The organism is Psychrobacter sp. Sarcosine-02u-2 (assembly GCF_002836335.1).
GTDB classification, from domain to species: domain Bacteria; phylum Pseudomonadota; class Gammaproteobacteria; order Pseudomonadales; family Moraxellaceae; genus Psychrobacter; species Psychrobacter faecalis.
In genome coordinates, this window is record NZ_PJBX01000172.1 from 57,672 (window position 1) to 98,664 (window position 40,993).

The following is a 40,993-nucleotide window of genomic DNA, read 5'->3' on the forward strand; positions in this document are numbered from 1 at the left end:
ATTGACGGCGGACAATCCGCGTACCGAAGACCCAAATTTAATCTTGCAAGATATGCAAGCGGGCATGACCAGCGAGCAGTATCAGCGTACCCATATCGAGCCTGCGCGCCAAACTGCCATCGAATATGCGGTCAAGCAAGCAGCGCCTGCTGATATTGTCGTTATCGCGGGCAAAGGTCATGAAACTTATCAAGAGATTAACCACGTGCGTTATGATTTTGACGACAGCGTTATTTTGCAACATGCCCTTAAGCAAGCCGGACGTTTATAGTATTTATAGCGAAGTAATAGCGCCTGCCATTCATTTTTTGTACGTTTTAAAAAACGTACGCTGAAAAATATCAAAGATAAGTAGTAATCATATATAAGGTAATCATTATGACAGCCGACAACGATAACAGCATTCAGTCGCAAGGGCTGTATGTTTGGCAAGCAGACAATCTGCTTGCGGCAACCAAAGTAGTGGGTGGCCATTGGCAATTTGGGGCAGTACCTATAGAGCCAAACAATAACGCAAACAAACCCATTAGCAGTACACGTATCGCTACCGATACGCGTACTATAAAAACCGGTGATATCTTTTTAGCCTTAACGGGTGATAATTTTGACGGACATGATTATCTGGATATTGCTATAGAAAAAGGTGCGGTTGCGGCTATCGTTTCGCGTCCGGTTGCTGCTGATATTGCGCAATTGGTTGTCAGTGATACGCGTTTGGCGCTCGGTCAATTGGCGGCCTATCGACGGCAGCAGCACAAAGATTTGACCGTCATTGCCATTACAGGCTCGAGCGGCAAAACCACCTGTAAAGAGATGCTCGGTAGTATCTTTGGCAGATTGGCGCCGACACTGATTACCCGTGGCAACCTCAATAATGATTTGGGCGTGCCGATGATGCTACTCGAATTATCTGATCATCATCGCTATGCTATTTTGGAGCTAGGCGCCAACCATATCGGTGAGATTGCTTATACCACTGAGATTGTGCAGCCTGATGTTGCGTGTATCTTAAATATTGGTACCGCGCATTTGGGAGAATTTGGCAGCCGCGAAGGCATTTGCCAAACCAAAGCTGAAATTTACCATACCTTAAATGATAACCAATTTGCCATAGTTCCTGATAAAGATGATTTTACCAATCAATTGCGCCGTATCGCTGAAAAGCATACCCCAAACGTTATAGGCTTTGGTAATACCGATGTGAGTGCCAGTCATTTAGATGTTGAGCCTGAGCGCAGTGAGTTTAAGCTGCATATTGGTAGCCAAGTCCATGATATTAATTTGCCGTTAGCAGGCGAGCATAATGTCAATAATGCGTTGGCGGCTGCTGCTTGTGCCCATGCGCTAAATATCGATATTAGCGATATCGTCGTCGGGCTTGAAAACGCCCGTCCTGCAAAAGGGCGTTTGAATAGTCAGCTCCTTGGTATGCATCGCTTGATTGATGATACGTATAACGCCAATCCGCATTCGGTGCGCGCAGCTGCTAAAGTGCTGGCGGCGCAAACGGGTACGCAGGTGATGGTACTTGGCGATATCGGCGAGCTAGGAGAGGCGGCAATCAGCGAGCACCAAAGCTTAGGCCGTACCATTGCGACCACTGGCATCAATGTGCTGCTGTGCGTTGGTCAATATGCGCCCTATACGGTGGCGGGAGCGCAAGAGATTTCTGCTATCAATGCCCATGCCTTTGCTGATAAAGACAGTTTATTGGCCTATTTGCAGTCTTATTTACAAGCACAGCAGGCGCAGCCTTGTACGGTGCTGTTTAAAGGCTCACGTTCCATGCAGATGGAAACCCTTATCAATGCGCTAGTCGAGGAGTAGGCGGTGTTAGTTTGGTTGTTTGGCTGGCTTGGTCAGTATTATACGCCGTTTTCTGCGGTTTCTTCGTTGACGCTACGGGCGTTGTTGGCGGTTATTACTGCGCTGGCGTTCAGTATGGTGTTTGGCAGTCGCGTCATCAATCGCCTGCGTGCATTGAAATACGGTCAGGCGATTCGTAATGATGGCCCGCAGTCGCATTTGGTCAAAACCGGTACGCCAACCATGGGCGGCGTGCTGATTTTAAGCGCAATTGGCGTATCGACGTTACTGTGGGCGCGATTAAACAATCCGTATGTGTGGATTTTGCTCATTGTGATGATTATCTTTGGCGCGGTTGGCTGGGCGGATGATTGGCTTAAAATCAAATATAAAAATCCCAAAGGTCTGATCGCCCGCAAAAAATACTTTTGGCTGTCGATGGGGGCGTTATTCGTCGGGGTGTCTTTATATTATATTGCTACCTTGCAGCCAGATATGGCGACCACGCGTGAGATGCAGGATTTGCTGTTACCGATTTTCAAAGATTGGATGATTCCTTTTTCGGCAGTACCCTTTGGGATTGGTTTTATTATCTTTACCTATTTTGTGATTAATGGTGCCTCGAACGCCGTTAACTTAACCGATGGCTTAGATGGTTTGGCGATTTTGCCCGTGGTCTTGGTGGCGGCAGGTTTAGGCGCCATGGCTTATGTCTCAGGCGACGTACGCTTTGCTGATTATTTACATGTGCCTTATATTGCTTATAACTCAGAAGTGATTATTGTTTGCGGCGCGATGATTGGCGCAGGGTTAGGTTTTTTATGGTTTAACGCTCATCCAGCGCAAGTATTTATGGGTGATGTTGGGGCGCTGGCATTGGGCGCAATGCTCGGTACGATTGCGGTTATGACCCGTCAAGAGATTGCCTTTGCCATTATGGGCGGTTTATTTGTCGCCGAAGCCTTGTCGGTGATGCTACAAGTTGGCTCGTATAAACTGCGTAAAAAACGCGTCTTTCGCATGGCGCCACTGCATCATCACTTTGAAGAGATTGGTTGGAAAGAAACCCAAGTGGTGGCACGATTTTGGATTATTGCCATTATCCTTGTGATTCTTGGCTTAATGACCTTAAAACTGCGTTAAGTTGTCAAACAGGTTTAAATCAAAAAATTTTCAAATCAAAAGCCATCTTAAAAGTTAAGATGGCTTTTTTAGGTCTTATGCGAACTTCTTTTTGTTGCGGCATTTATCCCTTACTTAGCCGGAACTTTGTTAAAATGGCAGCCATATTGCGCTAACGTTGAGATACTTGTGAGCTTATTTATTTGTCCCCTTTGTCAATCACCTCTGCATCCAGCTGCTGATACGTGGCGCTGTGATGGCAGCTTGAATCCTAAGCAAACCGCTCATCCATTTGATGTGGCGCGGCAGGGTTATGTCAATCTATTACCGGTGCAACAAAAAAAATCCAAAGCACCGGGCGACAGTCAGCAATCCATTGAGGCGCGCAAACGGTTTTTAAATGCTGGATATTATCAGCCACTAAATGACTTAATTTGTCAAAAAATGACAGCGTTATTGATGGCAAAAAAAGCCAGTGTTAAGCAAAAAAATAAACCCATTAATTGGCTAGATATTGGCTGCGGAGAGGGCTATTACACGCAGGCAATGGCGCAAACGGGTATGGATAAGCTTATCGCTGCCGATATTAGTAAACCTGCTGTTGTAGAGCTGGCGAGAACCAGTAAGTCGTTAGGACGTCTTTGGTATCAAGGGGCTAAGGAGGCTAAGAAAGATGGGACTTATGCAGCAGCTATTTATCCGCTGGTGACTAGCGCGGCGCATTTGCCGCTTCGCGCGCATAGTATCGATGGTATTAGCAGTATTTTTAGTCCGATTTTGCCAGAAGCATTTAATGAAGTGTTAAGCGATGAGGGCTATTTGATCATTGCCAAGCCCGATGTTGGGCATTTGGCGACGATGCGTGAGGCGTTATTTGATGACGTCCGCGAGCATGATTCTGATAAGTTTTTGGACGAATTAGCGCCTTATTTTCAATTGTTAGAAACCCATCATGTCAGTAGTAAGTTCAGTTTAGCGGCAGAGGCATTGGCAGATTTAATGACCATGACCCCTTATGCCTATCGGGCACGCAGCGAAAAAAGGCAGACGCTACTAGCAGAGGTGGCAGCACAACCTTTTGCGACAGAAGCTAAGTTTGTTATCTATATTTTGCAAAAAAAGTCCACTCATTAATGGGCGGCGATGGGCTGCATTGGCTAAAGATCTACTTATAAAATCGGTCCCATGGTGGCGACGACATTATTCCAAATCCGATACGGCAACGGCCAGTTGTTAACCTCTTCAAGCGTTACTTCATCAGAATCAGCGATATACTGATATTGGCGCTCCATAATATCGGCGGTCAGTTTGTTATCACTAAAGACGATGTTATTTTCATAATTTAAGTGAAAACTGCGTAAATCCAAATTGGTTGAGCCAATCAAGCTGATTTCACCATCGACGGTCAGGGTTTTGGCGTGTAGCAGCCCAGGCTTATACTCGTAGATTTTTACGCCAGCCTCAAGCAATTCCCAATAGTAGCTATGACTGGTTGCAGCGACGATAAAGGAGTCGTTTTTCTTTGGAAAAATCATCGTTACTGCAACCCCGCGATAGGCGGTTGCACATAGGATACTGACCAGCGAATAATCAGGCACGAAATAAGGGGTAGAAATTATCAGGGTATGCTGGGCTTGGCTAATTAAGGCACCCAAAAACTGCGGGGTGTTACCGTGACGCTGGGTCGGTCCATCAGAGAAAACTTGCGCAGCAAAATCATTGGGCGGCAGATTTGGCTGTAAATCGGTGCTATACGGGAAGCTGTCGAGCGGCGTATCAGGGTTTTCAGTTAGCCAATCACTGGCAAATAGCATCTGAATTTGCGCAACGATGGGCCCTTCGATACGCAGCATAATATCGACCCAAGGGGCGTATTTGGGCTTTACGCGAAATTCAGGGTCGGCGCAGTTACGGCTACCAAAATAGCCAATTTTGCCATCAATCACCGTAATTTTGCGGTGATTGCGCAAGTCAATACGGCTAAAGAGCATAACCTTTATGATATTGGTTAATGGTAGCGCCACACTGAGCTGTACACCCGCGTCCTTCATCTCTTGCCATAGCTTTGAGCCGACCATCTTGCGTGAGCCCATGCCATCGACCATCGCTCGGCAGGTGACGCCGCGCTTTGCTGCCCGAATTAAAGCTTCTGCGGTAGCCGTACCCATGCCATCGACCAGCCAAATATAATACAGCACATGGATATGGTCGGTCGCCGCATCAAAGTCGTCAATCATACGTGTGCGCGTCTCATTGGCATCTGTCATTAGCTCAGCGCGATTGCCAACTGTCGTCTGAAAGCCGGTGGCTTTTGCTGAATAAGCAAAGGCTGCGCGGTACTCAGGCTTAACGGCATGTAATAACGCCACATCGCTACCAAGTACCTCTGGGCGATGTTGATGCAATTTATCAATAATTTTCTGACGTTCGCGTGTGAAGTTGCGCCCTAAATGCACCTCACCGAACATCCAATACACCAAGACGCCAAAATAAGGTAAGAGAAATAAAATCACCAACCAAGCCAAACGCGCCGGCGCCGTTAAGTCATGGCGCGCAAGGACGCGCAACGATATCAGCACCAATAATATAAAGTGAATGGTTAATAAAATATCGACGAGCATAGCGGAATCCGTTGTTATTATATTTATGAAGGTTATAGTCGTTCTTAGTTATATTGCAGGACTAAATTATTGGCCGAGTTGCCTTATTGATGGCTTTTATCATTAATATTCACCAAACAGCCAACCACTGACAAAGGCAAAATACTCACGAAACCAGGCATTGTAGCGAATCGATAGCGGCGTCGGGCTGGCGAGCAAAATAGGTCGCTGATAGCCTTGATGCTTGGCAATGGCAGCCGCGCGAATGGTATGAAAATCACTGGTCACAATGGCAATAGGCGCTGTGATAGGCACTTCTTTTGCTGCCAAGATGACTTGGCTATAAATTAAGTTTTCGGCGGTACTAGTGCTATTACCTTCTTGCAAAATGTGCTCAAGAGCAATGCCATGCTTCTCATGTAAATAGCGCGCCATAATACTGGCTTCGCTATGCGTCTGCCCCATACCAATGCCGCCACTGGTCAGCGCCAATGCCTCGGATTGTGTTTTAATCAGCGGGGCCGCCGTATCTAAACGCTGAGCAAGCGTCGGTGTTGGCTTACCGTCAATAGTACCTGACCCTAATACAATAATCGCCGCGACCTCTGATACAGGCTGCGAGCTCTTCTTAATTTGTTGTTGTAGTGAAAAAATAAACAAGCCAAAGCTTATCAGCCAAATAAAAAATAGCAGCCATAGTGTGTACCAAAGACGATTGCGAAATGGGTTTTGCCTAGTAAACTTGCGGATGGCATGCCAAAATATCCCATGGGCGACAAATGCGCTGCCCAATAAAAACGGCACGACAGTACCAAAGTTGATTTTGCCAACCGTCATTAACACGGCACAATCAACCATGATAACGGCACCGATAACGACCAATCCAACTCGCGTTATAATGAGTAGTTTTTTTGCCATAGTTTTAAATTTATTATGTTTAGGTAAAAATGCTGTAGTTTAGGGTTTATTCAATCAAGTGCTTATTTATCTATTAATTATACGTTGTTTTAATTGCATGGCGGTTTGGTCATATCAATACATACTAAATCCAATCCCTTTAACGTAAAGAGGAAAACCTTATGACGCCAATGATTTTTCATAATCCAAAATGCGGCACTTCTCGTAATACCCTTGCCATTATGCATGCCTCAGGTGAGACGCCAGATGTGGTGGAATATCTAAAAACACCGCCATCTCGTGAGTATTTGGTTGAGCTGTTGGCATTGATGCAGAGTACCCCGCGCGAGCTTTTACGCAGTAAAGAGAGTATTTATACCGAGCTTGGCTTAGACAATCCAACATTGACGGACGCGCAACTGATTGATGCCATGATAGCGCACCCTATTTTAATCAATCGTCCTATTGTTGTTACCGATAAAGGTGCGGCGCTGTGCCGACCGTCTGAAAAAGTGTTTGAATTACTGCAAAATCCGGTCAATAGTTTCACAAAAGAGAATGGGGAAGTGGTGAAGCATGTTACAGAATAAAGAAACTAAAGCCTTAGTGAAAGACAATCTTGCTAGTAAAAGTACTAGTAATATTGACGCTACTGATTTACTGAAAAACGATTTACCCAATGTTGATTTTGATCAAATACAAGCCATTGATATTGAGTCTTTGGTCGGTAAAGATGACCCACGCCATGCGCCAAGAATATTGGTGTTATATGGCTCCCTGCGTGCGCGTTCATTTTCTAGATTGGCCGCTGAGGAAGCAAGTCGTCTATTGCGTTGGTACGGCTGCGAGGTGAGAATGTTTAATCCATCAGGCTTGCCACTGCCAGATGACGCCGATAGCGACCACCCAAAAGTGCAAGAGTTACGCGAGTTGGCACAGTGGTCAGAGGGCATGCTTTGGGTTAGTCCAGAACGCCATGGCAGTATTACCAGTATTATGAAGGCGCAAATTGACTGGATTCCGTTGGCGCTCGGCGGCGTACGTCCGACCCAAGGTAAAACGCTGGCTATCATGCAAGTCAGTGGCGGCAGCCAAAGTTTTAATACCGTCAATCAATTACGTATTCTTGGGCGCTGGATGCGTATGATTACCATCCCCAATCAATCTTCTATCCCCAAAGCGTTTTTGGAATTCGATGATAATGATCGCATGAAAATGTCACCATTATATTTGCGCGTCGTCGATGTTTGCGAAGAGTTGGTCAAATTTACGTGGCTTACCCGTGGGCGCTCGGCGTATCTGACCGATTGCTATTCAGAACGGGTCGAAAGCGCTGCGGAAGTCTCCCAACGCGTCAATCAAAAATCACTCTAACGTCATTGTTTTATTATTGCTTCAATTGCTCCATTAAGGTTACTTCATGCTCGCATTCGCTATTTTTATCGTGACTCTGGTCTTAGTCATCTGGCAGCCGAAAGGGCTTGGCATTGGTTGGAGTGCGATGGGCGGCGCTTTGGTTGCCTTAGTATTTGGTGTGGTGCAATGGTCTGACGTTGGTATTGTCTGGGATATCGTTTGGGACGCCACTTTTACCTTTGTCGCCCTGATTATTATCTCCCTTATTTTAGATGAAGCGGGATTTTTTGGCTGGGCGGCATTACACGTGGCTCGGCTTGGCAATGGGCGCGGGCGTTTGCTATTTCCGATGATTGTGCTGCTAGGAGCGTTTATCTCCGCCTTCTTTGCCAATGATGGGGCGGCCTTACTGCTGACGCCAATTGTGATTGCTATTCTACTGCGCCTTGATTTTGCCCCCAAATCCGCTTTAGCCTTTATTATTGCCACTGGTTTTATTGCTGATACCGCCAGTTTGCCGTTGGTCACTTCTAATTTGGTTAATATCGTCAGTGCCAATTATTTTGATATAGGTTTTGGTCGCTATGCGGCAGTGATGGTACCGGTAAATATCGTCTCTGTCCTAGCGACGCTATCGGTATTGTGGCTTGCTTATGCGCGGTACATTCCGAAACACTACTCAACGGCAAATCTTAGCGCACCTCAATCGGCTATCAAAGATCCGTTGGTATTTCGGGCGGCTTTTCCACTATTGGCATTGTTATTAGTCGCGTATTTCGCGACTGAATCGCTCGGGCTGGTTATCTCAGTGGTGACGGGAGCGGCGGCGCTTATCTTAATGGCCATAGCTGGACGCTGGTGGCAAGGCGGGCGTGATGCTAAGTTTTCTATCGTCAATATTCTTAAAAAAGCACCGTGGCAAATTGTATTGTTTTCAATCGGTATGTATTTGGTAGTTTATGGTTTGGGCAATGCAGGGCTTACCGCCTATAGCGCACGAATACTTAATTGGCTAGGTCAACAAGGCGCGCTCGTTGCGACGGTCGGCACGGGATTTTTATCCGCCATCGTAGCGTCTGTGATGAATAATATGCCGTCGACGCTGATAGGCGCGCTGGCAATTGATAGTGCTCGAGTTCCTGCTGCCACTCGAGAGCTGATGATTTATGCCAATGTCATTGGTAATGACTTGGGACCAAAATTCACGCCTATTGGTAGTTTGGCGACGCTATTGTGGTTACACGTATTGGCAGAAAAAAATTATAAAATCAGCTGGGGGCAATATATGAAGGTCGGACTGCTGATAACGCCGCCCGTATTATTAGCCACGCTATTGGCGTTGGTATTTTGGCTGCCTAAATTACCGAGTGTTTAAGGAATTTGTGAAAGAGTAGAAAAAGTTAGGAAAACTGCAGGCTTTGATTGAGCAGAATAAGATTGGCGGTGAAGGAGGGATTCGAACCCTCGATACGCTATGAACGTATACACACTTTCCAGGCGTGCGGTTTCAGCCACTCACCCACTTCACCGTTTTTTGTAAGACCAAGATTTTTGGCTGCCTAAGTATAGCGGATAGCATTTAAAATGTCACGGCCTGCGCCGCATCTTTCTTTATTACTAACGGCCTGCTAGGATAGCGCATACGTAATGGCAGGCATAGATGGTTGGAAGTGGCATGATAAGTTTTTTTAAAGATAAAGCACGGGTCAAAAATACAACCATAATGACCGTATTCACGGTCTCAATAGGAATATCGGCTGCACACTCGGAAGATTTAAGTCAATGTAGCCAGTCTTTTTATGGTGGCGTCTATCCTGAATTCACCAATCCTAAGCTCAGTAATAATACCCAAGCGCTATGTATGGACGGTTTTGCTGTCATGTACTCAGGCGTATCACGTACCCCGCTGTGGTCAGCAGAATATCTTGATCGTAAGCGCTTGCAACAAGCCAAACAGATTGATCGTGAAGACAGTTTTCATGAAGAAAGCCGCCTGCCAAAATCCATGCGCGCCAAACTGTCCGATTACTCAGGCTCAGGTTATGATCGCGGGCATTTAGCGCCCAATGGTAATATGGCCAATCGCAGTCAACAGTACGATAGCTTTAGCCTTGCCAACATCGCGCCGCAATCGCCGCGCAATAATCGCTATATTTGGCGTAATATCGAGTCAGCCACGCGCTATTTGACCCAGCAATACGGTGAAGTTTATACCATTACTGGGGTGGCGTTTACGAATAAAAAGACCAAACAACTAGCGGATCGTGTGCTGGTGCCCAGTCATTTTTTTAAAGCGGTTTATATTCCAGCGAGCAACCAAGCAGGCGTGTATTATGCGCCCAATGATGAATCAGAGCGTATAGAAGTGATTAGTCTGGATCAATTAACTGCCAAGATTGGCATCGACGTGTTGCCCGTATTAGATGCTCAAACCAAAGCGCGCGCTTTTGATCTGCCGTTAAAAGCAGGTGATAGCTCAGATTTACCCGAAGACTCACCAGAAGAGCCCACTTGGATGTTATTTGTGCTAGCTATTATCGATTGGCTCATGGCACAATTAAAAGCATAAGGCGTGTAAATATCACCATATTCTCACAGTATTGCAAAATCACGTAAATTGCTGTTAAGGTAGAGGAAGCTTAAATGATTGAACCCTTTATGAATAATCATGAAAGTATGCAAATTGGCGATTTAGTCATCGAAAACCAAGAAGATAAAATCATCATTTATGGCGACATTAATCTGGTCTTTGACGAATCTGGATATGAACAAGCGCAGCAGCTACATGAGCTAACGAGCAAAATTATGCTGGCATTTGAAAACCGCAATCGGTATAGTAGTTTTGATGATAAGTCAAAACAAAAAGATGACCAAGCGGATAAAACTATAGACAATCCGTTTCTATAACTGTTTGATATGCTTTTGATTTTAGAGAAATAATAAACTATAAAAAAATTACTAGGCAAAATCTAAAAATTGCTTATAATGGGTCAAGACATCGCTTATGTCGATCGAACTTTCTCTGTCAAACCAATCATTAATAACGTATTAATGAAGGTTACTTGCTTAAAATGAGCGTAGGACCGAAGGGTTTGCAATAAAAGAATGTTGATAAAAGGATAAGCGAAGACATTAGAAACGCAACGTTTCTAGTAATCATTAAATGAAGGGAGTCAGTTTATGAAATTATTTACAAAAACCACTTTAGCAGTTGCTGGTATCAGTATGGCAAGCATGGCATTTGCCGCTGACCCATTACACAACACCACTTGGCAGACTTATGATGAAGGTAAGCCAAAAGGTTTGGTTAAAATTACTGAATCTAATGGTGTCCTAACTGGTACCTTGGTTGATACCAACTCAGCTAAAGGTAAGAAACACATTGGTACAACTATCATCAAAGGTTTAAAGGCTGACGGTGGCGGTAAATATAGTGGCGGTACAATCACTGACCCTGAAAAAGGCAAAGATTATCGTATGACCGCCAATCTAAGCGGCAGTACCTTAAAACTAAAAGGGTATATCGGTCCATTTTCACGTAGCCAAACGTGGAAAAAGAAATAAGCCAATATAATCTTACTCTATAAAGGTCAGTTATTAGACTGGGCATTATAAAAAGATAAACGGTTAAAGACTATAGTGTTAAAGAATAAATAATCCCGCAAGACTGAAAGGTTTTGCGGGATTTTTGATGGGATAGGTTTTTATTAAAAGGGTTTTATCGATGATTAGCAAATCAACAATAAAACCCTCTTAAATACTTTTTACCTTATAAACTCTGGATAGGCTTCCATACCACATTCTGCAATATCTGCGCCTTGATATTCTTCTTCTTCAGAGATACGCAGACCCATCACGACTTTAATAATGCTCCAAACAAGCAAGCTACTGATAAACACCCAAGTAAAGATGGTTGCTGCACCAGCAATTTGACCGAGCAAAGTAGCATTTGGGTTGGTCAGTGGCACTAGCATCAGACCGAACAAGCCGCACACCCCATGTACAGAGATAGCACCGACTGGATCATCGATTTTTATTTTATCTAATGCAAGGATTGATATGACCACAATAATGCCTGCTGTCATGCCAAATAACGTTGCTTGCAGCGCCGACGGCGTAGAAGGTTCAGCAGTGATGGCGACCAGCCCTGCTAACGCACCGTTTAATAGCATGGTCAAATCTGCTTTACCAAAGATGATACGCGCGATAATAAGCGCGCCAATCGCCCCGCCCGCAGCGGCAGCGTTGGTATTTAAAAACACCATGGCAACGGCGTTGGCACTGGTGATATCGCCAAGTTTAAGCACGGAGCCGCCGTTAAACCCAAGCCAGCCCATCCATAAGATAAGCGTACCAAGCGCCGCTAAAGGTAAATTAGCACCCGGAATTGCCCGTATCTCACCGTTAGGGCCATATTTACCTTTACGCGCCCCTAAAAGCAGAACTCCTGATAACGCCGCTGCTGCTCCTGCCATATGCACGATACCTGAACCGGCAAAATCAGAAAATCCCAAATCGCCAAGGCTAAATAAGCCAAATACGGCTTTACCGCCCCACGTCCAGCTGCCTTCTAATGGATAGATAAATCCGGTCATAACGACAGCAAACAGCAAAAAAGACCATAGCTTCATACGCTCAGCCACTGTTCCTGAAACAATAGACATGCAGGTAGCGACAAAGACCACTTGGAAAAAGAAATCAGAAGCCGCCGAGTATACCGCATCGCCATTAAAGCCATTTTTAGCTGAAGTCGCTAAGGCATCGGCTACTAACGTATTATTTAAGGCATCAGTGCCAGCAATACCGCTTAAAAACAGATTGCCATCGTACATAATGGCATAACCGCAGATCATATACAGAGTACAGGCGGTAGCAAAGAGGGCGATATTTTTGGTGAGGATTTCGACGGTGTTTTTTGAGCGTACCAGTCCAGCTTCTAACATGGTAAAGCCAGCGGCCATCCACATGACTAGCGCGCCACAGATTAAAAAATAAAACGTATCTAGCGCGTACTGGAGCTCAAAGATTTGATTTTGCATATTAATTCCCCCTTGAATAGATGCAATACAGTGATCGAGATGACCTATAAATCTGTGTTTATAAGTGGTCTAGCGCTTAATTATTCTTAACTATTCTTAGCTATTAAATAGCGTCAGGACCTGTCTCACCCGTACGAATACGAATGACTTGTTCAAGATTGGTCACAAATATCTTGCCGTCACCGATTTTGCCGGTACTGGCAATGCGCGTAATGGCTTCGATAGCAGGCTCGACCATCTCATCCATCACTGCTACCTCAACTTTCACCTTAGGTAAAAAGTCCACCACGTATTCAGCGCCGCGATAGAGCTCGGTATGACCTTTTTGACGACCAAAACCCTTGACCTCGGTGACGGTAACACCCTTTACACCGATGTCAGAAAGCGCTTCACGCACATCATCGAGCTTAAACGGTTTTAAGATCGCAGTGATTAGCTTCATAAAAAAATCCTTATATAGATGATGTCGCAGGTTAATAGAAACCGTTTGCTGGCTCGTATTATTGTCAGGCTCATGGTAAATAGTTCAAGAATTGTGCCAAACCTACTCAAGGGGGTTGGTAGGGTTGGGCGCATTTGCTTAAAAATAACCATGCTAATGACAAAAACCTTTGCCTATATCGTAACGATAACACTGTTTTTATGGATATAAGTTGGAGCTATCAACCTTTAACGTTGGGAGAATAAACACTTTATTATAACCAACTTTTTAAGCGCTTGGGGAGGCTATCACTTTATTTCATGTGACGATTTGATAAGAGGTTTGATAAGAAAAATGGAAAGAGATAGGAGAAAAGTAAGCGCGTAAGCATTGTAAAAGCGTCAATTATTAAAAACGCCATTATAAATAATAGCGTTTAAAATCAAAAGTTTATACATAAAAGGAAGGTTTTAAGCTTTGGGGAAGAGTAAATACGGGGTTTTGGTACTGCCAAGTAGTTTTTTGGTTTCGCTACCTTTTAGCAGCTCAAGCAAACGCGGTTGCCCAAAGGCGCCGGTCATCAGCAGCCCAATATCATTTTTGCTTTGATAGTAATTTAAGGCGGCAGTGACATCGCGGCAGTCGAGCAAGGCTTTTTTACATTTGATGCCCGCTTGTTTAAGGCGTGCATAGGCTTCCCGCAGTGCATCGCAGTTTTCTGAGTTTTCTTTGGCAACCATGACAATATGAACGGTCAGCGCCCGAATAAGTGGCGTTTTACATAGCCAACTGAGCAGTTTATGCGAAGTTGGACTGTTATCAAAAGCAAATAACGCCGTCGTTGGGGGCAAAAATGGTGCATGGGTCACCAAAATGGGGCAGTGGCTCAAACGTATCAGCTGACTCAAGGTTGATTTGCAAGTCACATGATGACCGATGACCATTAATTGTGCCTTGTCATCGACATAATCAATACTGTCACTCAGGCTTTCATGGCGATGCAGAGTATAGGTTTTTAGCTTATGATGTTGCTGCTCGCAGTATGTGCTGGCTTGATGCAGCAGCAATTTACCTTGGGCTTTTAGCTCGCTATTGCTCAAATGCTCTTTTGCGGTAAATTGGTCTAGCAAGACATTTTCATCGTCAACATTGAGACAACCGGAATAATCAACGGCAGCTTTTTGTTGCAAACTTGGTACAGAATGCAGCAGACCAATAGGTGCTTGCAGACGAATAGAGGCCCACATACTGGCATTCAATACCGCTTGCACATGATTGGGGCAGTCCAAGCAAGCAATCACACTATCTGGCTTCAAATTACTCATAAGGGCACCACATATCTCAATAATAAAAACACAGGCTCGCGGTTTAAAGGAGTGCCTTTAAGCCGCGAGCCTGATTTTATATACCAATATAATTGCTGAACAATAAAGACATTATTGCGCTCAGCTTGATAACACCACTACCGTTTTGTTTAATCTAACAGTCCAATATCTCGGCGATCATGAATCGAAAAGCGATCGATAAGGGTGCGGCTGGCGCTGTTGAGTCCGACCACTTTGACATCAATACCTTCGCGCTGCAAACGCATGACCAGTTTGTCTAAGGTGTCGACGGCACTGACGTCCCAAAAGTGGGCGTGGCTAACATCGATTTGTACGCTGTCTAACGCTTCTTTGGTATCAAAGCTTTGCAAAAACTGCGTCGTTGACGCAAAGAAAACCTGTCCTTGCACGTAGTAATAACGCGTATTGCTACTGTCATCATACTCACTAAAGACCGTTAAGAATTGCCCGATTTTATTGGCAAACGCCAATGCTGAAAGTAGCACGCCGACACCAACGCCGTACGCTAAGTTATGGGTAAAAACAGTGGTTATCACGGTCGCCAGCATAACGATATTAAAGGACAGTGGGTGGGTTTTAAATTCTCGAATAGATTGCCAATTAAAGGTACCGATAGAAACCATAATCATCACCGCTACCAATGCCGCCATCGGAATTTGGCTGACCCACTCACTTAAAAATACCACTAAGATGAGTAGCACCACGCCAGCAATAAGCGTTGATAAACGCGTACGGCCGCCAGATTTGACGTTAATCATTGATTGCCCAATCATCGCGCAGCCTGCCATACCGCCAAAGAAGCCTGATACGACGTTGGCCATACCCTGACCACGGCATTCGCGGTTTTTATCACTGGGCGTATCGGTCAACTCATCGACGATGGTCGCGGTCATCATAGATTCTAATAAACCTACGATGGCAAGCGCGATAGAATAAGGCGCGATAATGACTAGGGTCTCAAAGTTAAGCGGAATGTCAGGTAATAAAAACACCGGTAAAGAATCGGGCAAATCGCCCATGCTACCGACGTTACGAATATCAAGATTCATATACATGGCAACCGCAGTCAAACCAACGATACAAATCAGCGGTGAGGGAATCACGCGTCCGATTTTAGGGAGCAGCGGAAATAAGTAAATAATCGCAAGGCCTGCCGCCGTCATGATATAAACCGTCATGCCGACGCGCTCAGTCATCGGGTTCAGCTCAGGCAACTGAGCGGCAAAGATTAAAATCGCCAGCGCATTGACAAAACCGATGACCACCGAGCGCGACACAAAGCGCATCAAGTTACCAAGTTTTAAAATACCCATAATGATTTGAATGACGCCGCAAAGTAACGTAGCGGCAAGCAAGTACTGCAGCCCGTGCTCGGCGACCAAATCAACCATCACCAGTGCCATCGCGCCGGTCGCCGCCGAAATCATACCCGGACGTCCACCGACAAAACTGATGACCACGGCGATGCAAAATGAAGCATATAAACCGACTTTTGGGTCGACACCAGCGATAATAGAAAAGGCAATCGCTTCTGGAATCAAGGCCAGTGCGACCACTAAACCTGATAACGTATCACCGCGAATATTGGAAAACCACTCTTCACGCAAACTGCCAAAAAAAGATGTCATAAGTAAACTGTATAGGGTTAGAGGCAAAAAAAACAACCATTTATGATCGAGCAATAAAGCGTCACCCTAAAATGATTGTATCGAGACTAACGGTTATCGACCTTTATAGCGGTATCGCACAAACCGTTACCCTTAATCATTAGGATAACAGCTCTTAAAAACATGAATAAGTGTTTGCCGTGAAATACGGCGGAAGAAGATACGTCTTTTGTCAGACAAAACGCCAAAATATGGGGCAGCGGTTGCCTGTCATATCCACCTCAGCATAAAAAACATAACTGCAGGACGATGACAATGGCGCGATAAAGGTGACAACATGCTAAACTAAAATGCTAAATTAAAGATTTGGTTAAAGAGCGCTTACTATCGTAGCGGTTCTTATTAAGGCGGCTATTATAGCATTAGCGGTGCAATATAAAAACAGGCGCATAATAACACAAAGCCTCAAAAAACCAGTACCGAAATTGTGGCAATGGCTTTATGATGCTCATCATCCACAGCAGCTTACTCATACTGGTTCAAGCTGGTTCAGACTTGCTAAAAACGGCTGAGATTAGTTGTAGCCCTGACGTTTAGCGTAAAGCCCACTATAAAAAGCCATTATCAATACTATTGATAAAGCCAAGATGCTTGATACAATTTTGTTAGTTTAATAGATAAAAGGAATAGATATGACCACTAACACCGCAACAGAAGCCTTACTTCATAAGGGCAGTGGTTTACAAGTCGTGGTCGGTTTGGGGCAGTCGGGGCTGTCGGTTGCGCAGTATTTGACCAAGCAAGGTTACCAAGTCGCTGTCACCGACAATCAAGTCAATCCCACTTTAGCAAACCAATTGCCTGCTGCTGTTGATATTCGCCAGTTTGGCGCGATAGATGCCGATTTATTGCAACAAGCGGCTCGCATTATCATCAGCCCAGGTATCTCCTTAAAAACCCCAGCGGTTGCTGCGGCGCGAGAGGCTAATATTCCCGTTGTCAGTGACATTCAGCTATTTTGTGAAGCGTGCCGCGTACCGATTGTTGCGATTACAGGCTCTAACGCTAAAAGTACCGTCACCACCTTGGTTGGACAAATGGCCGCCGATGCTGGGGTCAATGTTGGCGTAGGCGGCAATATTGGCGTGCCAGCACTGACGTTACTGTCCAATACCGAGATGGAGTTGGCAGTTCTCGAGCTATCAAGTTTCCAGTTAGAGACCGTAACCAATTTAGGCGCGCAAGTGGCAACGGTACTGAACATGTCGCCTGACCACCTAGACCGCCATGGCGATATGCTCGGCTACCATCAAGCCAAGCATCGCATTTTTCAAGGCGCCAAGTCAGTGGTTATCAATCGCGAAGATGCCTTGACGCGCCCGCTAGTGGCTGATAATTTGCCACGCTTAAGCACGGGCATTCACGCTCCTGACAAAGGTCAATATGGACTGATTACCGACTCAGAAGGGCAGACGTATTTGGCCCGCGGGACAGAGCGTTTGCTGTCGGCAGACAAACTGCGTATCAAAGGTCGGCACAATTTACTCAATGCGCAAGCGGCTTTGGCTTTGGGTGAGCTTGCCGGTTTACCGCTTGATAGTACGCTCACTACTTTGCAGAACTTTACAGGACTTGAGCATCGCTGCGAATATGTGGCTACGGTCGATGGGATTGATTATTTTAACGATTCTAAAGGTACCAATATTGGCTCAACTATGGCGGCAGTCGAGGGCTTAGGAGCGGTATATGCACCTAAAGACGGTAAGCTGTTATTAATTTTAGGTGGCCAAGGTAAAGGTCAGCAATTTGGCGAATTAACGCCATTTATCAATCAATACGTCAGCCAAGTACTGTTTATTGGCGAAGATAGCCAGCAAATTGAGCAACATTTACGCGCCGCTGGTATCAACGACGATGATGTCTATATGCATCAATGTCAAACGCTAGAGGGCGCTTTTGCGACGATACAGCAAGTCACAAAAAGCAGTTTATCGCAAGTACAAGCGGTGCTCTTGTCGCCAGCTTGTGCCAGTTTCGATCAGTTTAGTGGCTTTGCGGAACGCGGCAAGTACTTTAGTCAGCTGGTTAACCAGTTAGACAAGGCGTCATAAGGTATCTTGTTACCTGATAAGACTTCTTGATTTGAGGTAGTATGAGCATTAGGTTTTAAGCGGTTGGGCTTAGCGTTATAAAATGGCAGGCGTTTTTTGATAAATGATTGTTTTGCTTATAAATTGCTGCTACTGTCAACTAGGTAATAAAGCGGACGACAAACGATTTGCAAACCATCGTTGCTATTCATGTTGCTAACCACTGTACTATTAATACTGACAAGCTAAACGATTAACAATCGGGGTTTGTCACCGCTTTGCTGTCTGCTATTATCTATTGGATAAAATCAACTTCATTTTTTTAAACGGTGGCGTTTCATAACGCCGTGTTTTCTCGTTTGCTAGTGTATATAAAATTATGGCGCTCTCTTCTTTTTTTCGATCAAACTCTCAATCGCCGCGAGCTACTGGCTCAGATGGCGTTCTCTCCATGCCCTCAGCGCGCGCCATTTTATTAGCAAGCGTCGGCTGTATGTTGGTGCTCAGCTTATTGATGGTGGCTTCTGCTTCTATCCCGTTTGCCCTTAGTCGCGGCATGAGCGAGCTGCATTTCTTTTATAATCAGCTTTTATACATGGCGATTGGGCTGGTTATCGCTGGTATTTCTTATAAAGCGGTAACGCTAAAAAGGCTTTATAAAACCGAAACCCAGTTTATGCTCTTGGCCATCACGGGGTTATTGTTATTTGCCACTTTATTTAGTACGCCTATTAATGGCTCAAAACGTTGGCTCACGCTCGGTGGTTTTAATTTTCAGGTCGCAGAGCTTGCCAAATTGGTGATGATTATCTTTGTCTCAGACTTTGTTGTACGGCGCTCATTTGAGGTACGTAACGGTTGGGATGGGTTTTTACGCATAGCCATCGTGGTTGGATTAATCACCGTTCTGTTGCTCGCGCAGCCAGATTTTGGCTCGTTTGTGGTTATTATTGGGACGGTCTTTGCCATCTTTTATATTGCCGGCGCGCCTTATAAGCAGTTTATCGCGCTCGGCGCTGTGGCCGTTGGCGGTGCTGTATTAATGGTGGCGACCGTACAATACCGACTGGTACGGGTGATGTCGTTTTTGGACCCTTTTGACGATGTACAAGACACTGATTATCAGCTAGCACGTAGCTTAATTGCCTTTGGTCGCGGACAGTTTACTGGCGTCGGCTACGGCGAAAGCGTGCAAAAACTGTCGCATTTACCAGAGGCGCATACGGATTTTCTACTAGCTATTACCGGTGAAGAATTGGGCTTTGTTGGAGTCACGATGATTCTCATCTTTGAGGCGCTGATTATCGGAAGTGCGATGCGCATCAGTTATAATGCCCTAAAACGTCGGCAAATGCGCATGAGCTATACCGCTTTTGGTATCGCGGTGGTGTTTATTGCGCAGACGATTATTAATGCGGCAATGAATATGGGCGCGATTCCAACCAAAGGGTTGACCATGCCATTTTTCAGTTATGGCGGCTCATCGATGCTGATTAGCTTGGTGATGGTCGCGGTACTGCTAAAGATTTATAAAGAAAGCCCTGAGATTGAAAAGAGCCAATGCCGTTATTACTAAGTCATTTAATGATTAGAGTGTTTACGGCATTCTAATTATTCACTATAAAAAAACGTCGCTCATAGCGGCGTTTTTTCTGTTGAGGGTTTAGAACTCTGTTATTAAATATCAGGCATATTTAAAGACTGCATGTTTTTTAGCGGTGAGTTATCCCATTGTGCAATTGCTTGCTTTAGCATGTTTGTCGGCGTGTCTCTATCAACGGTAGGCTGCTGTAATAGCTGCAAAGCATGGGCAATTAGATGACTTGGGTCACGGGTATCAATTGGCTGGGCAAGGTTTTGTTTAGAGAGCTTTTGACCGTCAGGACTGCATATCAATGGCAAATGATACCAATGATCGATGGCTGGCAAATGCGCTGCATGCATAATGCTAATTTGCGCGGTGGTCATCGGTAAAATGTCCAAGCCACGCATAATATGCGTCACACCTTGCAAGCCATCATCGAGGCTAGCAGCCAAAATATAGTTGATCATGACGTCTTGGCGACGCACCACCATATCTCCCAAGCTTTGCTGCGGATTGCTCCATTGCACACCTTGAATACCATCTTTAAAGCCGATACGGTAATCTGGTAGCTGTATACGCAGTTTGTTTTTTTCTTTATCAAGATTGGCATTTAGACAACAGCGCGGATAGCGTTGCCTGTTCAGCAGTTTTTCCTGTGCCTGCTCTGCGTCTATGCTTTCTCCCATCGCTTTTTGCTGCCAATAACGCTCAAGGCTTTTACGCGAGCATTGACAGCCGTAAGTCAGCGGATATAAGCTTGAAGATAAATAATCATTATAAATATCAAGGCGCTCAGATTGGTAGATGACATCGCCATCCCAGTGCAGCCCAAGCACTTCTAAATCCATCAAAATCTGCTCGGTAAACTGTCGATCACAGCGCTCGGTATCGGTGTCTTCGATACGCAGTAGCCATTTGCCACCAAGAGATTTAATATGACAAAAGCTGGCAAGCGCGGTGGTTAAGGAACCAAGATGCAGCTCACCGGTTGGTGACGGCGCAAAACGGCCAATAGGTTGGGGCAGAGTAAGATTAATAGGCGTGTTTGCCATAGAGGTAGCAGATGTTTTCAAAATAGACACTTAGCTAAAGTAGAAATAGATAGAATAAGTAAATCGATGCCAAAAAGATATTTGCTAAATATGCGTATTTTGTTGGTGCCGTGTCAACCACTAAAAGCTATTTAATAAAAAATAACGCCGTAAAACGCAACGAGCGACCAATGAATGGTCGCTCGTATTTGTATTTACATGATTAATGACTATTAAATTGGCTGGATTTAAGCGCCTTGGTTTTGACGCTCTTTAATCTCAGACAAAGTTTTACAGTCAATGCACTGGGTCGCGGTTGGACGCGCTTCAAGACGACGCAGGCCAATCTCGACGCCACAAGTTTCACAAAATCCATAATCCTCGTTTTCAATTTCAGCGATAGATTTATCAATTTTGCGAATCAGCTTACGTTCGCGGTCGCGCGTACGCAAGGTTAGGGCAAACTCTTCTTCTTGAGTGGCGCGGTCATTGATATCAGGCATGGCACTGGACTCATCTTGGATATAAGTCTTGGTACGATCTGCTTCGCCAATCAATTGATGCTTCCAATCTAATAAAATGGCTTTAAAGTGCGCCAATTGCTCATCCGACATGTATTCTTCGTTTTCGGCAGGCGCATAGGGGGTGAACTTTACATCACTTGGATTTGGGTTTGGGGTCAGGGTGCTCATATGGGTATCCTACTTTTTCAAATTAATTCAATAAAACGACCTATCGACAGACAAGACGTTATCAATTTACCAAACGCTATAAATGGCTTCTTTTATATGCGTTTTACCACTTAGTGACACAAGTAACACAGCTGATCTAAACATACGGTTATTTCGATATCCTGCTAGCGATTTATCGATTATCAATGGTCAGGTATATTGTTATCAATCTTTTTATTTAAATGCTAGCCATTAAATAAAGCTACAAATCACTGACTGTGGAAACTTAGCTTGTGGTCAATTTAGCCGTCCTAGCTATTATAATCTTGTCTAAATGTAGACCGTTCTCATTTTTTACCTTATTTATGATATAACTTATTTATCATTTTTAGCTTTACGGTTAGGTTGCTAGTATTAGCAATCACGCTGTGGCTGTCTATAACCAGTAATTTTAGCTAGCCCTATAACATACACACTCTGGCGGTATTATACTAGCTAAATACTAGCTAAATACTAGCCAAATTTTTGCCAATAAAACTGGTTGTCAAGTATCTAGTCTTTCAACCCAGCTTGCAACCTCTCCATTGTTGGCTAATTGCAACCAGCGATAGCCGGGAAGGGCGCTTTTATCATAAGCGAAATCATCTTCAAAAGGCTTAAACTGATAGCAGGTAGAGGGCGTACTGTAGACGGTAACTCCTTGCCGATGGCGGACTTGCTCTTGGTGGGTATGCCCGCTAATAATGACTTTAAGATGCTCAAATGTTGCCAGCCGTTGCCAAAAAATATCGGCGTTTTCCACCATATGCTGATCAATCCAGTCTGAATCGACCGCTATCACATGATGGTGCAGCGCAATAAGCGCAGGCTTCGCGCATGTCTCTAGCTGCTCACAGAGCCAATCAATGTCGCTTAGCGTCACTTCACCTTCTACCTTGCCTGTCACCGAAGAGTCTATTAACAACAACTGCCAATGGTCGGTTTCGATAACATGACGGTTCAATAAGCGTCTGTCCGCGGGTCTGGCAATCAGTTCACGCTGAAAAAATGGCAACTCACTGTTGTTTTCATCGGTAACGTCATGGTTACCGGCGATACAAGCAAAAGGAATACCCGTTGCTTGCAATACGTCAAAAATATGATCGTAAATCTCTGCTTGTACTTTATTGACCAAATCGCCTGTCACGAGAATCAAATCGCAGCGCCGCTCTGCGCTCAACGCTTGCTTGATAATCGCCTCAAAATTGTATTGGCAAACCGCTACTTCACTACTGGTTTCGTCAGCCGCCGCAGGCACGTGGGAGGATAAGTGCAAATCGGTAATTTGCAAAACATTGACTTGTCCGTCGGGCGTGCTGACTGCGCTGGCGGGGTAGTAGCTAAGCATGGGGGTTAGTCCCTTATCAAGCAAAACGATAATAAATTAAAATATGATGAAACGAAAACATTCGTTAAAAAAACATCTTAGATTGGTACACCAAGAATTTATTAAACCAAATATTCACCAACTATCGCATTGATAGTATTCAGGAAAGTTTATAACATAATGGGCATTAAAGCTCTAGCAATATTGATGAAATAAAGTTCGACAAAGGCCAAGCAAATATCAAAATCACGACCTAAATGTAATGGCTGAGACGTTTAGAAATCTGATGCTATATGTGAATAACGCTAACGGCGTGGGGACCAGAATTTTGCCAAGATGGATTCGGATCCTGATTTTTTGCTTATTAGCTTTGAGATAATGAGCGCCACAAAAAATAAAATAGCCAGTACCAAAACGATAGCAAGCCCCGTTTGGATATCTAGCCAAATGCTGCCCCAAACGCCAAGCGTGACGCCAAGCTGGGCAATGATTAAAGAGATAACAACCATTTGTTTTGGTGATGCCGACCATAAACGTGCTGTTAATGCTGGCAACACCAATAGGCCGCTGATTAATAAACTCCCAACCGCTTGCAAGGCAATAGCACAAAACCCTGCCAATACGCCCATAAAAAACAAGCGCTGGCGTGTTGGATTGATCCCTTGAATGCGTGCCAAAGCTTCGTGGGTGGCAAGCTTGATTTGTGCAGGCCATATATAAATCAGTAATCCTAAGCCCACCAAAACACTTACTGCAATCAACGGCAAATCTGCCCAGTCAAGCTCGAGCAAATTGCCAAATAAAAAACCTAAAACATTGGCTTGCTGATCGGTAAGCTGCGTCAAGGTTAATAAACCTAAACACAGCAGCGATACCGCAACCACGGCCAGCACTGCATCGACTGGCAGACGCTCATCATCGATGAATACCAAGCCCAGTACGACTAAAATACTGACGATGCCAATACCGATGCCCATCGGTAATTGCCACAAAACTGCCAACGCCACACCAAGTAACGTGCCATGTGCCAAGGCATCGGCAAAAAATGCCATGCGCCGCCATAAGACTAGGCAGCCTAAAGGCGCAGAAAGTAGCGCTAAAATACTACCAGCAATCCAAGCAGGAGCTATGATGGCTAACCAAGCGGTCATAATAGATATCCGTAACGTTTTTATAAAAGGAACAAGGCAATTTGCCTAAAAAGCTTGGTTTTTTAATTATATCTCGCTTGGGGCATGGTGCTCACAAGCGTGTGGCTGATGCACATAAGGCTGCTCATAATGATGGCCAAAAAGCTTCTGAAACTCCGAACTAATCGCAAGCTCGCTTGGTTGCCCTTCGCAGCAAATGTGCTTATTCAGACAAATGACTCGACGACTGCCTTTCATCACCCAATGCAAATCGTGTGAAACCACCAGCATGGCACAGCGCAAAAATGCTGGCAGCTCATCGATAAACTGATAGAGCCAAACCTCGGTATCAGGGTCTAGTCCTTGCATCGGCTCATCTAAAATTAATAAATTGGGCTTGTCTAATAAGGCACGCGCCAATAATACTCGCTGGGTTTCACCGCCTGATAAATGCAGCATTTGCCGAGACAATAAATGCGTCAACGATAAATTATCAAAGATAAATTGCCGCTGCTCAGCGCTTAGGCGTTTTTTATCGGCTTGTGCCAATAAATCGCAAACGCGTAACGGTAAAATAGGCGGCACGGCAAAGCGCTGCGGCACATAGCCAAGTTGCAAGTTTTGGTGCGACGTTATCTGCCCACTCGTCGGTTCGATTAAACCTAAAATTAGTTTAACTAAGGTGGATTTGCCCGCGCCATTAGGACCTATCAGACTGACCGTTTCATTAACAGCAATATCAATATCGATATGCGAGAGGATACGTTGCTGCCCGATATGGTAACTGATATCACTTAAGCTCAGCAGTTTAGCCGCGTTAGGCATGGTTTTATCGCTTATATTCATAGCAGAGGGCTTGGTTGGTAAAATTGCTAGGCTCATAGGGCAGTACTGATGTATTAATGATAATTAAGAAATGACAGAATAATAATTTAGCATGAAAGCGTAAACCTAAAATTCAGGTCAAAAATATAAGCAAACCGTTATTTTACTGACACGCTTGGCAACGACCGCTCAATTCAATGACGCTACGCTCGACCATAAAGCCAACGTCTTGCTCTGCAAAGCTCATTATTTCTTGTACCGGCAAACTGCTGCATTCTTGTACCCGCTGACACTGGGCACAGATTAAAAACGCTGCTGTATGTTGGGCACGTGGATGACAACAAGGCACATAAGCATTAATCGAGGTTAGCTGATGAATCAAACCTTCGCTCAATAAAAACTCCAAGCTGCGATAAACCGTCGGCGGCGCGACATTTTTTGGCGTTTGATTATTTGCTTGATGGCTCGAGCTATCACTTTCTGCTTCAGGCTCGGCAAGGCGCATCTGCTGCAATTGGGTGATTAAATCATAAGCACCCACTGGTTTATTGGCTTCTAGCACCAGCTGGTAGATTTGTTGACGCAGCGGCGTAAAGCGCGCGCCGCTTGAGCGACATTGCTCTTTGGCTGCTAGTAAACGCTCATTGACATCGGACGCTGTAAAATCTTGCATATCATGGATATGAGCGCAAACAGATGAATGAGTAGACATGCAGCAAACTCCTAAAGATGACCTAGCGGTGTGATGGACAGTATTTTTAATTAATGGATATTTTATAATGGTTTTTTATATTGTTATAGTATAACATACTAAAATGCAAAACAGAGAAGTCCTTTGCATTTATTCACAGGTCTGCTGTTTTATACCAGAATAACGTTGCAAAATATTTATAACTACCTTTGCCAATTATCCTTGAACCTTAAAAGCCGCCATTATGATTCCATTATTTAAAAACTTTATGCATTTAACTCTGCGCTTACAGCGATTTTTCATAACTGGCGTGCTTATATTTGCCTCGTTCATGATGAGCGCGCAAGCGGCAACGGTGAGCGTCAGTAACTATCCGCTGTTTTTATTAAGCCAAGCGGTGACGGAAGGCGCGCCATCAGCCAAGCAATTATTGCAAGCAGGGGAGGTCGGACATCACGGCAGTATCAGTCCCGGCGATATCAAGGCGATTCAAAACAGTAAGTTTGTGGTTTGGTTTGGCGAGCCGCTAGAAAACAACCTCGCCACCACGCTCAATAGCGCGCCCAATGCGATTGCGTTATTTAAATTCGACGCCTTTAATCGTCATCCGCTGCGCGATGTTAAAGGCAAAGCCATTGCTGGCACGCTCGATCCGCATATTTGGCTCGATCCTGAAAACGCTAAAGCCATTACGCGAGCGCTTGCTGTCATTCACAGTCATGCCAATCCGCAATATAAAAAGCTCTATCATGCTAATGCGCAAAAATTTGCCCAGCGCATGAATAAAGCCGTGGCGGCAGCTCATGCAAACCACGCGCAAAAACCTTTGCCGTATTGGGCATATCATGATGCTTATCAATATATGGAAGACAGCGCCAAGTTTCAGTTAATTGGCAGCTTAAGTACCGATCATCATTTAGCGCCAAAAGCCAGTCAATTACGCTGGTTAAATGAGCAGCGCCCAGCAAAACAAATGTGCTTGGTCAGCCCAAATCAGCCTGCTAAAGGTTTGCTGGCGAAATTACAACCGGTTAAAAGTAGCGTGCAAGCGGAAGATATGAGCAACAGTAAAGATTTTATTAGTGGTTGGCAGACAATGGCGCAGCAAATCCGTCAGTGTATTTCCTAAATAAGGGTCAAAAGTAGCGGTCAAGTTCTAATGGCAAGCTGAGCTTTTGAGCTATTTGAAATGACGTAAGTTAAATTAACGGTAGAATAGGTGAATTTAGAGGTGATTAGCGCTACTTTATTGACTCTGTAGAGAGATTTTCAGCGCTAAATAACTAAATGCTTGATAAAAGGCATATTTCACTTGCTTAAAATCTGCTTGCTCCCTATAATAAGTGGCGTTTTATTTTGGTTAAAAGATAACGTCTGTAGAGTGAGCCATTCACGGATAATATTGTCGCAACGGTGTGGCATTGTCCCCACGTTATAGAGCTATAGAAATATCAATGACCAAACCTGCCAAACGCACCCAAAGAGATAAGATTGCTATTTATCTAAAACGCCAAGCATGGATTTTATTTATCCTGATTGTGCTCGGTTGGATAGTAGATGTTACTTGGTTGGGTAATAACGGCAATACGCTTGTTATTGCAAAGAGCAACGCTATTGGGGCGCTACTCAGTTTTGCCACCCAAGCGGTCTTTGCTGGATTTATCTTTTGGTATACCGGATATCGCGCGCGCAGACACATTGTCAGCCAGCTATATCGTGGTCAAATGGTCAAATGGCTACTGACCGTATGTGGTTTTGCACTAATTTTTATTACCATACAACCTCTATCAGCGCCTGCGCTATTCGTCGGTTTTATGGTAATGCAGATTAGTCACAGTTGGATGTTGTGGCAGATACGCTAGATTTATAACCTATTATAATTTTAATAGCTCAATAATACAGCACGTACATTTGTCATCCTGCGGTCCAGCTTCTCTAAGATTACTGTTATAAAGTCATCAACCAATGATTAAGTGACTGAAAACTGTTTTTACAATAAAAGTATGAATAAAGACGCTTAACTAGATCTAAGCGTAAAAATCGCGATAAGTAACCCTCTCTCTAAGTAGAGTGTTCAAATACAATTAAATTATCGGCTTTGATGGATAGACGCAAAGCCATAGTAGCGAACGTTAACAGCGGTTAACGTATTCATACCGTAAATAAAAAAGTCATAATTGACTTTACACGATTACAACGCTGCATTAATATAGACAGCTAACTGTCTTGCTGCTGAGCACCGTATTGGGTGTGAGGAAAGTAAAGCGAGACAAGTAAACACATACTTAAAAATTTGCGTAGATATGCAAGGGCCATTAATGAATAATCGTGCGCCCTTTTTTGATAGCTAAAATTTATCCATGACTATCAAATTGAGCCGCCGCAATAAAAAAATTGGTTATTCCGCTTAATTATTTAAGAATAACAGAGTAGTTATAGAGCTATGGGTTGGATGTTATTGGTTACATGAGGGCTGTAAGTGTTTTTCTGGATTTGCTTAATGCAGATTAAATAAAACCGCCAACGCCTCATCAGATGACAACCATATTTTTTGGTAGTTGATTAAATCGTTGATTAATAAGAAGCTTACATTATGGCATCCGAGCAAACATCATCAGAATATATCTCTCACCACTTAACGAATTGGACGTACGGCTATCTGCCGGGCGAAGGTTGGAAAGTTGCCCATACTGCTGAAGAAGCAGGATTAATGGGTTTTAAAGCTATCCATCTTGACTCCATGTTATGGTCAATCGGTCTGGGTATTTTATTTTGTGCCATCTTTTGGATGGTTGCCAAAAAAGTTACTTCAGGCGTTCCCGGCAAAACTCAAGCAGCGGTTGAGATGATCGTTGAGTTTGTTGATAACAACGTTCGCGATTCTTATAGTGGTACGTCAAAATTGATTGCGCCGCTAGCGTTGACCATTTTTGTATGGATTTTCTTGATGAACTTGATGGATTTATTGCCTATCGACTTCATTCCAAGTCTAGCAGGTCAAGTTGGCGCTGCGATGGGTCATGATCCACATCACGTGTTCTTCAAGATTGTACCAACGACTGACCCTAATATCACCCTAGGCATGTCATTTTCTGTCTTTGCGCTGATTATTTACTACAGTATTAAAGAAAAAGGGTTGGGTGGTTTTATTGGTGAGTTAACACTGCATCCGTTTAGCGCCAAAAACCCAATCATGCAAATCATTTTAATCCCCATCAACTTTATCTTAGAGTTTGTTACTTTGATTGCCAAACCCATTTCACTAGGTTTGCGTCTGTTCGGTAACATGTATGCTGGGGAGCTAATCTTCGTATTGATTGCCCTGATGCCGTTTTGGATTCAATGGGCGTTATCGGTGCCGTGGGCGATTTTCCACATCTTAATTATTACCCTTCAAGCGTTCGTATTTATGATGTTGACGATAGTTTATATGTCGCTTGCATCATCAACTGAACATTAATTATACATTCAATAGGTAAATGAGGATACATCAATGGATCCAGTATTAGGTGGTTACACAGTTATCGCAGTAGCACTGCTTATCGGTCTTGGCGCACTTGGCACAGGCATTGGTTTTGCTATTCTAGGCGGCAAGTTCTTAGAAGGTGTTGCACGTCAACCAGAACTTGGTTCACAACTGCAAACTCGTATGTTCATCGTGGCAGGTCTACTTGATGCCGTACCGATGATTGGTGTTGGTATTGCTATGCTATTGTTGTTCGCTAACCCTCTAGCAGGTTAATCAGAAAGCTCAGTTGTAAATGTTTGGTGGTCAAAGTTTGTATATTAAACATAGCCAAAGTTTGGCTATCAAATATGATCAATGAAACTGATTTTTCATTAACAAAGAGGTGATCACGTGAATATCAATTCTACCCTCATCGGTCAAGCCATTGCTTTTGCAATATTTGTGATTTTTTGCATGAAATTCGTGTGGCCACCACTTATCGGTGCCATTAATGAGCGTCAGCGTAAAATTGCTGAAGGCTTAAACGCCGCAGAAAAAGCAAAAGCAGATTTAGCGACCGCGGAGCAAAATGTACAGCAGGAGCTTGATGTTGCAAAAACTAAAGCTGCTGCGCTAATTGAGCAAGCGAACAAGAGCGCCAATCAGCTTGTTGAAGATGCAAAATTGCAAGCCCAAGCGGAAGGCGAACGCATTCGTCAACAAGCGCAAGCCTCTATCGACCAAGAAATCAATCAAGCGCGCGAATCATTGCGTGCCCAAGTTGCTGAACTGGCTGTACTTGGTGCTGAAAAGATTTTGCAAGACAAAGTCGATGTGCAAAAACATGCCAGTATGTTAGACCAACTGGCGGCGAAGCTGTAATTGTGAGGATATCATGGCTGACTTATCAACCTTAGCACGACCGTACGCTAAAGCCGCGTTTGACTATGCCAATGAAAACGGGGTAGTAAATGAGTGGGAAAACTTCTTATTTATTGCCGCTACCGTTGTCAATGACAAGTCGTTCAGTACTTGGCTAGACAATCCAGCTGTTTCTGCTGAGCATAAGTCAGCTGCTTTGGTCGATCTTTATGATACGCAAGTAGCTAGCGCGAATGATTCTGCTTTTAAGCAGTTATTAGGTGAGACCCAAGGGGCTCGTCATGACCAAAACGCCAGCTATCCTAAAGTATCAGTAGCACTTAGTAACTTCGTTAAACAGTTATCAGAACAAGAGCGTCTGGCGCTGCTTCCTGAAGTTTATGAGCATTATCGCCGTCACAAGGCAATAAGCTTAAAGCAGCTTGACGCTTATGTGACCTCTGCTTATCCATTAACTGATGCTCAGCGTCAGACGCTGCAAACGCGTCTTGCTGACTCGCTCAATGCGAGCGTGGTGATTCACGAGTCGGTTGATCCAAGTCTATTGGCGGGCGCTACGATTAAAGTCGGTGACAAAGTTATCGATGATTCGATGCGTGGCAAGTTACAACAGTTAAAAACACAGCTAACGGCCTAATGCCAATCATCCGTGCAGCTTACTAAAGCTTGCGTGATATAAGAGCATTTAAGTCAGTGGCGGGTTATCATAAATTAAAGGAAACAAGGCAATGCAACAATTGAATCCAGCGGAAATCAGTAATCTGATTAAGCAGCGTATTCAAGACCTTGATGCGGGTGCAACTGCAAAGAATGAAGGCACGATTGTCAAAGTATCTGACGGTATCGTGCAGATTCATGGTCTTGAAGATGCCATGTACGGCGAAATGATTGAGTTTGAAGGTGAAATCTACGGAATGGCGCTTAACTTAGAGCGTGATTCTGTTGGTGCAGTAGTATTAGGCGACTTCCTAAAACTACAAGAAGGTCAAAAAGCCTATTGTACTGGTCGCATTTTGGAAGTACCCGTAGGTCCTGAGTTGCTAGGCCGTGTTGTTGATGCGTTAGGTAACCCTATTGATGGCAAAGGTCCTATCGATGCCAAGATGACTGATAAAGTCGAAAAAATCGCCCCAGGCGTAATCGACCGTCAATCAGTTGATCAACCAGTCATGACTGGTTATAAAGCCGTTGATACCATGATTCCAATCGGTCGTGGTCAGCGTGAGCTTATCATTGGTGACCGTCAGACGGGTAAAACCGCGATGGCTATCGATGCGATCATTGCGCAAAAAGCATCTGGTATTAAATGTGTATACGTCGCAATCGGTCAAAAACGTTCTACCATTGCTAACGTGGTACGTAAGCTTGAGCAAACTGGTGCCCTTGAATATACCACTGTGGTGGTCGCTTCAGCGTCAGAACCAGCAGCACTTCAATATATCGCACCGTACTCAGGTTGTACGATGGGCGAATACTTCCGTGACCGCGGCGAAGATGCACTGATTGTTTTTGATGATTTATCAAAACAAGCCGTTGCTTATCGTCAGATTTCACTATTGCTACGTCGTCCGCCAGGTCGTGAAGCCTATCCTGGTGACGTATTCTACTTACACTCACGTTTACTTGAGCGTGCATCACGCGTAAACGCGGCATACGTAGAAAAATTCACCAACGGTGAAGTGGTTGGTAAAACCGGTTCTTTGACCGCGCTACCTATCATTGAAACTCAAGCTGGTGACGTCTCTGCATTCGTACCAACCAACGTGATTTCAATCACTGATGGTCAGATTTTCTTAGAGTCTAGCTTATTTAACTCAGGTATCCGTCCAGCAGTCAACGCTGGTATCTCGGTATCGCGTGTTGGTGGTGCTGCTCAGACGAAGATTATCAAAAAGCTGTCTGGTGGTATCCGTACTGCATTAGCTCAGTATCGTGAATTGGCAGCATTTGCTCAGTTTGCATCAGACCTTGATGATGCGACTCGCGAACAGCTTGATCATGGTGAGCGCGTGACTGAATTGATGAAGCAAAAACAATATCAGCCAATGTCTATCTCTGAGCAAGCCGCCGTTATTTATGCGTCGAACGAAGGCTTCTTAGCAGACGTTCCTGTTGAAAAAATTGGTTCTTTTGAAGAAGCTTACTTACGCTATATGCATGATGAGCAGAGTGAATTGATGCGTGAGATTGATGACACTGCGAATTATAATGATGATATCGCAGGTCGTTTAAAGTCATCTTTAGAGACCTTTAAACAAAATCACAGTTATTAATTTAACGGGTTAAACCTGAAGTGGTTAGCGCTCTGCTTTAGAGCGCAAAAAGTGGCGTATTATCTGAAAAATTTTAAGTATAGAGATTTTCCTTTAAGATAATCGCGCCGCTATTTTAACCAATAAAGGTCTAAGATTGCGTCATGCCACAAGATGTAAAGACATTATTTCGATAAGTTCAGTGTTTTATATTAAATGATTGTTGCATACGCCCATGCTTTTTAACCCTCTTATATTGGAATCATTATGGCAAGCTTAAAAGAGATACGTGCCAAAGTCACCAGTATTAAAAGTACCCAGAAAATTACTCGCGCTATGCAAATGGTAGCCGCTAGTAAAATGCGCCGTGCCCAAGAGCGCATGGAAGTGGGTCGCCCGTATGCTGATAGTATGCGCCGGGTTATTTCGCATTTGGTGCATGCCTCATCAGATTACAAACACCCATATATGGTCTCGCGTCCCGTTGATAAAGTTGGCTATATCGTCATCACATCAGATCGCGGCCTAGCGGGTGGTTTGAATATTAACCTATTCAAAGCTTTATCTAAAAGCATTCAGCAGTATCAAGACCAGTCCGTACAAGCCGAGTTTGCCGTTATTGGTGCTAAAGGCGTGAGTTTCTTTAAAAACTTCGGTGGTAAAGTCACTTCAGCCGTTACTGACTATGGTGATAAACCGACGTTTGAGCAATTAAACGCGCCAGTGCAAGCGATGTTAGAAGACTATAGCAACGGTAAATTAGACCGTATTTATGTGGTCTATAACCAGTTTGTCAACGCCATGACTCAAAAACCGATTGTCAACCAATTGGTACCTTTACCAGAGGGTTCATTTGGTGATGAAGAAAGTGGTATACAAACAGAGCTGAGCTGGGATTATATCTACGAGCCTGACATTAAAACCTTGATTGATGAATTACTTGGTCGCTATATCGAGTCGATTGTCTATCAAGCGGTAATGGAAAACATTGCCTCTGAGCAGTCTTCACGTATGGTTGCGATGAAAGCGGCAACAGATAATGCTGGTGACCTAATTAACGATTTACAGTTGGTTTATAATAAGCTGCGTCAAGCGGCGATTACCCGAGAAATCTCGGAAATCGTTGGCGGTGCTGCTGCTGTTTCATAATTGAAACCCTTTATAAAACCCACTATATACAGAAGTTCAAGGAGAACGCAATGAGTAGCGGTCGTATTGTACAGATTATTGGCGCGGTTCTTGACGTTGAGTTTGACCGTAACGAAGTTCCTCAAATTTTTGATGCCTTGCAAGTAGACGGCACTGAAACCACCCTAGAAGTACAGCAACAGCTAGGTGATGGTATCGTACGTACTATTGCGATGGGTTCAACCGAAGGTTTAAAACGTAACCTACCAGTGACCAATACAGGCGCACCTATTTCTGTACCAGTCGGTATGGGTACCTTAGGTCGCATCATGGATGTTCTTGGTCGTCCTATCGATGAAGAAGGTCCGGTCGCAGCAGATGAGCGCTGGTCTATTCACCGTGAAGCCCCAAGCTATGCAGAACAGTCAAACAGTACTGAGCTGCTAGAGACTGGTATTAAAGTTATCGATTTGCTTTGCCCGTTTGCGAAAGGTGGTAAAGTTGGTCTGTTTGGTGGTGCTGGTGTTGGTAAAACCGTCAACATGATGGAGTTGATCAACAACATCGCCCTTAAACACGAAGGTCTATCCGTGTTTGCTGGTGTCGGTGAGCGTACCCGTGAAGGTAACGACTTCTATCACGAAATGCAAGAGGCTGGTGTTGTCAACGTTGAAGACTTTAGCAAATCTAAAGTTGCGATGGTATATGGTCAGATGAATGAGCCACCAGGTAACCGTTTACGTGTTGCACTGTCTGGTTTGACCATGGCTGAGTACTTCCGTGATACCAAAGATCCTGCCACTGGCAAAGGTCGTGACGTATTATTGTTCGTTGATAACATCTATCGTTATACGCTAGCGGGTACTGAAGTATCGGCACTGCTAGGCCGTATGCCATCAGCGGTTGGTTATCAGCCAACGCTAGCTGAAGAGATGGGTATGCTGCAAGAGCGTATTACTTCAACGCAATCAGGTTCAATTACTTCGGTACAAGCGGTATATGTACCTGCGGATGACTTGACCGATCCATCACCAGCAACGACGTTTGCTCACTTGGATGCGACAGTGGTACTAAGCCGTGATATCGCTTCACAAGGTATCTATCCTGCGGTTGATCCACTAGATTCAACCTCACGTCAGCTTGACCCATTGGTTATCGGTGAAGAGCATTACAACGTTGCGCGTGGTGTTCAAGAAGTGTTACAGCGTTATAAAGAGCTAAAAGACATCATCGCCATTCTAGGTATGGATGAGTTGTCAGAAGAAGATAAACTGGTCGTTTATCGCGCTCGTAAGATTCAGCGCTTCTTGTCACAGCCATTCCACGTAGCGGAAGTCTTTACTGGTGCTCCTGGTAAATATGTGCCATTACGCGATACCATTGCTAGCTTTAAAGCAATCATCGCTGGTGAGTACGATGATCTACCAGAGCAAGCTTTCTATATGGCAGGCGGCATCGACGAAGTTGTTGCTAAAGCAGAAAAAATGAAGTCTTCTGCAGCGTAAGTGGTATTGGTATGGGCTAACGAGTAGGTATAATATAACCTTTATATCTACTCCTCAGTAACGCATCGCAGTTTTTACTGTTTTTTGATCGCGCTTTGATGGTAAGGAATTAAGTATGGCAACATTACAATGTCGCGTCGTAAGTGCTCGTGAAGAGTTGTATTCAGGCGAAATTAGCATGTTAATAGCTAGTGGTACCGAAGGCGAAATTGGTATATTGCCAGGTCACACCCCGCTTATTACTTTGCTAAAACCCGGTCCGATGCGCGTACAAACACCTAACGGTGGAGAAGAAGTCATTTATGTATCTGGCGGTGTGTTAGAAGTACAACCAAAAATGGTCACCGTACTTGCTGATACCGCGATGCGTGCACACAATCTTGATGAGAGTAAAATCGTTGAAGCACGTAAGAAAGCTGAGCAAATGCTGGTCAACCAATCTGATACCGTACAAACCAATGCGGCATTAGCGTCATTGGCAGAATCAGTCGCCCAGCTGCAGACTATTCGTAAATATAAAAACCGCGCCTAGCACATTGTTACGCTTTAGTTTTTGTTATAAACATAAAAACAGTCCATTAGGGACTGTTTTTTTATGCCTGTTCTTCTAATAGTTAGCTTTTTAGTAGTTAGCGCTTAATATTTGCCATAGCTCAGACATTTACTATAGTGAGTGAAAAGTAATATCGATACAGCACGCACTGCTGATATCAGTTTTTCTTGCTTACTGTGCTTGCCGCAGACAGAGGCTACAAAAAATTGATATCAGCAATACCGTAGCGTTTTTAGGATATTTTGCCTATATTTGAAATATCTCCTAGGTTATGCAATATTTATCAAAAACTAAACTGATTTTCATAAAATGATGGAAAAGTGACTAGCGGCAACGCAGATATATGGTTATATTAGAGCGTAGCAACCACGTTTTTTCTTTTAAAAGTTTATTAGCTTTTTTAACGATATTTAACGACATTTATTATTTCGGCTTTTAAAGCGTTGGTTCGATATAAGACCAGTAGAATGATTGAATAAAATTTATCCTATGCCTTTTAAAGTTAATAAGAGGTATAATTTTTGGACGCAAACTAACGTTTTATAGGACGTAGTTTATAGGTTTTGTTACCAACTATAAGCTATAGTATAGGAAGCTGTGTGTTTAATAGTATACTGTGCTACCAAGTTTGTAACCGTGTTACGGTCACTGCCTGTATTGGCTTACAAATTGATTGAGTTACGGTGCTATTAATTTACCGCTCTTATTTTCACCGCTTTTAAATAAGATGTATTAGAGGATATAACAATGACAACGAATGAAGAAGACAACACCCCCCGAATCTTGATTGTTGAGGATGACGAGCGCTTAGCTATGTTGACCCAAGATTACTTGGTTAAAAATGGTTTAGAAGTGGCAATTGAAACCGATGGTAATCGCGCCATTCGCCGTATTGTCAATGAACAACCAGATTTGGTCGTACTTGATGTCATGCTTCCTGGTAGCGATGGCTTGACGGTATGCCGTGAAGTACGTCCCCACTATCAGAATCCTATTTTGATGCTGACCGCGCGCACAGAAGACATGGATCAGGTTTTGGGTCTTGAAATGGGCGCTGATGACTATGTCGCTAAGCCTGCGCAGCCACGTGTATTGCTTGCCCGTATCCGTGCTTTATTACGCCGCTCAGAAAATGCGCCATCAGAAGATGTGCCGCAGCGTCTTGAGTTTGGTGAGTTGGTTATCGATAACGGTGGTCGCTCAGTGAATTTGGGTGATGAATTGGTTGATTTCACCAGTGCCGAATATGATTTATTATGGTTACTTGCGTCTAATGCTGGTCGTATCTTGTCACGTGAAGATATCTTTGAGCGTCTACGGGGTATCGAATATGACGGTCAAGATCGCTCAATCGACGTACGTATCTCGCGTATCCGTCCAAAAATTGGTGATGATCCAGAAAATCCTAAACGTATCAAAACCGTGCGCAGTAAAGGCTATTTGTTCGTTAAAGAAGGCAATTAACAGCGTATTGTTAATGCAATTCTCTTTACTAAAATACTTTTTAATAAAAAACCAGCGTAAAGCTGGTTTTTTATGGTCTAAACTTTAATTTTTAAACTTAAATGCTGCGTTATGTGGTTTAATTGAGCGATAATTATGGATGCTAGATTAATAGTATAGTGAGTGAAAAGTAATATCGATACATCATGCACTGCTAATATCAATTTTTCTTGCTTGCTGTGCCTGCGCAGACAGAGGCTACAAAAAATTGATATCAGCAACACTGTAGCGTTTTTAGGATATTTTGATTATATGAGATAAATTGCGCTGCAAGAATTTCTCTTCTTCCTTTATCAATAATTTTTTATTAGGTTGGTCACGGCACGTATGTCATTAGTTTCTTCTCTTAAACACAGTATCTTTGTTCGTATTTATGCTGGACTGCTCATTGTCTGTTTGTGTGTGGCATTATTTGCGCAATTGTTGATGGATACGATCAATAAAGAACGCGTCCAATCTTACCGCGAAAATATGGCTACGGGCGCTTTTCATATCGTTGCTGAAGGCATTGCCCATCAAGAAAGCGAATCGCAGCGTGAGTATTGGCTGTCGGATGCTAGTAGCTTATTTGGCGCAGAATTTAACATTGTGCCTATTAACGAGGTCGATTTTAATGCCAGTGAGCTGCGCCGTTTTGAAAAAGGCAATACCGTCGTTCGCTATGTTGCCCAGCCTATTTACGCCGATGTTTATTATCGCTTGCCAGACAACGAGAGTGTTTTAACCGCACGTATCTCGCAAGTGACCGAGCAGCAAGTACGCGCTATCGCGGTATTTTTGCTTGATGATTTGTCTTATTACGCGACTTTATCCGATAAGCGTGCGCGTTTGGCAGAACTAGAAGAAAAATTCTCTTTTCCATTAGAATTTAGAGCGATCAATACCCTTAATTTAGACCCCGATCAAATGGCACGCTTACGCCGCGATGAGGTCGTCATCTTATTACAAGATACCAATACCAGTAAAAGTAATTCGTCGATTAAAGTGGTCGTGCCGTCTGAAATCAATGATATGGCGATTTTAATCGGGCCGGTACCTTTGTTTAACTGGTTCCCGCTCAATCTGATTGTCAGTATGATTTTGATCAGTATGTTCCTGATCAGCTTAGGCGTGTATGCGCTTATTTTCCCGCTAGAGCGCAAGCTGCAACTGATTCAAGTGGGCGTTAACGAAGTCAGTAAAGGCAATCTTGATATCAAAGTGCAGGTTATCGGACAAGATGAAATTGCGCGTCTATCCGCGACCTTTAATGCGATGACGGCACATATTAAGCGTTTGATTGAATCGCAGCGCGAGCTGACGCGGGCAGTATCGCACGAACTGCGAACGCCGGTTGCACGTATTCGTTTCGCTGTCGATATGCTGGCAGATACCGATGATGAAGATTCGCGCTTTATGCAGCGTGATTATATTGATGAAGATATCGAAGCGTTAAATGGTTTGATTGATGAGATTTTAACGTACGCCAAACTTGAAGAAGGCTCACCAAAACTGGATTTAGAACCGGTCAATCTGCGCGAGTTGCTTGAGCAAATTGAGCGTGAAACCAATGCTTTAGGCAAACCGATTAAGATAGTAACCAATCTGCCAAATGCGAAAGTGACAGCGGTTGCGGATAGACGTTACCTGCACCGGGTGATTCAGAACTTAGCCGGAAATGCTTTACGTTATGCCGAAACCACGATTATCATTAGTGCGGGAGTGAAAAAAGGCAATGCTTTTGTCAGCGTAGAAGATGATGGGCACGGTATTCCTGAAGCCGACCGTGAAAAAGTCTTTATACCATTTTCACGCTTGGACGATAGTCGTACACGTGCCTCAGGTGGTTATGGTTTGGGCTTGTCTATCGTATCGCGTATCGCTTTTTGGTTTAATGGCAATATGAAAGTAGACGAGAGCCGTGAGCTTGGCGGCGCACGCTTTGTCATGACTTGGCCGATTAAACCATTGACCCAAGTCCTTGCTGCCGATGAGTTGACGCAAGAAAAAAGTGAACGCGATTTCGATGCTTAATCTTTTATAATGACCGATAAATTGATATTGATAATTTATTAAAATGATTGAAATGAGCTTAATAGTAAAGGAGGGCAAAGGATGCCGTATTTATTTGGTGGTTTAGTGGTATTGAACGCAGCAGCGCTTGGGTATTATTTATTTTTGCAGCAGCCAACCAGCACTGAGACGCTAAAGGCTGCGCAGCAAGAAATAACCCAGCCTTTAACCTTTAGCAATAGTGCCGAGTACATTCCTCCAGTTATTGGTACTAAAAAGTAGGGCTATTAAAGTGGCCAATAACGATCAGTTATTAGCCACACTCTGATGTTGTCTGTTATTTCTATTTATTTAACGTTCATTTATTTTATTGGTCGTCTATATTGGTAGTAGCATTAAATGGTTTATCATTATCAGCAGCCAATGGCGGCTCTCCGGCAACTTTGGAAATAAGTGGGATACGAACACAGACTTGTAGACCGCCATCTGGATGATTGATGGCCTCGACCGTCCCATGATGCAAACGCGCGATACGATCGACAATTGCTAAACCAAGTCCGCTACCCTGAGTAGTACGCGCTGACTCCCCGCGCTCAAACGGTTGCATGATACGCTCTAATTGGTCTTCTGCGACGCCCGCACCGCAGTCGCGCACGCATATCAATAACTGCTCTTTTGCTTCTTTATTGACCTCATTTTCAGTCACTACATCGCTGTCTTCTACTACCGTTTTTTCTATGAATGTCGGCACCACGGTAGCGGATAAATAAATGGGCGGTTTGCCGTAACGTTTGGCGTTATTGACCAAGTTAATCACCAAGCGTTTGATAGACATTGGCCGCACGGGCACCATTTTTTGACATTCGGATTGATAAATAAACTCTAGCGGCGCAAATTGCACCATAATTTCATTAAATATGGTGTCCAAATTGGTCAGGCGCACTGGCTCATCGGAACCGTCTTTCATAAAGGAAATAAACTGCTCCAAAATCGCATCCATATCTTCGATATCGTAAATCAAACCTTCTCGAAAAAATTCATCAGGCAGCATCTCAGCGGTTAAACGCATACGGGTCAGCGGCGTGCGCAAGTCGTGCGAGATACCCGCCAGCATAATCGTCCGCTCTTTTTGTGCTTGATTGAGGGTAGTAAATAAGCGATTAAATGCCATATTGACTTGGCGGATCTCAGTGGGACCATTATGGGTCGGTAAAGTGGTAGCGTGGCCGAGGCGAATATAGTTGGTCGCCGCGCGCTGCAAATAGCGTAGTGGACGATTTAATTGCCGCGCTAATAAAATAATGGTCAGCAAGGTTAAAATTGGTAGGCCAACTAAAAACAATACTAATAAAGCGGGACTGTACTGCGAATAATACACCACCGGCTCGCGAATCCAAAAGCTGGTATCGCGACTGTCTTGCACCCACAGCTGCGGCGTTGGTTTAAACTTAAAATATACCTCTACTGGACGACCCAGTTGCGCGCCAATTTCGCGCTGCAATACATCGGTAAAGACGCCAACAAACGCCTTATCTTCTATCACCGGAAAATCGCTAGGATTATTGACCACCACCACATGCGAATGCTGATAAATCCATTGCCGGACGGCCGGCACATTTTTCCAGTCTTTATTGACGCTGTTCATCAAGCGTAATTCACTGGTCAGATAGCGCGCATGATTTTTAAGCTCTGGCAAATACAGACTGCGCCAAAAAAACGAAATCGACACCCCGACGCTAATAATGACGATAAAAGCGACCATCAAGGTGGTGAGCCAACTGTTAGAGTAGGAGCGTGCGAGCCAACCTTTGCGCTGTGGCTGTGATTTTGCGGTGGTCATATATATCCAAAAAATTAATCAAAATATGGGTAAGGTGATTTTCTTTAAAATGGCAGCTAAAGCAGGTAAGTAAGGTATTTGGTGGTGTATCAGAAAGTATGCTGAGGAAATAAAAGGAGGAGTGACAGCCAGAGCAAGATGATATATTTGAGGTTATGAAGACACAAATAGATATCAGTTGCCCCGACTGTCACAGTAATAGTCTAAAGAAAAATGGCAAAAAAAGCTATGGCAAGCAGAATTATCAATGTAAGAACTGCAAACGTCAGTTTATTGGCGACCATGCCTTAACTTATCATGGCTGTCA

39 protein-coding genes and 1 tRNA gene (1 of these 40 running past the window's edge) are annotated in these 40,993 nt (G+C 44.0%); 26 read left to right on the top strand and 14 right to left on the bottom strand.

The window, feature by feature from the left end; translation table 11 throughout:
- From CXF58_RS10320 to CXF58_RS10335, 4 genes are all read left to right on the top strand, one after another.
- Positions 1 to 271, top strand: the 3' end of a protein-coding gene (locus CXF58_RS10320) for a UDP-N-acetylmuramoyl-L-alanyl-D-glutamate--2,6-diaminopimelate ligase (RefSeq protein ID WP_102077458.1). It extends 1,439 nt beyond the left edge of the window; 271 of the gene's 1,710 nt are visible here — the last part of the coding sequence; its start codon lies beyond the left edge, outside the window; its stop codon occupies positions 269 to 271.
- A 107-nt stretch (positions 272 to 378) separates the two neighbouring features.
- Complete coding sequence (locus CXF58_RS10325; RefSeq protein ID WP_102077459.1) at positions 379 to 1,827, top strand: UDP-N-acetylmuramoyl-tripeptide--D-alanyl-D-alanine ligase; 1,449 nt, start codon at positions 379 to 381, stop codon at positions 1,825 to 1,827.
- Between the two features lie 3 nt (positions 1,828 to 1,830).
- On the top strand, positions 1,831 to 2,949 hold the full coding sequence (gene mraY / locus CXF58_RS10330; protein WP_102077460.1) for a phospho-N-acetylmuramoyl-pentapeptide-transferase: 1,119 nt from the start codon (positions 1,831 to 1,833) through the stop codon (positions 2,947 to 2,949).
- A gap of 168 nt (positions 2,950 to 3,117) precedes the next feature.
- Positions 3,118 to 4,062, top strand: coding sequence for a putative RNA methyltransferase (locus CXF58_RS10335; RefSeq protein ID WP_307842902.1), 945 nt, complete (start codon positions 3,118 to 3,120; stop codon positions 4,060 to 4,062).
- 35 nt (positions 4,063 to 4,097) lie between these two features.
- On the opposite strand, the gene cls is transcribed toward CXF58_RS10335, so the two are convergent.
- Together cls and CXF58_RS10345 are read right to left on the bottom strand one after the other, a co-directional pair.
- Positions 4,098 to 5,549: a cardiolipin synthase gene (gene cls / locus CXF58_RS10340; RefSeq protein ID WP_102077461.1), complete on the bottom strand. Its 1,452-nt coding sequence runs from the start codon at positions 5,547 to 5,549 to the stop codon at positions 4,098 to 4,100.
- 102 nt (positions 5,550 to 5,651) lie between these two features.
- A complete protein-coding gene (locus tag CXF58_RS10345) occupies positions 5,652 to 6,446 on the bottom strand; it encodes a YdcF family protein (protein ID WP_102077462.1) in 795 nt (264 codons plus the stop codon).
- 161 nt (positions 6,447 to 6,607) lie between these two features.
- Here CXF58_RS10345 and arsC point away from each other — a divergent pair, with 161 nt between their 5' ends.
- From arsC to CXF58_RS10360, 3 genes are read left to right on the top strand one after another with little or no spacing between them, the layout of a single operon-like run.
- A complete protein-coding gene (gene arsC, locus CXF58_RS10350) occupies positions 6,608 to 7,015 on the top strand; it encodes an arsenate reductase (glutaredoxin) (RefSeq protein WP_102077463.1) in 408 nt (135 codons plus the stop codon).
- Positions 7,002 to 7,799: an arsenical resistance protein ArsH gene (arsH, locus tag CXF58_RS10355; RefSeq protein ID WP_102077464.1), complete on the top strand. Its 798-nt coding sequence runs from the start codon at positions 7,002 to 7,004 to the stop codon at positions 7,797 to 7,799. The genes arsC and arsH overlap by 14 nt, the downstream gene beginning before the upstream one ends.
- A 46-nt stretch (positions 7,800 to 7,845) precedes the next feature.
- Positions 7,846 to 9,156 carry an arsenic transporter gene (locus CXF58_RS10360; protein WP_102077465.1) on the top strand — a complete coding sequence of 437 codons (1,311 nt, stop codon included), beginning with the start codon at positions 7,846 to 7,848 and terminating at the stop codon, positions 9,154 to 9,156.
- Between the two features lie 63 nt (positions 9,157 to 9,219).
- Here the strand turns inward: CXF58_RS10360 and CXF58_RS10365 are convergent.
- Positions 9,220 to 9,310 (bottom strand) — tRNA-Ser (locus CXF58_RS10365).
- Positions 9,311 to 9,456: 146 nt separating this feature from the next.
- Between CXF58_RS10365 and CXF58_RS10370 the strand changes: the two genes are divergently transcribed.
- The 3 genes from CXF58_RS10370 (at position 9,457) to CXF58_RS10380 (ending at position 11,345) form a co-directional block, all read left to right on the top strand.
- Positions 9,457 to 10,350 carry a DNA/RNA non-specific endonuclease gene (locus tag CXF58_RS10370; RefSeq protein ID WP_227678586.1) on the top strand — a complete coding sequence of 298 codons (894 nt, stop codon included), beginning with the start codon at positions 9,457 to 9,459 and terminating at the stop codon, positions 10,348 to 10,350.
- 74 nt (positions 10,351 to 10,424) lie between these two features.
- Positions 10,425 to 10,688 (top strand): hypothetical protein, encoded by a 264-nt coding sequence (locus tag CXF58_RS10375; protein ID WP_102077467.1) that lies wholly within the window; start codon positions 10,425 to 10,427, stop codon positions 10,686 to 10,688.
- Between the two features lie 273 nt (positions 10,689 to 10,961).
- Entirely contained in the window at positions 10,962 to 11,345 is a 384-nt protein-coding gene (locus tag CXF58_RS10380) for a DUF2147 domain-containing protein (protein WP_068404286.1), read from the top strand.
- Positions 11,346 to 11,545: 200 nt separating this feature from the next.
- On the opposite strand, the gene CXF58_RS10385 is transcribed toward CXF58_RS10380, so the two are convergent.
- The 4 genes from CXF58_RS10385 to CXF58_RS10400 form a co-directional block, all read right to left on the bottom strand.
- Positions 11,546 to 12,820, bottom strand: coding sequence for an ammonium transporter (locus tag CXF58_RS10385; protein WP_102077468.1), 1,275 nt, complete (start codon positions 12,818 to 12,820; stop codon positions 11,546 to 11,548).
- 103 nt (positions 12,821 to 12,923) lie between these two features.
- Positions 12,924 to 13,262, bottom strand: coding sequence for a P-II family nitrogen regulator (locus CXF58_RS10390; RefSeq protein ID WP_011514651.1), 339 nt, complete (start codon positions 13,260 to 13,262; stop codon positions 12,924 to 12,926).
- A gap of 449 nt (positions 13,263 to 13,711) precedes the next feature.
- A complete protein-coding gene (locus CXF58_RS10395) occupies positions 13,712 to 14,566 on the bottom strand; it encodes a universal stress protein (RefSeq protein WP_102077469.1) in 855 nt (284 codons plus the stop codon).
- Positions 14,567 to 14,715: 149 nt separating this feature from the next.
- Positions 14,716 to 16,215 carry a SulP family inorganic anion transporter gene (locus tag CXF58_RS10400; protein ID WP_068404316.1) on the bottom strand — a complete coding sequence of 500 codons (1,500 nt, stop codon included), beginning with the start codon at positions 16,213 to 16,215 and terminating at the stop codon, positions 14,716 to 14,718.
- 671 nt (positions 16,216 to 16,886) lie between these two features.
- Between CXF58_RS10400 and murD the strand changes: the two genes are divergently transcribed.
- Together murD and CXF58_RS10410 are read left to right on the top strand one after the other, a co-directional pair.
- Entirely contained in the window at positions 16,887 to 18,305 is a 1,419-nt protein-coding gene (murD, locus tag CXF58_RS10405) for a UDP-N-acetylmuramoyl-L-alanine--D-glutamate ligase (RefSeq protein ID WP_102077470.1), read from the top strand.
- Between the two features lie 430 nt (positions 18,306 to 18,735).
- Entirely contained in the window at positions 18,736 to 19,860 is a 1,125-nt protein-coding gene (locus CXF58_RS10410; protein ID WP_068404278.1) for an FtsW/RodA/SpoVE family cell cycle protein, read from the top strand.
- A 101-nt stretch (positions 19,861 to 19,961) separates the two neighbouring features.
- On the opposite strand, the gene gluQRS is transcribed toward CXF58_RS10410, so the two are convergent.
- The 6 genes from gluQRS to CXF58_RS10440 all read right to left on the bottom strand — a co-directional run bounded on the left by gluQRS (position 19,962) and on the right by CXF58_RS10440 (position 25,604).
- The gene (gene gluQRS, locus CXF58_RS10415) at positions 19,962 to 20,921 is read right to left on the bottom strand and encodes a tRNA glutamyl-Q(34) synthetase GluQRS (protein ID WP_068404276.1); all 960 of its coding nucleotides are present in this window, start codon (positions 20,919 to 20,921) and stop codon (positions 19,962 to 19,964) included.
- Between the two features lie 227 nt (positions 20,922 to 21,148).
- Positions 21,149 to 21,592, bottom strand: coding sequence for an RNA polymerase-binding protein DksA (dksA, locus tag CXF58_RS10420; RefSeq protein ID WP_068404274.1), 444 nt, complete (start codon positions 21,590 to 21,592; stop codon positions 21,149 to 21,151).
- A 523-nt stretch (positions 21,593 to 22,115) separates the two neighbouring features.
- Positions 22,116 to 22,958, bottom strand: a complete 843-nt coding sequence (locus tag CXF58_RS10425) for a metallophosphoesterase (RefSeq protein WP_102077471.1) — start codon at positions 22,956 to 22,958, stop codon at positions 22,116 to 22,118.
- A gap of 284 nt (positions 22,959 to 23,242) precedes the next feature.
- Entirely contained in the window at positions 23,243 to 24,088 is an 846-nt protein-coding gene (locus tag CXF58_RS10430) for a metal ABC transporter permease (protein WP_068404270.1), read from the bottom strand.
- Between the two features lie 66 nt (positions 24,089 to 24,154).
- Positions 24,155 to 24,892: a metal ABC transporter ATP-binding protein gene (locus tag CXF58_RS10435; protein WP_082894257.1), complete on the bottom strand. Its 738-nt coding sequence runs from the start codon at positions 24,890 to 24,892 to the stop codon at positions 24,155 to 24,157.
- 163 nt (positions 24,893 to 25,055) lie between these two features.
- Positions 25,056 to 25,604 (bottom strand): transcriptional repressor, encoded by a 549-nt coding sequence (locus tag CXF58_RS10440; RefSeq protein ID WP_068404267.1) that lies wholly within the window; start codon positions 25,602 to 25,604, stop codon positions 25,056 to 25,058.
- Between the two features lie 223 nt (positions 25,605 to 25,827).
- Between CXF58_RS10440 and CXF58_RS10445 the strand changes: the two genes are divergently transcribed.
- The 13 genes from CXF58_RS10445 (at position 25,828) to CXF58_RS10505 (ending at position 39,128) form a co-directional block, all read left to right on the top strand.
- A complete protein-coding gene (locus CXF58_RS10445) occupies positions 25,828 to 26,712 on the top strand; it encodes a metal ABC transporter substrate-binding protein (RefSeq protein ID WP_068404265.1) in 885 nt (294 codons plus the stop codon).
- Positions 26,713 to 27,037: 325 nt separating this feature from the next.
- Entirely contained in the window at positions 27,038 to 27,445 is a 408-nt protein-coding gene (locus CXF58_RS10450) for an ATP synthase subunit I (RefSeq protein ID WP_068404263.1), read from the top strand.
- A gap of 731 nt (positions 27,446 to 28,176) precedes the next feature.
- Positions 28,177 to 29,043 (top strand): F0F1 ATP synthase subunit A, encoded by an 867-nt coding sequence (atpB, locus tag CXF58_RS10455; protein ID WP_068404261.1) that lies wholly within the window; start codon positions 28,177 to 28,179, stop codon positions 29,041 to 29,043.
- A 33-nt stretch (positions 29,044 to 29,076) separates the two neighbouring features.
- Positions 29,077 to 29,325, top strand: coding sequence for a F0F1 ATP synthase subunit C (atpE, locus tag CXF58_RS10460; RefSeq protein ID WP_025651437.1), 249 nt, complete (start codon positions 29,077 to 29,079; stop codon positions 29,323 to 29,325).
- A gap of 117 nt (positions 29,326 to 29,442) precedes the next feature.
- Positions 29,443 to 29,913, top strand: a complete 471-nt coding sequence (locus tag CXF58_RS10465) for a F0F1 ATP synthase subunit B (RefSeq protein WP_025651436.1) — start codon at positions 29,443 to 29,445, stop codon at positions 29,911 to 29,913.
- Between the two features lie 13 nt (positions 29,914 to 29,926).
- Positions 29,927 to 30,550 (top strand): F0F1 ATP synthase subunit delta, encoded by a 624-nt coding sequence (locus tag CXF58_RS10470; RefSeq protein ID WP_068404260.1) that lies wholly within the window; start codon positions 29,927 to 29,929, stop codon positions 30,548 to 30,550.
- 91 nt (positions 30,551 to 30,641) lie between these two features.
- Complete coding sequence (atpA, locus tag CXF58_RS10475; RefSeq protein WP_068404258.1) at positions 30,642 to 32,186, top strand: F0F1 ATP synthase subunit alpha; 1,545 nt, start codon at positions 30,642 to 30,644, stop codon at positions 32,184 to 32,186.
- A gap of 246 nt (positions 32,187 to 32,432) precedes the next feature.
- The gene (gene atpG, locus CXF58_RS10480; protein ID WP_068404256.1) at positions 32,433 to 33,314 is read left to right on the top strand and encodes a F0F1 ATP synthase subunit gamma; all 882 of its coding nucleotides are present in this window, start codon (positions 32,433 to 32,435) and stop codon (positions 33,312 to 33,314) included.
- Positions 33,315 to 33,364: 50 nt separating this feature from the next.
- Complete coding sequence (atpD, locus tag CXF58_RS10485; protein ID WP_068404254.1) at positions 33,365 to 34,798, top strand: F0F1 ATP synthase subunit beta; 1,434 nt, start codon at positions 33,365 to 33,367, stop codon at positions 34,796 to 34,798.
- Between the two features lie 115 nt (positions 34,799 to 34,913).
- Positions 34,914 to 35,330, top strand: coding sequence for a F0F1 ATP synthase subunit epsilon (locus CXF58_RS10490; protein WP_068404252.1), 417 nt, complete (start codon positions 34,914 to 34,916; stop codon positions 35,328 to 35,330).
- A gap of 768 nt (positions 35,331 to 36,098) precedes the next feature.
- Entirely contained in the window at positions 36,099 to 36,815 is a 717-nt protein-coding gene (locus CXF58_RS10495) for a response regulator (protein ID WP_021812806.1), read from the top strand.
- Between the two features lie 366 nt (positions 36,816 to 37,181).
- Positions 37,182 to 38,867, top strand: coding sequence for an ATP-binding protein (locus CXF58_RS10500; protein WP_068404250.1), 1,686 nt, complete (start codon positions 37,182 to 37,184; stop codon positions 38,865 to 38,867).
- 81 nt (positions 38,868 to 38,948) lie between these two features.
- The gene (locus CXF58_RS10505; RefSeq protein ID WP_068404248.1) at positions 38,949 to 39,128 is read left to right on the top strand and encodes a hypothetical protein; all 180 of its coding nucleotides are present in this window, start codon (positions 38,949 to 38,951) and stop codon (positions 39,126 to 39,128) included.
- An 85-nt stretch (positions 39,129 to 39,213) separates the two neighbouring features.
- Here the strand turns inward: CXF58_RS10505 and CXF58_RS10510 are convergent, their stop codons facing one another.
- Positions 39,214 to 40,686 carry an ATP-binding protein gene (locus CXF58_RS10510; protein WP_068404246.1) on the bottom strand — a complete coding sequence of 491 codons (1,473 nt, stop codon included), beginning with the start codon at positions 40,684 to 40,686 and terminating at the stop codon, positions 39,214 to 39,216.
- A gap of 155 nt (positions 40,687 to 40,841) precedes the next feature.
- Between CXF58_RS10510 and CXF58_RS10515 the strand changes: the two genes are divergently transcribed.
- Positions 40,842 to 40,993: IS1 family transposase (locus CXF58_RS10515; RefSeq protein ID WP_145989808.1), on the top strand; the 152-nt coding region annotated here is incomplete at its 3' end.

What these genes read in the sequence shown, in the direction of transcription:
- CXF58_RS10325 (WP_102077459.1), top strand. Translation starts at nt 379, where the DNA reads ATGACAGCCGACAACGATAACAGCATTCAGTCGCAAGGGCTGTATGTT.
- cls (WP_102077461.1), bottom strand. Translation starts at nt 5,549, where the DNA reads ATGCTCGTCGATATTTTATTAACCATTCACTTTATATTATTGGTGCTG.
- CXF58_RS10345 (WP_102077462.1), bottom strand. Translation starts at nt 6,446, where the DNA reads ATGGCAAAAAAACTACTCATTATAACGCGAGTTGGATTGGTCGTTATC.
- arsC (WP_102077463.1), top strand. Translation starts at nt 6,608, where the DNA reads ATGACGCCAATGATTTTTCATAATCCAAAATGCGGCACTTCTCGTAAT.
- arsH (WP_102077464.1), top strand. Translation starts at nt 7,002, where the DNA reads ATGTTACAGAATAAAGAAACTAAAGCCTTAGTGAAAGACAATCTTGCT.
- CXF58_RS10360 (WP_102077465.1), top strand. Translation starts at nt 7,846, where the DNA reads ATGCTCGCATTCGCTATTTTTATCGTGACTCTGGTCTTAGTCATCTGG.
- CXF58_RS10370 (WP_227678586.1), top strand. Translation starts at nt 9,457, where the DNA reads ATGATAAGTTTTTTTAAAGATAAAGCACGGGTCAAAAATACAACCATA.
- CXF58_RS10375 (WP_102077467.1), top strand. Translation starts at nt 10,425, where the DNA reads ATGATTGAACCCTTTATGAATAATCATGAAAGTATGCAAATTGGCGAT.
- CXF58_RS10380 (WP_068404286.1), top strand. Translation starts at nt 10,962, where the DNA reads ATGAAATTATTTACAAAAACCACTTTAGCAGTTGCTGGTATCAGTATG.
- CXF58_RS10385 (WP_102077468.1), bottom strand. Translation starts at nt 12,820, where the DNA reads ATGCAAAATCAAATCTTTGAGCTCCAGTACGCGCTAGATACGTTTTAT.
- CXF58_RS10390 (WP_011514651.1), bottom strand. Translation starts at nt 13,262, where the DNA reads ATGAAGCTAATCACTGCGATCTTAAAACCGTTTAAGCTCGATGATGTG.
- CXF58_RS10395 (WP_102077469.1), bottom strand. Translation starts at nt 14,566, where the DNA reads ATGAGTAATTTGAAGCCAGATAGTGTGATTGCTTGCTTGGACTGCCCC.
- CXF58_RS10400 (WP_068404316.1), bottom strand. Translation starts at nt 16,215, where the DNA reads ATGACATCTTTTTTTGGCAGTTTGCGTGAAGAGTGGTTTTCCAATATT.
- murD (WP_102077470.1), top strand. Translation starts at nt 16,887, where the DNA reads ATGACCACTAACACCGCAACAGAAGCCTTACTTCATAAGGGCAGTGGT.
- CXF58_RS10410 (WP_068404278.1), top strand. Translation starts at nt 18,736, where the DNA reads ATGCCCTCAGCGCGCGCCATTTTATTAGCAAGCGTCGGCTGTATGTTG.
- gluQRS (WP_068404276.1), bottom strand. Translation starts at nt 20,921, where the DNA reads ATGGCAAACACGCCTATTAATCTTACTCTGCCCCAACCTATTGGCCGT.
- dksA (WP_068404274.1), bottom strand. Translation starts at nt 21,592, where the DNA reads ATGAGCACCCTGACCCCAAACCCAAATCCAAGTGATGTAAAGTTCACC.
- CXF58_RS10425 (WP_102077471.1), bottom strand. Translation starts at nt 22,958, where the DNA reads ATGCTTAGCTACTACCCCGCCAGCGCAGTCAGCACGCCCGACGGACAA.
- CXF58_RS10430 (WP_068404270.1), bottom strand. Translation starts at nt 24,088, where the DNA reads ATGACCGCTTGGTTAGCCATCATAGCTCCTGCTTGGATTGCTGGTAGT.
- CXF58_RS10435 (WP_082894257.1), bottom strand. Translation starts at nt 24,892, where the DNA reads ATGCCTAACGCGGCTAAACTGCTGAGCTTAAGTGATATCAGTTACCAT.
- CXF58_RS10440 (WP_068404267.1), bottom strand. Translation starts at nt 25,604, where the DNA reads ATGTCTACTCATTCATCTGTTTGCGCTCATATCCATGATATGCAAGAT.
- CXF58_RS10445 (WP_068404265.1), top strand. Translation starts at nt 25,828, where the DNA reads ATGATTCCATTATTTAAAAACTTTATGCATTTAACTCTGCGCTTACAG.
- CXF58_RS10450 (WP_068404263.1), top strand. Translation starts at nt 27,038, where the DNA reads ATGACCAAACCTGCCAAACGCACCCAAAGAGATAAGATTGCTATTTAT.
- atpB (WP_068404261.1), top strand. Translation starts at nt 28,177, where the DNA reads ATGGCATCCGAGCAAACATCATCAGAATATATCTCTCACCACTTAACG.
- atpE (WP_025651437.1), top strand. Translation starts at nt 29,077, where the DNA reads ATGGATCCAGTATTAGGTGGTTACACAGTTATCGCAGTAGCACTGCTT.
- CXF58_RS10470 (WP_068404260.1), top strand. Translation starts at nt 29,927, where the DNA reads ATGGCTGACTTATCAACCTTAGCACGACCGTACGCTAAAGCCGCGTTT.
- atpA (WP_068404258.1), top strand. Translation starts at nt 30,642, where the DNA reads ATGCAACAATTGAATCCAGCGGAAATCAGTAATCTGATTAAGCAGCGT.
- atpG (WP_068404256.1), top strand. Translation starts at nt 32,433, where the DNA reads ATGGCAAGCTTAAAAGAGATACGTGCCAAAGTCACCAGTATTAAAAGT.
- atpD (WP_068404254.1), top strand. Translation starts at nt 33,365, where the DNA reads ATGAGTAGCGGTCGTATTGTACAGATTATTGGCGCGGTTCTTGACGTT.
- CXF58_RS10490 (WP_068404252.1), top strand. Translation starts at nt 34,914, where the DNA reads ATGGCAACATTACAATGTCGCGTCGTAAGTGCTCGTGAAGAGTTGTAT.
- CXF58_RS10495 (WP_021812806.1), top strand. Translation starts at nt 36,099, where the DNA reads ATGACAACGAATGAAGAAGACAACACCCCCCGAATCTTGATTGTTGAG.
- CXF58_RS10500 (WP_068404250.1), top strand. Translation starts at nt 37,182, where the DNA reads ATGTCATTAGTTTCTTCTCTTAAACACAGTATCTTTGTTCGTATTTAT.
- CXF58_RS10505 (WP_068404248.1), top strand. Translation starts at nt 38,949, where the DNA reads ATGCCGTATTTATTTGGTGGTTTAGTGGTATTGAACGCAGCAGCGCTT.
- CXF58_RS10510 (WP_068404246.1), bottom strand. Translation starts at nt 40,686, where the DNA reads ATGACCACCGCAAAATCACAGCCACAGCGCAAAGGTTGGCTCGCACGC.